A 56,957-nucleotide genomic window follows, 5' to 3' on the forward strand; every position below is an offset into this window, starting at 1 on the left:
GCCGCCGCCGCGCGGCCCGCCACCCGGCCTGCCGCCGCCACCGCCCCGCCGCCGCCGCATCGCGCCGGGGTTCAGCTCGGGCAGTTCCTTCTTGGTGATGCGGCCGTCATGATCGGTGTCGAGCATGTCGAAGCGGCGCTTGGCGGCGCTCAGGAATTCGTTGGGCGTCACCCCGCCGTTCAGCGTCATGTCGGCGGCGGTCACCGGTTCCGGGCTGCCCAGATAGTTGAACCGCGCCAGCCCACTCAGGATCCGGGTGGAGCCGACCGCGGCCGTCTTCTCCTTGCCGTCGCTGCTCAACGCCGGGCCACCGCCTTCGAATCCGCCGCCGCGCGCTTCGGGGGCGAGCACGGTTTCGTACACTTCGATATCGCCGGGATCGACTTCGCCGTCCGCCTTGCGGTCGAGGATCTTGAACCAGCGCACCGCATCGGCGCGGAACTCGTCCAGCGTCAGTGCGCCGTCGTGATTCGCATCCGCCCCGTCGAACCAGGCGTCCTTGGGCGCAGGGCCGTCCGGCTTGCCGCGAAACGGCTCGCCCATGGGGCTGATGAACAGCGCCCCTCGCGGTCCCCCGCCGGGTCCGCCGGGACCGCCGGGTCCACCGGCACCGCCCGGCGGCGGCGGGCCATCCTGTGCCTGCGCCCCGCTCGCCAGCACCAGCAACAACCCGGCGATCACCTGAATCCGCATCTTCTGCCTCCACCCGATACCAAGCGCTCGCGGCTAGCCGGCGATTGTCGCAGGAGTATGCCGAAAAATTTCAGCTTGGGCGCCGCGCTGCGATTGTGGCAGCAGGCGGGGCATGACCGGCGCTTCCCCCATCGTCCCCGATACCGAGCATCGCGGCCTGCTCGGTCTGCTTCCGCGCCGCTGGCGGCCCTATGCGCTGCTCGCCCGCTTCGACCGGCCGATCGGCTGGTGGCTGCTGTTCCTGCCCTGCGCCTGGGGGGCGTTGCTCTCCGGGTTGCCCGATGGCGGCGGCTGGCGGATCGGGGCGATGCTGCTCGGCGCAATCGCGATGCGCGGATCGGGCTGCGTCTATAACGACATCGTCGATCGCGATCTCGACGCGCAGGTCGAGCGTACCCGCAGCCGCCCGCTGCCCAGCGGCGCGGTCTCGATGCGCGCGGCGTGGATCTGGCTCGGCGTCCTGCTGGCGATCGGCTTCGGCGTGTGGCTGGCGATGCCCTGGCCCGCCAAGCTCTGGTCGCTGGCGACATTGCCGGTGGTCGCCGCCTATCCGTTCATGAAGCGCATCACCTGGTGGCCGCAGGCGTTCCTCGGCATCGTCTTCGGCTCCGGCGCGCTGGTCGGCTTCGTCGCGGGCGATCCCGCGGGCGCGTTCGCCAGCCGCCAGGGGGCCGGATGGTGGCTCTATGCCGGCACCATCCTGTGGGTGATCGGCTACGACACCATTTATGCGCTGCAGGACGTGGAGGACGATGCGATCGTCGGCGTCCGTTCCTCGGCGCGGCGGATGGGCACGCAGGTCCGCGGCGGCGTGGCGCTGCTCTATGCCCTCGCGCTGGCGCTCTGGGCCATGGCGTTCTGGACCGTCCGTCCCGATCCGCTGGCGCTGCTCGCGCTGCTGCCCGCCGCGCTGCATCTCTTCTGGCAGATCGTCACGCTCACGCCCGCCGACGGCGCCAACGCGCTGCGCCGCTTCCGTGCCAATCGCGATACCGGCTTCCTGATGCTCGCCGCCTGCGCGGTGGTGGGGATGTCCGGACTTTGATTTTGTGCCGCGGCAACCCTAAGTCCCGCCGATGCTGAACAACGAACACGCCCTGGAGCGCGCCGCCGATGCCGTTGCGCGCGCGCGCCGTGCCGGGGCGGACGCCGCCGACGCCGTCTTCTCCGCTGATCGCTCGCTGTCGGTCTCCGTCCGCATGGGCGCGCTGGAGGATGTCGAGCGCTCCGAATCCGCCGAGCTCGATCTGCGCGTGTTCGTCGGCCGCCGCTCGGCCAGCGTGTCGACCAGCGATCTGAGCGACGACGCCCTCGCCACGCTGGTCGAGCGCGCCGTCGCCATGGCGCGCGAAGCCCCGGAAGACCGCTGGGCCGGCCTCGCGCCCGAAGATCGCCTGCTCCACGGCGCCCCGCCGCATCTCGATCTCGACGACGGGGCCGAGGTGGAACCCGCCGCGCTCAAGGCCCGCGCTCTCGCCGCCGAGGAAGCCGCCCGCGCCGTCCCCGGCGTCACCAACAGCGAAGGCGCGGGGGCCGGCGCCAGCCGCGTCCAGCTCGCCCTCGCCACCAGCCACGGCTTCGCCGGCGCCTTCGCCCAGACCAGCCACGGCATCTCCGCCAGCGTGCTGGCGGGCAGCGGCGGCGCGATGGAGCGCGATCATGCCCATCACTCCGCCCGCCACGCCGCGCTGCTCGAATCGCCGGAAGCGATCGGCCGTCTCGCCGGCGAGCGCGTCGTCGCCCGGCTCAACCCGCGCAAGATCCCCAGCGGCGCGATGCCGGTGGTGTTCGATCGCCGCGTCTCCTCGGGCATGCTCGGCCATCTGATCGGCGCGATTTCCGGCGCGGCGATCACCCGCCGCACCAGCTTCCTGCTCGATGCGCTGGGCACGCGGATCTTCGCTCCCGGCGTGACGATCTGGGACGATCCCCATCGCCCGCGCGGCCTCCGCTCGCGGCCCTTTGACGGCGAAGGATTGCCGGTCAACCGCATGCAGATCGTCCGCGACGGGATGCTGGAAAGCTGGCTGCTCGAAAGCGCCGCCGCCCGCCAGCTCGGGCTCGAGCCGACCGGCCATGCCACCCGCGGCGGCGGCGGCGCGCCCGGCGTCTCGCCCAGCAACCTCTATATGGAAGCGGGCACGATTCCGCCCGAAACGCTGATCGGCGAGATCGACTATGGCCTGCTGGTGGTCGAGCTGATCGGCCAGGGCGTGAACGGGGTCACCGGCGATTACAGCCGGGGCGCCGCCGGCTTCCTGATCGAAAAGGGCGAAATCACCGTGCCCGTTTCCGAAGTCACCATCGCCAGCAACCTCAAGGACATGTTCCGTGCGCTCACGCCGGCGAACGATCTGGAGTTCCGCTACGGCATCAACGCGCCGACGCTGCGCATCGACGGGATGACGATCGCCGGTGCGTGAACTCGCTGCTCAGATCGCCAGGGTCGCCGGCCAGGCGGCGCAGCACGCGATGCTGCGCTGGCGCAGCGACTTCGCGCGCTGGGAAAAGGCGCCGGGCAACCCGGTCTGCGCCGTCGATCTGGAAGTGGATGCGTTGTTGCGCGAACGGCTGCAGCGGCTGGTGCCCGATGCCGGCTGGCTTTCCGAAGAGACGGTGGACAATGCCGATCGGCTTTCGGCCGATCGCATCTGGGTGGTCGATCCGATCGACGGCACCCGCGATTATCTGCGCGGGCGGCCCGGCTGGGCCGTCTCGATCGCGCTGGTGGAGCGCGGCCAACCGATCATCGGTGTGCTCGACGCACCGGCGCGGGGCGAAGTGTGGACCGCGCTGGCCGGCGTCGGCGCCTGGCGCAACGGCAAGCCGCTGCGCGCCGCCGAGCGGGCTGACCTGCCCGGCGCCCGCGTGCCGGCGGACCAACTCCCCAAGGTCGATCGCGATCTGGTGATGGTCCCCAAGCCCAATTCGATTGCGCTGCGCATCGCCATGGTCGCGGCGGGCGAAGCCGATCTGGTCGCCACGCTGCGCTGGGGCCATGAATGGGACATCGCCGCGGCGGTGCTGCTGGCCCGCGAGGCCGGGGCGGCGGTTACCGATGCACTGGGCCAGACGCTGGCGTTCAACACCCCCTCGGGCGAGGCCTATGGCGTGCTCGCGACGACGCAGGGCATTCACGCGGCTGCCGTGGCGCGGCTCGCGGATCGGGTGGAGCTGGGGCGGGGATAGCAGGGGCGTTTTCCGCAAATCCCGGCCAGATAGGTGGTCATCCCCGCGCAGGCGGGGATCCACTGGCGCTGAATCTGCGGTTCTTGCCTCCGGCACAGCGGCAAATCCATGCTCGCCCGCGCGGGAATGGTGGCGGTTCGCGGGCAGCCACCGCTTCTTCTTCTGTGCGATCCACGTCCATGCAAGGACGGGGCGCGCAGCCGCCAAACCTGATAGCTCTGCATGCCATCCCAGGCTAGTCTCTAGGCTCAGGGGGGGTGTAGGGATGCGGATCAAACGGGCTCTTGCGCTGTGTGCGGCCGCCATCCTGCTGCCGGCGGCATCCGATCCACCGCCTGCTTTGGCGCCGTACTTCCACCAAGGCAGATTTGACCCCGGCGATTTCGGCTGGATGCGCGGCCGCTTCCCGGATGCCGGTCCGGCGGAGGTGCAGGCCTATGCGGCAATCGAAGCATGGATGAGCCGATGTTACGAGGAGGGCGTGGCGCGCACGCGCGAAGAGCTTGCGTCGATGGGAATCATGCAAGCGGACCTTTCGGAAACCGGGCCGCGCGATCTGCAGTGCGGTGCCGTGATGATGGCGAACTCCGTGCAGACGCGCTCCGCCGCGACATGGGCTGACTTTCAGCGCGACCTGCAGGAGGCGCGGCCGGTTGCTTCGAGCTTCCTGCTTGCGTTGCGGCTCACGGAGCGCGGCACCTCGCTCCGGCATGGCGCGACACTGGAAGAGCAATTGCTCGTGCGGGTGGTCGGGGAACAGGTGCTGCGAAAGGCTGCCAATTGGGGGCAAGGGGAATTGGCGGATGCGCCACGTCTTTCCAGCGGTGCCCGGTCGGTGCTCGACGCCTATTTCATGGTCGCTGGTTTCGAACACGATCGCGCCAACACGGGATGGCTGAAGGCGCAGGTCGATCGAGGCGGCTGGCCGACCATTGCCCAAGCCGGCACCGCCGGATCCAATGCGGCGTGGCTGCTCGTCCAGCATGCCGATGCAGACCCGGCGTTCCAGCTGCGCGCACTGCGCCTGATGACGCCGCTGGTCGCTTCGGGCGAGGTGAACAAGCGCAACTACGCATACCTCTATGACCGCATCATGCTCAAGATATCCGGCAAGCAGCGCTACGCGACGCAAGTGACGTGCAAGGATGGCAGGCGCGTCGCCCAGCCGCTCGAAGATGAAGCCAGGGTGCCGGCCCTGCGGGCGGAGATGGGGCTTGAGCCATTCGCCGACTATCTGAAGCTGTTCGCCAACTGGGACGGCTGCTGACTTCTTGCCTGTGCGGACCTAGTCGTTTGGCCATTGTTCCATATATGTTCTAACGGTCTCCACGACCGCGCTCTTTGACGTCGTCCACCCATCGTCTTCGCCGCATCCCGGCGCGCGAGCCTGAACGTCTTGGACTTTGCGGGATACAGTCCCTTGATCCTTCCGCCGCTCCGCGGCTCCCTCCCTTATGGGAGCGGGAAGGGTGAGGGGGATGGGGCAAACCGTGCCGCTCGCATGTGCGACGATCCCGCCGCGAAACGACGCGAGACCCTAAACTTCCTAAACTTTCGGCCCCACTTCGTCGAAGCCATAGGCCTTCACACCCCCCAAAACTGCGCACGAGCCTAAACTTCCTAAACTTCGCAATCCGTGCAGCGATCCTGCGGCGGCGTACCGCATCCAGCCCCTGTGCCTTTGCGGGGCGAGCGTGCTAAGGCCCCGCCATGTCGAAATCCCTGAGCACCAGCGGTGCCATCGATCTGGATGGCGTGACCTATGATTGGCGTCTGCAGCGCGAGCCCCATCTGTCGGACGACGAAGGCTGGAAGGGGATGACCATCGCGGTTCTCCAGCGCGATGCCAAGCGCGAAGCCTGGCTGGAATTTCCGGCGCCCAAGCGCCTGCTGAAGGGGCTGCCGCGTGGCCGTCTCCAGCTGGACGACGCGACGATCGCGCGCTGCGTCCGGTCCGCTCTGTCCGCCGGCTGGGATCCCTTGTCGCGGGGCAAGCCCGAGGTTTTCGTCGTCGACTCCCAGGGCAATTGAACTGCCAAGGCGGAGCGCTTGCCCAGCCGCACAGCGAACGGCCCATCGGGCCAGGCCTTGCATCGGGCGTATCGTTCTTTATATGTTCTCTTGGCCCGTAACGGCCGCCGCTCTTTGACGTCGTCCGCTCATCATCCCTCGCCGCACAGATGCGCGCGAGCCCGAACTTCCTGAACTTCACGTCGTGGCGGGTAGCGCGCCTTTCGCTCGACCACCCTCGCCCTTCCGCCGCTCCGTGGCTCCCTCGCTCCCTTTCCCCTCGGTAGAGGGAGGGTGAGGGTGGCAGCAGGGTCGCAGTCCATCCGCAAAACCGCGTGAGACCCTAAACTTCCTAAACTTCAGGTCTCATCCCAGCCGATGACACAGCGCCGTCACCGCCGCCAAGATCGCGCACGAGCCTAAACTTCCTAAACTTCGCAATTTATGCAGCTATCCCGCGGTGGCGCGGATCAGCCCCGCTTCACCCGCGTCACATGCCCCATCTTGCGCCCGGGCCGGGCCTGGCCCTTGCCGTAGAGGTGGAGATGGGTGCCCGGCTCGGCGAGCAGTTCGGGCCAGCGATCCGCCTCGTCGCCGATCAGGTTTTCCATCTCGACATGGCTGCCGGTCAGCGCCGTCGAGCCGAGCGGCAGGCCGCAGATCGCGCGGACATGGTTCTCGAATTGCGAGGTCTCGGCGCCCTCGATCGTCCAGTGGCCGCTATTGTGGACGCGCGGCGCCATTTCGTTGAACACCGGGCCCTGCTCGGTCGCGAAGAACTCGCAGGTCAGCACGCCGATATGGCCCAGCGCCTCGGCGACGCGGCCGGAGAGTGCCGCCGCCTCGGTCCAGTGGCGGGCGATCTCGGCGGGGGCGGGCAGGGTGGAGCGGGCGAGGATGCCGTCCTTGTGCTCGTTCCAGGGCGGCGGATAGCTGGCCAGCGTGCCGTCGAGCCCGCGCACCGTAATGATCGAAAATTCGTGGCTGAAGCTGACGAAGCCTTCCAGGATCGCCGGCCGCTCGCCGATCGCCGCCCAGGCGGCCTCGGCCTCGGACGCGTCGTGCAGCCGCACCTGGCCCTTGCCGTCATAGCCGAGCCGCAGCGTCTTCAGGATCGAGGGGGCGCCGATCTTGGCAATAGCGTCGTGGAGCTCGTCGCGGGTGGTGACCAGCGCCCAAGGCGCGGTGCGGCCGCCAAGCTCCGCCACGAACGACTTCTCGTTGGCGCGGTCCTGCGCGATTTCCAGGCTTTTGGCGCCTGGTCGGACCGGTACCTTCGCCGCGAGATGCGCGACCGGCGCCAGCGCGACATTCTCGAACTCGTACGTCACCACGTCGGCGTGGCTCGCCAGTTCGTCGAGCACGATATGGCTGTGATAATCGGCGCGGGTGAAGCTCGAGGCGGTCTGCGCGGCGACGCTTTCCTCGTCCGGGGCCAGCACATGCGTGCGATAGCCGAGCTGGGCCGCTGCGACCGCGATCATCCGGCCGAGCTGGCCGCCGCCGAGGATCCCGATGGTGGAGCCGGGGGGAAGCACGTCGCTCATGCCGGTTCCTCCGCGACGCTTTCGGTCTGGGCGGTGCGCCAGGCCTTGAGCCGCTCGGCAAGTGCTTCGTCGGCGGTGGCGAGGATCGCGGCGGCGAGCAGCCCCGCATTTTTCGCGCCCGCCTTGCCGATCGCCAGCGTGCCGACGGGAATGCCGCCGGGCATCTGGACGATCGAATAGAGGCTGTCGATGCCCTTCATCGTCTTGGATTCGACCGGCACGCCCAGCACCGGCAGGTGAGTCATCGCCGCCGCCATGCCGGGCAGGTGCGCCGCGCCGCCGGCCCCGGCGACGATCACCTTCAGCCCGCGGTCTGCGGCGCCATGGGCATAGTCGTACAGCCGTTGCGGGGTGCGGTGGGCGGAAACCACCCGGGTTTCGTGCGGTACGCCCAGTTCGATCAGGATGTCGGCTGCGTGGCGCATCGTCTCCCAGTCGGAGGTGCTGCCCATGATGATGCCGATGAGTGGTGCGTCCGCCATTGCCTGCCGCTCTTGGGAAGGGAAGGCGGCTTGTTAGTGGCGCCGTGCCGCTAGGGCAATGGCCAAGGCGCCCGGCGCCGCGATGGCGCCGGGCAGGCCAGGTCAACGTTCGTTCAGATAGTAGCGGTCGGTGGCGTTCAGCGCGTCGTCCAGCTGGTAGACGATCGGCTGGCCGGTGGGGATTTCCAGGCTGACGATCTCATCGTCCGGGATGCCCGACAGGTGCTTGACCAGTGCGCGCAGCGAGTTGCCATGGGCGGCGATCAGCACGCGCTTGCCGGCCTTCAGCTCGGGGGCGATGCGCTGCTCCCAATAGGGCAGCACGCGGGCGATCGTGTCCTTCAGGCTTTCGGTCTGCGGGATCGGGATGCCGGCATAGCGGGGATCCTTGGCCAGGTCCCAGGGCGAATCCGCTTCCGGCAGCGGCGGCGGCACGTCGAAGCTGCGGCGCCAGATCTTCACCTGGGCGTCGCCATGCTTGGCGGCGGTCTCCGCCTTGTCGAGGCCGGTCAGCCCGCCATAATGGCGCTCGTTCAGCCGCCAGTCCTTCTCCTCCGGCAGCCAAAGCCGGTCCATCGCCTCCAGCGCGAGGTGCAGCGTCTTGATAGCGCGGCTCTGGAAGCTGGTGAAGCACAGGTCGAAGTCCAGGCCCTTGTCCTTCATCAGCGTGCCGGCGGCGGTGGCTTCGCGCACGCCCTGTTCGGTCAGATCGACGTCCCACCAGCCGGTGAAGCGGTTCTCCAGGTTCCAGGCCGACTGGCCGTGGCGGATCAGAACGAGGGTGGGCATGGGCGATCTCCTTGCATCGATATGCCGCCGTCCTTAGCGACATGGGCGACAGGGACAAGCGCAGGAGACGACGCGATGGTTCGGCAGACGCTGGTCTATGATGGCCCGGGCGGCCCCTTCGAGGGAAGCTTGGTGTGGAACGACGCGGTGGGCGGCACCCGCCCGGCCGTGCTGGTGCTGCCCAATGTGTTCGGCGCGAAGGATGCTGATGTCGAGAAGGCCGAGGCATTGGCCGGGTTCGGCTATGTCGCGCTGGTCGCCGACGTCTATGGCCAGGGCAAGCGCACTGTCGGCGGCGATCCCGGCTATGCCCGCTATATGGAGGAACTGAACGCGGATCGCGGCCTGTTACGGGACCGTCTGGCAGCGTCGCTGGCCGCCCTGGCCGGCCTGGCATTGGTGGACCATGCCCGGATCGCAGCGATCGGCTTCTGCTTCGGCGGCAAATGTGTGCTCGACATGGCACGTGCGGGGCTGCCGATCCTGGGCGGCGTCTCGTTCCACGGCGTGTACGACCGGCCAGACCTGCCCGCCGAGGCACCGATCGCTACGAAGCTGCTGGTCTGCCATGGCTGGGACGATCCGCTCGCGCCGCCCGATGCTACGGTCGCCCTTGCCCAGGAACTCACCGATCGCGGTGCCGACTGGCAGCTCCACGCCTATGGCCATGCCGGCCACGCCTTTACGGATCTAAGCCGCAAGGACAGTCCCAACCCGGCGATTGCCTACGAACCCCGCGCCGACAGACGCAGCTGGCAAGCGATGATCCAGTTTCTTGGCGAACTCTTCGCTTGAGCGGGCAGGGGCCGCCGGACCATGTGCCAGCGGCCCCCGTCTTCAATGCACGAAGCGCGCGACAACGTCGCGGTACGACCGTGACACCTTCACCTGCGCGCCCGAATCGAGCACCAGGAAGCACTCGCCATTGGTGTGCGGCTTCACCTGGCGAACCAGATCGAGGTTGACGATGGTCGAGCGGTGCACCCGCTGGAACCGGCGCGGATCGAGTCGCTTTTCCAGATCCTTCATCGTCTCGCGCAGGATCAGGGTGTTGTCGCCGGTGTAGATGCACATGTAGTCGCCGGCCGCGTCGATCCGCTCGATCGTGTCGACATCGACGCGGAAGATCTGGCCACGATCCTTGATGTTGATGAGCTTTTCGAAGCGGTTAGAGGCAGGCTCGGTACCGTCGCCGCTGGCGATATCGTCCACGGCGTCGGGCGCGACTTCCGCCAGCACTTCCTTCAGCTTCTCCACTTCCTCCACGCCCCGCTTCTCGGTGAGGCGCTGGCGGACGCGATCGAGCGTGTCGGCAAGCCGGGCCGGTTCAACCGGCTTCATCAGATAATCCACTGCCTGCGCCTCGAACGCTCGGATCGCGTGATCCGAATAGGCGGTGACGAACACGAACAGCGGCGGTTCCACCTCCATCAGTCCCTGGATGACGGAAAATCCGTCGAACCCGGGCATTTGGATGTCGAGAAAGACGAGGTCCGGCTTATGCGTTTTGATCGATCGAATAGCCTCGCGGCCATTGGAGCATTTGTCGATAATTTCGACATCCTCATGCTCCTGGAGCCGGAGCTCGAGTCCCTGGATCGCCAGAGATTCGTCGTCAACGAGGATGGTACGGATGGTCATGCGGCCTCTCGGTTCGGTTCCTCAAGCTGGAACGGTATTTCGATCTCAACGCTGAAACCTTCCCCGGGTTTCGTTCGAGTGTCGAAACGATGGTCAGGCCCGAAAGCCTGTGCCAACCGTTCCCGAATATTGGCGAGCCCCACGCCAGTGGAAAGCGTCGGCCTCGGGCGCGCTTCGATCAATCCCGGACCCGTATCGGACACGGCGATCTGCACCCTATCGCCGGTGAGCCGAGCCGAGACGGTGATATCCGCGCCCTCTTCCTGCGGACTGACGGCATATTTGATGGCATTTTCGACCAAGGGCTGCAGCAGCAGCGACGGCAACCGCGCCTTGGCGGCGCGTGGGTCGAGCTCGAAATGAGTGCGCAACCGCTCGTCGAAGCGCATCTTCTCGATCTCGAGATAAAGCTTCAGCGTCTCGATCTCCTGCGCCAGCGTGACGTGGGCGGTCGGCTCATTCGCCAGCGTGTAGCGCAAGAAGGAGGAGAGGCGGGACAGCATCACATTGGCCCGCTCGGTCTGCTTGAGCAGGACCAGGGTGGAGATCGAGTTTAGCGTGTTGAACAGAAAGTGCGGGTTCAACTGGTACCGCAGCATCGCCAGCTGCGCGCTCGACGCCTGGCTTTCTAGAATCTGCATCTGATCGATCTGCTGTTCGACGATCAGATAGAAATTGATGCCGAAATAAAGCGCCGACCAGCCCGCCAGCACTGTGAAGGTGAGGAAGCTGTAGCCGATTACACGGGCGACGGTAATGCCCGGCTCCGCTGCGGTGAACGAATAGGTGAAGGCCTCCAGCACCGCGTAGAGAATCGTACCCGCACCCAGTGTGGCCAAGGTGAGCAGGATCGCAGGGATTCGCGGCAGGCTGCGGTAGAAGCCGTACAGCGCGGAGAGCAGCAGCGTGAGGCAATAGCCGACGATCGCCTCGATAATCGCCTTGATGATTCCTTCGACCGAAAAGCCGTTAGAGATCGACGAGACCGAGCGCAGCAGCAGATAGCCGCTCCAGCCGGTTGCCTGGAGGATCCAGAAGGCCCGCCCCTTGTCTTCGAAGAAGGGGCGAGAAAACAGGTCGGGCTTGGAAAGGCCCAAGGTCCGGGCGCTGGTCTGCGGAAGCGAAGTCTTTGCCACGGCGCGCATCTATCACCGCCGCGCGCGGTGAGCAAAAAAAATGCCGGGCGCGTTTGGCGCCCGGCATTCCGAAGGTGGTCGAACGGTGCCGCTCAGAAGGTGAAGCGGGCGCCGATGCGGATCGAGTACAACGACTGGTTCGCATAGACCTGATCCGTGGGCGCGGTGAAGGTCGTCGAGCCGCCAGCCGGCGAGTAGCGATACTGAGCGCAGGGCTGTGCTGCACTGGTCGCCACCGTGCCCGCGCCATCGGGGTTGCCGCTGGTGGTGAGGCACTGCACGCGAACCACGGCCGCGTTGTACGGGAACACGTACTCGCGGGTCTGGCCCCAGTTCTTGTTGAGGAAGTTGGTGAAGTTTTCGATATCGCCGAAGATGGTCACGCGCGACTTGCCCAGGCCGGTCGGCAGTTCCTGTGCAACGTGGAGATCGATGCGGGTGAACCATTTCGAGTTGAAGGCGTTACGCGGTGCGATCTGGCCGCGGTACTTGCCAAGGCCGGACGCGTCGATGAACGCGTTCACCGCATTGCGCACTTCGGAGCTGCTGTACGACACGAGCGGATCGTTCACTGTCGGAACGTACATCAGATAGCGGTTTCCGCCAGCGCCGGTGCCTGAGCTCACGCCGGTCGTGCCGAACACCGAGGATCGGCCGCTGCCGAAATCCTGGAAGGTATAGCTGAACGGATGGCCGATGCGCGTTTCGCCGAACAGGGAGAAGGTGGTCTTGTAGTCCCCAACGAAAGCGCGTTCGAAGGTTGCGCCATATTTGAAGAAGTACTTCACCTGATCGTTGGAGATGCCATAGGCCACGTTGTTCGGATCAACGAACGCGCCGTTGCTATAGTTCGAACCTGCGGTTGATGACGTCGCCGGCGACTGGTCCTTTACGTCCTGATAGGTGAAGCTGCCGTTGATGTTGACGCCGAAGTCCCAGCTTTTGTCAAAGCGGGCGATGGCGATCAGCGCGCGACCCTTGTTGGTGTTGGTCAGGAAGATGTCGGTGTTGGTGTTGGTGCTGCCCGCGCCATCGATGATGTTCTGGTAGCGTTGGCGGCCGTCCGGCGTCAGCGAACCGGCGATCGGCTGCGAACGGATGTCGGTGAAGTACACTTGGTTGCGAACCTTCGAGTACAGGAAGTCCGCGCCGAACGTCCATCCGTCGACCGAGTATTCACCGGTCAGCGTAGCGCGCCACTGTGACGGCAGCTTGAACTGCGGATCCAGCGCGTTGACGGTGGCGTTCGTCGCGACCGTCGCGTTGGTGAGCAGCGTGTTGACCGCCCCCGGGATCGAGGTCCCGCTCACGTTCGACAGCGCCGCGTTGCCGATCGCGGCGTTGGTAGTGGCGCCCGAGAAGCCGGTCGCAGTGCGGTTGATCTGCACCGAGTTCGTCAGAACGCCGGTGTTCGAGAAGCTGTTCGACACATAAACGTCGGGCGTGCCGCCGCCGAAGATGCCGCCGCCGCCACGGATGCTCACCCGCGGAACCGGCTGCCAGTCGAAGCCGATACGCGGCTGGAAGAGGCCCAGACCGGAGAAGTTGGCGTTGTTCGACCCGATTGTGCGATACTGACCATTAACGATCGCGCCCGAACCGAAGCGCGCCGTGTACGCAGCGCTACGCGCCGGCGTGCTGTGCATCCCGTACAGATCGTAGCGCATGCCATAGCTGACGTTCAGCGTGGGGGTGACGCGCCACGAATCCATGATGCCGAACGTGTAGCTCTGGTACGAGAAGTTCGCTGCCGCATCGTTCGGAACCAGGGACGGGATCGCATTGCCATAGGACATCTGGTTGGCAGTGCGATTCTGCAGGTCCGCGATCGAGTCGAAGTAATAGTTGCCGGCGCTGTTCTGCAGGAACGAGTTGAAGACGCTGACGAACTGCATTTCGGTGAAAAGCCGCAGGTCGTGGTCGTTCTTGGTCACGCGAACCTGGAACAAGCCGCCCCAGGTATCAGTCTTCAACTGATTGGTCTGGCGCGAGCTGTCGGGACCGAACGACACGATTGCCGCGTTGTTTTCACACGCCGTCAGCGACGATCCGCTGACAGTCAGCGGAGTCGACGTTTCGTTGGAGCAGACGCGGAACTGCGCGAAACCGCGACCGAACAGCGGATCCTGGATGCGCGTGTAGTTCTTGTAGAACACGCGAGCTTCGGTCGAGAAGTCGTCCGACCAGTCCGAGTTCAGCTGCACGACGCCGGTGTGCAGACGGTTGCCCTGAATATAGGCGTTCGAAGCGAGACCAAGGCCGTACGGCTGGTTGGTGAAGGTGTTGTTGAGCAGGTTGATGGCGTCGTTGGCGTAGGTGTACGTCACCGACATGCGCTGCTTGTCGCTAATGTTGGCGTCGATACGTGCAACGACACGGTCGTCCTTGTCGCCCGAATCCCGCAGCACGCCGCCGGTGTTGTAGTTATAAACGCTGTTCGCGATCGCGCTGATGCGATCGATCTGCGCCTGGGTCACGCCCGGGATGACCGTGCCACCGTTGTTCCCGACGGGACCTTCGACGATGGGGCGGCCGCCGCGCAGACGCTCGCCGGCGACCATGAAGAACACCTTGTCCTTGATGATCGGACCGCTGAGCTCGGCGCCGAAGTTGTCGACCTTGAAGTTCGGGACATTGACCGTCACGCCCTTGGTCTTGTTGCCGACGAATTCGTCACCCGAGCGTGCGTAGAAACCGCTGCCGTGGAACTCATTGGTGCCGGACTTCAGTACGATGTTGATCGCGCCGCCCTGGAAATTGCCTTCGCGCACGTCATACGGCGCAACCTTGGCTTGGAACTGGCCGATCGCGTCGAGCGGAATCGGCGAGCGGCGGCTGGGCAAACCATCGGTGTTAAGGCCGAAATTGTCCGTGATCGGCACGCCGTCGACCGTGAAGCGGTTGTAGCGCGCATTCTGGCCCGCGAACGAGATCGCGCGGCCGCCCGTGGGGGTATCGTCCAGCCGCGCGAACGGATCGCGCCGCGACAGGTCGCGAATGTCACGGTTAAGGCTGGCGACGTTGGCGATCTGCTCGGCGGAGAGCACAGTTGCCGGCCCCTGCGAGATCGAGCGCGCACCGCGGACGGTGCTGGCGGTGACGACGATTTCCTGGCCTTGGGCAACCAGTTCGATCGGAAGATCGAACGACTGGGCGGCGATGGTATAGATGTCCGTCACCGACGAATTCGAATAGTTCGCCGCGGTTACTTCGACCGTGTACGGGCCGCCCGCGCGCAGACCGGTAAGCGTGAACGTACCGGTGGAATCGGTGCGGGCCGTGGAGCGGGTTCCCGATGCTGCATTGGTCGCGACAACCGTCGCATCCGGTACCGGAGCGCCATCAGCCGTCACGGTACCGCGGATGGTGGAGGTGGTTTCCTGCGCGTGCGCGGCAACCGGAATGAGCAGCGCGGCAGCTGCCACGCCTGCAAGATAGTGCGTTCGCATCGAGAGTTCCCTTTTTGAGCCTGTGGCTGCCAGTCGCGGCGTTTAACGCCATCTGTCTGGCTGCCCCCTGCTCGGCTTTGATTGCGGAATTGTGACAGTCAATACGCGCGGAACGTTCCCCAATGGTGCGTTGCAAAAACGCATCACTCCGAAGCGGTTACGATCGCCAACCAATCCGCTTCGCTGATCACCCGAACGCCCAGATCAGCAGCCTTTTTCAGCTTAGAACCGGCCCCCGGGCCGGCGATGACAAGGTCCGTCTTGGCAGATACCGAACCGGCGACGCGTGCGCCGAGGCGTTCAGCCTGCGCCTTGGCTTCGTCGCGGCTGAGCGTTTCCAGCGTGCCGGTGAACACCAGCGTCTTGCCGGTCACTTCCGAGTCGCGGGACTCCACCAGGAAAGGCGGCGGCGCCACTTCCCCCAGCAGATCGGTCCAGGCGGCGCGATTGTGTGGCTCATGAAAGAAGTCGGCGAGTGCATGGCCGACGGCGGCGCCGACATTCTCTACACCGATCCGCTCGGCGATCGCTTTGTCTAGCCGGGTGCGGTGCCGAGCCTCGGTTTCTCCGATCGCCGGCGGAGTCGCGTCGCGCAGCGCGATCAGTTCGTCTGCCAGCGTCTCCAGCGCGGCAAGCATCACATAGCGCTTAAGCAGGTCGCGTGCGGTGATCGCACCGATGTGGCGGATGCCGAGGCCGAACAGCAGTCGTGCGGCATCGGGTGCCCGCTTCGCTTCGATTGCAGCGAGCAGGCCGTCGACCGACTTTTCCTGCCAGCCTTCGCGACCCAGCAGCGCTCCCCGGTGACGGGCTAGGCGAAAAATGTCGGCGGGCTCGGCAATCCAGCCGAGGGCGATCAGTTCGATCAGCGTTTTTTCGCCCAGCCCGTCGATATCCAGGGCGCCGCGGCTGACGAAATGCTTGAGCCGCTCCAGCCGCTGTGCCGGGCAGATCAGCCCGCCGGTACAGCGGACATCGACCTCGCCTTCCTCGGCCACCGCTTCGGAGGCGCAGATCGGGCAATGGGTCGGGAAATGCCAATCGGAGCGTGGCTCGTCGCGCGTAAGGTTCTCGATGATCTGAGGGATCACGTCGCCTGCGCGCTGGAGGATCACGCGGTCGCCGGGCCGCACGCCGAGGCGGGCGATCTCGTCGGCATTGTGCAGCGTCGCGTTGCTGACGACGACGCCGCCCACCGTCACCGGCTCCAGCCGCGCGACCGGCGTGAGCTTGCCGGTGCGGCCGACCTGGATGTCGATCGCCTGCAGCGTGGTCTGCGCCCGTTCGGCCGGAAATTTATGGGCAAGGCCCCAACGCGGCGCACGGCCGACATAGCCGAGCCGCTCCTGCCAATCGAGGCGATCAACCTTGTAGACCACGCCATCGATATCGAACGGCAGGTCGGCGCGGCGCGTCTCGATAGCGCGGTACTGGACCAGCGCATCCGTCAGCGTGGGGGCGCGGACGAACAAGTCGGAGACCGGGAAGCCCCAGACCCGGATACGGTCGATCGCTTCGTACTGCTTTTCCGCGAGCGGTTCGCTCAGTTCGCCCCAACCCCAGGCGAGGAAGCGCAGCGGCCGCAGCCCAGTAACCGCGGAATCCTTCTGGCGAAGCGACCCGGCGGCGGCGTTGCGCGGATTGGCGAACTGGCGCGCCTCCTTGCCCGTCTCCAGCGCTTCGGCAAGCAGTCGAGCGTTGAGCGCCGCGAAATCGGCCTTGGCCATATAGACTTCGCCGCGCACCTCGCACACCGGCGGCGCCCCTTCGATGTGCTGGGGAATGTCTCGTATCGTGCGGACGTTGGGGGTCACATCCTCCCCGATCCGGCCGTCTCCGCGAGTCAGTGCCTGGACCAGTTCGCCATTCTCGTAGCGCAGCGAGCAGGAGAGGCCGTCGATCTTCGGCTCGGCGGTGAGCTCGACGGGCGCGTCTTCCTGCAGCTTGAGGAAGCGGCGGACGCGGCCGAGGAAATCGGCAACATCCTCCTCCGAGAAGCCGTTATCGAGGCTGAACATCTGTCGGGCATGGGCAATCTTGGCGAGCGGCCCGGTGGACGGGGCACCCACCTGCCGCGAGGGCGAGTCGGCACGGATCAACTCCGGGAAGGCGGCTTCGATCTCGGCATTCTGCCGGACGAGCGCGTCGAAGTCCGCGTCGCTGATCTCGGGCGCATCCTCGTCGTGATAGCGACGGTTATGGTGCGCGATCTCGGCAGCGAGGCGAGCGAGTTTGGCGGCGGCATCCTCTGGCGTGCGGGGCAGCGTCATGGCTCTGCGCTAGGGGATGGGGGCGGTTGATCGCAAGGGGCTTTGCGGCCATCACGTAAACCCATGCGTATTGCGATGATGGTGAAGGTAATTTTTGGGGCGCTGCTCTGGTTCGTGGTGACGCTGTGCTTGTTCCTTACGCTGGTGCCCCCCTTTCTGGACCGCATCTACTATCGCGGCGCTGAGACCGGGCATTTCGATGGGGAGCGTTTTGCCAACCCGGACGGCGGGACGGCACCCGCACCGGCGCTCGCTTTCGTGTTCCTCGCCCATCGCATTTCGAGCGCGGGACGCCAGCCGCCCTGGCCCACACATGTGCCGGTGATCCCCAGCCGGCCCCCGGCGCGGGTGGCCGGACAGGCGATGAGGGTGACTTGGATCGGTCATGCCACCGTGCTCATCCAGACGCAGGGCCTCAACATCCTCACCGATCCGGTATGGAGCGAGGCTGCCGGGCCGTTCGGATACGGCCCCCGCCGCGTTGCGGCCCCCGGCGTCAAGCTATCCGATTTGCCCGCGATCGATCTGATTGTCGTCAGCCACAATCACTATGACCATCTCGATCTGACTACGCTGAAGGCGCTGTGGCAGCGTGATCGGCCAATGATCGTTACCGGCCTGGGCAATGACAGCGTGATCGGGCAAGCGGGCCTGCCGGCGCGCGGGCTGGACTGGGGACAGCGGCTGACGCTGCGCCCCGGCATCAACGTGGTGGTGACGCGTAATCACCATTGGAGCAGTCGCTGGTTCGCCGATCGCAACCGCGCGCTCTGGTCCGGTTTCGTGGTAACGCTGCCGGGTGGCAACCTGTTCTTCGCCGGCGATACTGGGTGGGGCGACGGCAGATGGCCCAAGGAGGCGGCGGCATTGGGCCCGGTGCGGTTCGCTGCCATTCCCATCGGCGCGTTCCGCTTCAAGCCGGGACAAATGGCTTCAGACGCGCATATCGGCCCGCGCGATGCGATTCGGGTCTGGGAAGAGCTCGGCCGACCCTGGGCTCTGCCGGTCCATTGGGGCACCTTTCGGCTCTCCTGGGAAGCCTATCGCACCCCGCCGAACATGCTGGCAGCGATGCTCCGTTGTGGCGGGGCCAACTCTAGGCACTTCGTCGATCGCACGATCGGGCAGAGTTTCGAGGTACCAGCGATCGGCGTCCGCGGCGCCCCCGCGAGCGATCAAGGTATCGCGAAATGCCGTGCTGAGGGCGCGTTCGACCGGTTCCGCTGATCTTGAGCGCTCTGCTTGGCGGTCCTAAAATGCCCTCAAGGGTGCGGGGCATATGGGCGGCGACTATCAGACAACTATCGATCGCGCGGGCAGGGCGATAGCGGCGGGCAGTGTGCTGGGCGGATTGCTGATCCTGGCGCTGCTGCTGGCCAGCGGCCAGCGTTCGCCAGCCGGGCTGCTTGCCGGCGGGATGGTCGGCGCTCTGTGTGTCGCGGTTGCGCTGACGGCGGTCGCCGGACCGATCTGGTTGGCGTTGCACGCGTGCGGATTTCGCCGCGGCCGTCATGCCGCCTGGCTCATTGGTCTGCTTGGCCTGGGCCTTTTTGCTGGCGTGCAGGGGCACGGCACCGGCCTGTTCACTATCGCCCCTATCGATACGCGAAGCTGGTTGCTGGGACTTGCCGCCAAGACCGCACTTGGAATCGCCGTCGCAGCGGCGGCGGCGGGTATCGGGATAGTGATGTGGCGGATCGCCTATAGCTCGATCAGATCCTGAAATAGGACTCCGCTGCAGATATTTAGGATTCGATCTGCAGATGTTTCTCATGGTAAACTAGCCATGCTCGACAGAGAAGATGAGGGGATATCATGCGACAATTGCTTGCGCCGATCGCGGCGGCTTGTCTGGCGCTGCCCATCGCCGCGAACGCGGCGGAGGTCATCACCTTTACGCCACTTACCAACGCCGCCAACCACAGTGTTAGCGGGCCTTATAGTGAGAAGGGGCTGAAGTTCGCGATGTCGAACACGTTCGGTTTCTTCACCTGGGGGGCTGGCGCGGCGGCCAATGCCAATCCCGGTGGCGCGACGCTCGCTCCCTCTTTTACCGGCGATCTTACGATCAGCGCAGTCGGCGGCACCGCCTTCGATCTGCTGCGCTTCGACATCGCCGATGTGATGAACGCCGGCAATGGCGGGCCGATGACGTTCAGCTACGAGACATTGAGCGGCTCGGGTTCCGGGCTGTTCAATCTCGATCTCACGCCTGGGCTGCAGACCGTCTCGCTCAACCTCACCGATCTGACGCGCTTCACCGTCCAGGTGACGGCGCCTGGTATCCAAATGGACAACGTCACCTTCGCGCTTGGTACGACGGCGGTGCCCGAGCCGGCGAACTGGGCGATGCTGATTGGCGGCTTTGGGCTGGTCGGTGGTGTGCTTCGCCGCCGCCACGCGGGTGCGGCCGTCACTGCCTGAACAAAAAGGGGACGGGGCGCGGCTTTTCAGCTCTGCCGCGTCTCCCCATATTGGCTGCCATGGCCATTCAGATTCGGACCAATCTCGCGGAGCCCGAAACCGGGCAGAGCTTCATCCCTCACCGCCCGCAGCGCCCGGAAAAGGCCGAGGGCGGCAAGACATTCAAGCTCGTCTCCGACTATCAGCCCTCCGGCGACCAGCGCTTTGCTATTCCGGAACTGGTCGAGCAGGCGCGCGCCGGCGAGCGTGATCAAGTGCTGCTCGGCGTCACCGGCTCGGGCAAGACCTATACCATGGCCAAGGTGATCGAGGAATTGCAGCGCCCCGCGCTGATCCTCGCGCCCAACAAGATCCTCGCCGCGCAGCTCTACGGCGAGTTCAAGAGCTTCTTCCCAGAAAACGCGGTCGAGTATTTCGTCAGCTATTATGACTATTACCAGCCCGAAGCCTATGTGCCGCGGTCGGATACCTATATCGAGAAGGAAAGTTCGATCAACGAGGCGATCGATCGGATGCGCCACTCGGCCACCCGCTCGCTGCTTGAACGCGATGACGTTATTATCGTGGCCTCGGTTTCATGCCTCTATGGCATCGGCTCGGTCGAGACTTACTCCGCGATGATCTTCGACCTGAAGAAGGGCCAGGTGGTCGACCAGCGCGAGATCATCCGCAAGCTGGTGGCGCTCCAGTATAAGCGCAACGATGCCGCCTTCGGGCGCGGCGCGTTCCGCGTGCGCGGCGACAATCTTGAGCTGTTCCCGTCCCACTATGAGGATACCGCCTGGCGGATCAGCTTCTTCGGCGACGAGATCGAAGAAATCGTCGAGTTCGATCCGCTCACCGGCAAGAAGGTGGCGAGCCTTAATTCGGTGCGCGTCTATGCCAACAGCCATTATGTGACGCCGGGGCCGACGCTCAAGCAGGCAATGGAGGGCATTCGCCACGAACTTGCCGAACGGCTGAAGGAACTGGAGGCTGAGGGCAAGCTGCTGGAACTGCAGAGGCTGGAGCAGCGCACCAATTTCGACCTGGAGATGATCGCAGCGACGGGTTCCTGCGCGGGCATCGAGAATTACAGCCGCTTCCTCACCGGCCGCCTGCCCGGCGAGCCGCCGCCCACGCTGTTCGAGTATCTGCCCGAAAACGCGCTGCTCTTTGTCGACGAGAGCCACCAGACGATCGGCCAGATCAACGGCATGTCGCGCGGCGACCACAAGCGCAAATTGACGCTCGCCGAGTACGGCTTCCGGCTGCCGAGCGCGATCGACAACCGGCCCTTACGCTTCAACGAATGGGACGCGATGCGGCCGCAGACCACCTATGTCTCGGCCACCCCCGGCGACTGGGAAATGGAGCGCACCGGCGGCGTGTTCGTCGAGCAGGTGATCCGCCCCACCGGGCTGATCGATCCGCCGGTGGAGATCCGGCCGGTCGAGGAGCAGGTGCAGGACTTGATCCAGGAGTGCAAGGCGACCGCGGCCAAGGGCTATCGCACGCTCGTCACCACGCTTACCAAGCGGATGGCCGAGGACCTGACCGAATATATGCACGAGGCGGGCGTGAAGGTCCGCTACATGCACTCGGACACCGAGACGCTGGAGCGCATCGAGCTGATCCGCGACCTGCGGATGGGCGTGTACGACGTGCTGATCGGCATCAACCTGCTGCGCGAGGGCCTCGACATCCCCGAATGCGGGCTGGTCGCTATCCTCGATGCCGACAAGGAAGGCTTTCTGCGTTCCGAGACATCTCTGATTCAGACGATCGGTCGCGCCGCGCGTAACGTTGAGGGCCGCGTGATCCTCTATGCCGATCGCATGACCGGCAGCATGGAACGCGCGCTTGCCGAGACCGGCCGCCGACGCGAGAAGCAGATGGCGTATAACCTCGAGCATGGGATCACGCCGGAGACGGTGAAGAAGAATATCGGCGACATCATTGCCCATGTCGCTTCGAAGGACGGCGTCACCGTGGAGATAGATGCGGACCGTCCGCACATGGTCGGCCACAATCTGCGCGCGTACATCGAGGAGCTCGAGAAGAAGATGCGCGATGCGGCTGCCAACCTGGAGTTCGAGGAGGCCGGCCGCCTGCGCGATGAGATTCGATCGCTGGAGGCGGAGGAACTCGGCCTGCCCGAGGGCGAGCGCAAGGCGCCGATCATGGGACGCTCGAACGAGGGTAAGCCGGGCACGCGCAAGACGCGGTTCGGCAAGCAGACCACGACGAAGTTCGGAGGTCCACGACGGGGGTAGTGCTGCGGCAAGCCGTTGATTTTCGCCGTCGCTTCAGCGACACTGCGACTTAGCAGCCGAAGCAACCGGCCGATCAGGGGAGATGCCGGATGAAACAGCGTGCAATGATCGCGTGCGTTGCGCTTGCGGTGCTGGCGGCATGTGGCGGCGGCGGAACTGCTGGCGGCACCATTACGCCGCCGGCCCCGAGCCCGACACCCACGCCGTTGCCGACACCGAGTCCTTCGTTGACGCCCGCGGCCCCGATGGCGAGCTACACCCCCGCCGCCGCGTTCCGCCCCACCGCCGGCGTGGCGATCCCTATCGGCAAGTGTGTCAACTTGGGGAATCATCTCGAGGCGCCGGTCGAAGGCGCCTGGGGACGCGCGATTGTCGACGGTGATTTCGCGATCATCAAGGCAGCCGGCTTCGACACGATCCGCCTGCCGGTGCGCTGGTCGAACCATGCAATGGCTGCAGCGCCCTATACGATTGATGCGGCGTTTCTCGCGCGCGTGCGGCACGTGGTCGACACCGCGCGAGCTGCCAAGCTCAACGTGCTACTCAATCTTCACCATTATGACGAAATGGCCACTGCGCCCGCTGCCCATGCAGAAAGGTTTGCGATGTTGTGGAAGCAGATCGCAGCGAGCTTCGCTGACGAGCCCGAAGCCAGCGTTTGGTTCGAGCTGATGAACGAGCCCAATGGCGCGCTCAACGACAGCAACCTGCTCGGCATCCTAACCCCGGCGCTGGCGCAAGTGCGCGCGACCAATCCGACGCGCGCGGTCGTCGTCGGCGGGCAGAACTGGAGTGGGGTGTCGTCGCTGGCGACGCTGCAACTACCGGACGACCCGCGGCTGGTGGTGACGATCCACACCTATGATCCGTTCGATTTTACTCACCAGAATGCGACCTGGCTTGCCCCGGGCCGGGTGCCGCCGCTCGGACGGAGCTTCGGCAGTGCGGCCGATCTGCGCGAGCTCGACGCCAATCTGGCGGCAGTTCGCGCCTACATGCAGCGTACCGGTCGGCAGGTGTTCGTCGGCGAGTATGGCGCCAATGACGATCCTGGCGTTCCGCTGGCGCAGCGCATTCTCTATTACGGCACCGTTTCCGCCGCCTATGCGTCGATCGGAGTGCAGAGCTGCGCCTGGGCCTATGCCAACACCTTCCGACTGCGTGACGGCGCGTCCTGGCTGCCCGGCATGATGGAGGCGATCCGCACTACGACAACGCTGCAATAGCTGCGCGTCTGCGGCGGGCTGCGGCGCGCGTGCGGGGGGTAGCGGTTGAGGTGCTGCTCACACTCGCCCATAAGCCGCGCATGCGTTTGCTTTCCCTGCTCGCCGGTGCCGGCATCCTTGCGATTGCCGGTTGCGTGCCGGCGCCTTCGACACCGCCGCCCGCACCCGCGCCGCGACCCGTTATCGTGCCCACTCCGACGCCGTCTCCCACCCCGGCGCCGGCCGCAGATTGGCGCGACTGGCCGCTCACCCCCGGCGACTGGCGCTACCGGGCCGCTTTCTCGGGCGGCAGCGCAACCTATGGTATCGCGGGGATAACTCCCGTTGCCATCCTGCGCTGCGACCGACCGGCACGCCGCGTGACGCTCTCCCGAACCGGCACCGCGCCCGCGACCCTCACGCTGCGCACCACCAGCGCCGTCCGTGTCATTCCTGCCGCCCCGGACCCGAATATGGCCGGCATGTTAGCCCTCCACTTCCCGGCGAACGACAGTGTCCTCGATGCGATCGGCTTCAGCCGCGGACGGTTCGTGATCGAAGGCGGGGGGCTGCCGGTGTTGGTGATACCGGCCTGGCCGGAAATCCTGCGCGTGGTGGAGGATTGCCGCCAATAGGACGATGTGGCTCGCCAGTTTGGCCCAGACCCCCAGAATCGCACCGATAAAAATCTTTTACAAGACTTGTTCTGCGACTCAGGGTCATCCTACATGTCAAGTGTGTCGAGAGGCACAGGCTCTTCAACAAGCGAAAGGAGGTGATCCGATGTCTCATGGTTCAGCAGTGAGGTCGGTTCAGTTCGTTCGGGAGACGCGCCGCTGAGCTTGTCGCGCGGACGGAAGTCCTCCGTCCGTGGTGTCGTGCGGGAGGTATCCTCCTCCAACCAACGCCGGCAGCTGCAAGCAAAGCGGTCCGCATGGTCTCCCGGGCTGGAGCTCTCCGGCCGCTGACCATGTCGGGGGTCGCCGGGTACCCAGGAGTGGGGCCCGGCGGCCTCTTTCATTTTTAGCCACATCCTTTCCGCCATTTTGGTTGGTTAGGAAATCCTTACGCTTCCGATATGGACTTGCCCCAACTTGGCTGAGGCCGAGTCGGGAAGGCAGAGATGCACGCTCCAGGGAACGTCGGAGCGGAGCACCGCATGGGGCATACAGGTCAGGGAGACGCGAGCGTGGTGCGCGACACCTGTCTCCGCACCATGCTGGAAGCACTGCCTTCGCCGGTCCTGCTCATCGACCGCGCGGACCGCGTGGTCGAAGTCAACGCGGCGTTTTGCGCGCTGTGCGGCAATGACCGCAACTATTGGATCTCCACGCCGCTTGACGCCTATCTCCCGCCTCATCAGGTGCAACGCTTCCTCGCCGAGCACGCGCAGGTCTTCGCGACCGGTGAGGATCTCGAAACCGAGGAAATTGTGCGGGGACAGGACGGACGGTATCGGTACGTCGTTACGCGTCGCCGTTTGATCGATCTTCACGGCGAGTTGCTGGTGCTGACGATCCTCACCGACGTCACCACCTTGCGCGAGGCCGAAGCACGCGTCCGCCATCTCGCCTATCACGATCCGCTTACCGGGCTGCCCAACCGCACTGCGCTGAACGAGCAGGTGGACGCGATGCTGGCTACGCAGCCTTCAGCGCATCCCGCGTTGCTACTGATCGACCTTCATCAATTCAAGGACATCAACGACGCTTTCGGCGATAGCGTCGGCGATGCTCTTCTGCAGGCTTTCGCCAACCGACTCGCGGGCGTGGCCCGCGAGTCGGACCGAGTTGCCCGCACCGGCGGGGACACATTCGCACTGCTGATCGACGACTGCCAGGGCGTCGCGGCGGCCGAAGCGGCGTGCCACCGGCTGCTGACGCTGTCCGAGACGCCATTTGCAAGCCCGGCGGGCGCAGTGACGCTTGGCCTATCGGTCGGATGCGCTTGGGCCGAGCCGGGCGTGGGGGCGGCGGAACTGCACCGCCGTGCCGAGTTCGCATTGTACGAAGCCAAGCAGCAGCCTGCCAACGAATTTCGGTTGTTCGATTGTGCATTGGCTGCCGAGGTACAGGCCCGCCGCACCATGGAAGCGGATCTTCGCGCGGCGCTAGCGGCGGGGAACCAGCTTGACGTCCACTATCAGCCGGTGATCGATGCGAGCGGCCAAAGGGTCGTCTGCGTGGAAGCGCTCGTGCGCTGGAATCATCCACAGCGGGGAACGATCCCCCCTGCCAGTTTCATTCCGATCGCTGAAACGAGCGGTTTGATCGTCCCGCTGGGCGAATGGGTGCTCGATCGCGCGGCGGCGATGATGGCCAAATTCCCGAACATCGCGCTCGCGGTGAACCTTTCGCCGATTCAGCTGCGGAGCCCGGAGATCGACACCCGTGTTTTGACGATCTTGGCGCGACACGGCATGAACCCGGCGCAATTGCAGCTGGAAGTCACCGAAAGTGCGATGCTGGCGATGGACGCATTGGTGCAAGCGCGTCTTTCACGCCTGCGCAGTGCGGGCGTGCAGCTGGTGCTCGACGATTTCGGCACCGGCTATTCCAGCCTGTCGCATCTGCACAAGCTGGCCATAGACCGGGTGAAGATCGACCAGAGTTTCGTGCGCGATCTAGGCAGCTCGCAGGATGCACGGGCGATCATCCAGGCAGTGCTCGGCATCGGACAGTCGCTGGGCATTGGGGTAACCGCGGAAGGGGTGGAAGACGAGATGCAGCAGCTGTTCCTGCGCGCGTCCGGCTGCAACGAATTCCAAGGCTACCTCTTCTCCCGCCCACTCAACGCGCCAGATGCGGTGGCCTTTCTCGAAGCCCATCGAGCGCGCGAAGCGGCCTGAGCCGCGGCTATCCCTCGCGGGCGAGCGCCTTTAGCCGATACAGCGCCTCCAACGCGTCGCGTGGGCTGAGCGAGTCGACGTCGAGCCCGTCCAGTTCGGCGCGCACGGCATCCACCGTCTCGGCCTTAGCCTGAGCCGCCGCTGCGAAGAGCGGCAGATCGTCAAGGCCGGCTGCTAGCCCCCCGGTCTTGGCTCGGCCTGCTTCCAGCTTGTCCAGCACCGCCTTGGCCCGCTTTACCGTCGCCGGAGACATGCCGGCGAGCCGAGCGACGGCGATACCATAGCTGCGATCGGCCGGCCCCTCCGCCACTTCGTGCAGCAGGACGAGATCGCCCTTCCATTCGCGGGCACGCACATGGTGCAGGGTCAAGGCATCGCAGCGCTCCGCCAGCCGAGTGAGTTCGTGGTAATGCGTCGCGAAGAGGCAGCGGCAGCGGTTTTCCTCGTGGATCGCTTCCACTACTGCCCAGGCGATTGCCAAACCGTCATATGTGGAGGTCCCGCGGCCGACTTCGTCCAGGATCACGAAGCTGCGTGGCGTCGCCTGGGCCAGGATCGCCGCGGTTTCGACCATCTCCACCATGAAGGTGGAGCGACCGCGCGCGAGATTGTCCGACGCGCCGACGCGGCTGAACAGTCGGTCGACCAAGCCGAGTGTCGCTTTAGCTGCCGGGACATAGCTACCGGCCTGGGCTAACACGGCGATCAGCGCATTCTGACGGAGGAAGGTGGACTTACCGCCCATATTTGGGCCGGTCACAAGCCACAGTCGCGAGCTTTCCGACAATTGGCAGTCGTTCGCCACGAACCGGCCGCCCGCGCGGGCCACGGCCGCTTCGACGACGGGATGGCGCCCGCCCTCCACATCGAAGCAGCTATGATCCACCAGCGCCGGACGGGTCCAGCCGCCTTCGGCAGCGCGTTCGGCCAGCCCTGCCGTAACGTCGATACGCGCCAACGCATCGGCTGTCGCGGCAATCGCTTCGCGGCGGGCGAGCGCCTGGCCCGTCAGGTCTTCGAGATGCGCTGCTTCGGCGGCGAGGGCATGAGCGCCGGCCTGCGTTACCTTGACGGCGACGTCGTGCAACTCGGGCGCATTGAAACGGACGACGCCGGCAAGAGTCTGCCGATGGGTAAAGCCGCTGTCCGGCTTCATCAGCGCATCGGCAGACCGCGCAGGCACCTCGATATGGTAGCCGAGCACGCCGTTGTGCCGGATCTTGAGCGCCGAGATGCCGGTCCTAGCCCGAAAGGTGCCTTCCAGCGCAGCGATCGCCCGTCGACCGCCCGCGCCGGCGTCGCGAAGATCGTCCAGCGCGGCATCATAGCCCTCGGCGACATAGCCGCCGTGCGAAGCGTCGACCGGGGGCTCGGGCACCAGCGCACGGTTGAGCAGATCAATCAGCGCCCCATGTCCGCGGAGCTGGGGCACCAACTCCCGAAGCAGCAGCGGGGCATCGGCGATCGCACCGAGCCGTTCGCCGAGTCGCCAAGCGCCGTCGAGGCCGTCGCGGAGCTGGCCTAGATCTCTCGGCGAACCGCGCCCCGCAGCAAGCCGACCAAGCGCGCGACCGAGATCGGGCAGGGCGCGCAAGGTCGCGCGAACGCTTTCCCGTAGGCCGGAATCGTCGTGGAGATACTGGACAAGGTCGAGCCGAGCGTCGATCGTCGCCCTGTCCATCAAGGGCGCGGCAATATCGGTGCCGAGCAGCCGGGCGCCGGCGCCGGTGACGGTGCGGTCCACGGCGTCGAGCAGGCTGCCCTTGCGCGTCCCAGAGGTGCTGACGGTCAGCTCCAGGCTCTCGCGTGTCGCCGCGTCGATCGCCATGGTTGCCTCGGCGCGGCTGACGCGGGGCGGTCGGAGGAAGGGTAGCGATCCCTTGGCCGTGTGCTCGAGATAAGCGACCAGCCCGCCCGCCGCCGCGAGCCCTGCGCGCGAGAACTGGCCGAAGCCGTCGAGCGTGGCGACGCCGAACAGCCGCTTCAGCCGAGCCTCGCCGCCGGCGCTGTCGAAATCGATCCTCGGCCGAAGTGCGGTCGCGAGTTCGGGGAATTCGGTAGCATCGCCGGCGATCGTCTCGGCGGGGTTCAGCCGGGCGAGCTCGGCGTCAAGCCGCGCTGCCTCGGTCTCGATCAGTTCGAAGCGGCCCGTCGAGATATCGGCGCACGCAATCGCAACGCCACCCCCAGCCTCCCCTACCGCCGCGCACCAATTGGCGGAGCGGCTGTCGAGCAGGGCTTCCTCAGTCAAGGTCCCCGCGGTAACGACGCGGATGATCGCGCGGGCCACCAGCGCCTTGGAGCCAGCACGCTTCCTCGCTTCTTCGGGCGTTTCGGTCTGATTGGCGATGGCGACCCGGTGACCCGCCTTGATCAGCCGCGCGAGATAAGCTTCCATCGCGTGCACCGGCACGCCGCACATCGGGATCTTCTCGCCGTCATGTTCACCGCGCGCGGTGAGTGCAATATCGAGCACCGAACTGGCGACCTTCGCATCCTCGAAGAACAATTCGAAAAAGTCGCCCATGCGGTAGAACAGCAGGCAATCCCCCGCCTCTTCCTTGAGCGCGAGATACTGGGCCATCATCGGAGTAGGGGCGGCGGAAGACATCGCGTCTCGCTACCGGAAGCACGGGGGGCGGCACAACCGCCGCCATGGGGTGACGCTGGTGGAAACTGGGGATAAGGCGCGCGCCATGCAGAGCTTTCCATCCTCGCAGATGCCCCGCGTCCTGCGGTGGCGCTGGATCGTGGCGATTGCGCTCGTATCTGCGCTGCCCTTCCTGTTCGTCCGCATACCGCCGTTGGTCGACGTGCCGGGCCATATTGGCCGCTATGCCGTGGAACTCGCGCCGCCGGCCAGTCCACTGCTGCGGTACTTCACCTTCCGTTGGGTAGTTGCGCCAAACCTTGCCGCTGATCTGCTGGTAGTGCCGCTTGCTCCGCTGATGGGGCTTGTGCCGGCGGTCTGGCTTCTCTGCGCGGCAGTTCCCGTCGTGATAACCGGCGGCGTACTCGCCTTGGTGAGGCAGCGCAACGCGAACGGAGCAAGTGCGCTCCCATGGGCGCTGCTGTTCGTGTACAATTTGTGGTTCCTATACGGCTTCCTGAATTTCTTTCTGGTCGCCGCGGTCGCGCTTTGGGCTCTTGTCGCCTGGTCGGCGCTTGAGACCAGACCCCGCCTGCGCGCGGTGCTATTTATCTTCCTCACGCCTGCGATGGTTGTCGGCCATGCCGTCGCGGCTGCTTTGATGGCAGCGTGGATCACCGGTGTGGCAATTGTCACGCACTGCGAGGGAAGGCGGCCGTGGCGATCCGTTCTGCCGCTGTGGCCGCTGGCGGCCGGCTTGGTGCCGCTGGCCTTTGCTCCCCGCGCCGGTGGGTCTACCCGGTGGGATTTCCTCGATAAGCTCGACGCCATCGCAACCGCATTGCAGGACCAGAGTCAGTTGCTTGACATCGGCACGGTGGGAGCCGCGCTGCTCGTGTTTCTGACGGGGCGCTTTTGGGGCGCACGGTTGCGTGCCGGCAATCGGGCGCTGGTGCTGGGCACATTACTGCTCTTTTTTGCGGCCCCCAGCATCCTGAGCGGTGCGACACGCATTGATGGACGATTGGTCCCGTTCGTTCCACTGCTCGCCCTCGGTCTTCAGGACTGGCGTTCAGTAACTCCAACGCGCCGTCGATGGGTATCGATACTTGGATGGACGCTGCTGGTGCTGCGCTTCTCCGTTACTACGGTAAGCTTTGCGGACTACGCGCGGGAGTATCATCGCGAGCTTGCGGCGCTGGAGCATGTCCGGCCAGGTTCGCGGGTACTCAATCTCAGCCTGATGCCCTGCAAAGGTGATCGATGGCGCCGGGGCCGCACCGAGCATCTCGCCAACCTCGCTACGTTGTTCCGCCAGGCCTGGGTTAATGCACATTGGACCAATGGCGCCGTCCATCTGTTGCAGGTTCGCTATCGCCCTCGAGGCTATTGGCAGGACCCGTCCCAGATGGTGACCGTGCCGCCCTGCGTGGATCCTGCCATCCCGTTTGAAGCGCGCAGCCGCCACGGGATAGCAGAAACCTTGCCGCGCCTGCCGCTCGATCAGGTCGACTATCTCTGGCTGATCGACGTGCCGCTGCCGCCCGGTCCGCGTGACCCGCGACTGGTGCCGGTCTGGCAGTCAAACGACAGCGCTCTCTACGCAATTCATCATATTAAAGCGACGTAGGGGAATGCGCGGAAAACGCCTTCTGCGGTTTGCAATCGCTGCTTCGGGCTGCTTTAGGGGCGGAAACAGTCCGAGAAATTAGGAGCCGAACGGATGGCCGAAGAGAGCAACGTCCAGTTTTCCGATCGCGAAGCACTTCGCTACCACGCCGAAGGCCGGCCCGGTAAGATCGAGATCGTCGCATCCAAGCCGATGGCAACCCAGCGAGATCTGGCGCTTGCCTATTCACCGGGCGTCGCGGTGCCGGTGCTGGCCATCTCCGAAAATCCGGCAACCGCCTATGACTATACCGCCAAGGGCAACCTCGTCGCGGTCATCTCCAACGGCACCGCGATCCTGGGCCTCGGCAATCTCGGCGCGCTGGCGTCCAAGCCGGTGATGGAAGGCAAGGCGGTGCTGTTCAAGCGCTTCGCCGACGTCGACTCGATCGATCTCGAGCTGAAGACGGAGGATGTCGATCGCTTCATCGACGCGGTGGAACTGATGGAGCCGAGCTTCGGCGGAATCAACCTGGAGGACATCAAGTCCCCTGAATGCTTCGTGATCGAGCAGACGCTGCGCGAGCGAATGAACATCCCCGTGTTCCATGACGACCAGCACGGCACCGCGATTATCGCCGCCGCTGGCATCATCAATGCGCTGTATCTCACCGGCCGTGACCTCAAGACGACCAAAATCGTCGTCAACGGTGCCGGCGCCGCCGCGATCGCCTGCACCGAACTGATCAAGGCGATGGGTCTGCCGCAGGACAACCTGCTGATGTGCGACCGCACCGGCGTGATCTATCAGGGCCGTGAAGGCGTCAACCAGTGGCAGTCGGCTCATGCCGCCAAAACCGACCGACGCACGCTGGCAGAAGCTTTGGAGGGCGCGGACGTGTTCCTTGGCCTTTCCGCCGCGAACGCGCTGCCGGCCGAGCTGCTCGCAAAGATGGCACCGAAGCCAATCATCTTTGCAATGGCCAACCCGGATCCCGAGATCACCCCGCCCGAGGCCAAGCGCGTCCGCCCGGACGTGATCATCGCCACCGGCCGTTCGGATTATCCGAACCAGGTCAACAACGTACTCTGCTTCCCGTTCATCTTCCGCGGCGCCCTCGACGTGCGTGCGACGGGGATCAACGATGCTATGAAGGTCGCCGCCGCGCGCGCGCTGGCCGAACTCGCCCGTCAGCAGGTGCCCGAGGAAGTGGCGACCGCCTATGGCACGTCGCACAGCTTCGGCCCCGACTATATTATTCCGACGCCGTTCGATCCGCGCCTCATCGAGATCATTCCCGCCGCCGTCGCCCAGGCGGCGATGGATTCGGGCGTGGCGACCCGCCCGATCATCGACATGACGGCATATCGCCAGCAACTGCGCGCGCGGATGAACCCGACCACGTCGGTGCTCAGCATGGCCTATGAGGGCGCCCGCGCTCGGCCAAAGCGCGTTATCTTCGCCGAGGGCGAGGAAGAAGTGGTGCTGCGCGCGGCTATCGCCTTCCAGGAGGGCGGCTATGGCACGCCGGTGCTGGTGGGCCGCGAGTCGGTGCACGATCGCCTGCGCGAGCTCGGCGCCAACCCGGATCATTTCGAACTGCACAACAGCGTCAACTCGCCGCTGGTCGAGGAAATGGTGGAGACGCTGTACACGCGGCTCCAGCGCCGTGGCTATCTGCGCCGCGATTGCGAGCGCATGGTCAACCGCGACCGCAACATCTTCGGCACCTTGCTGCTTCGCCTGGGCCATGCCGATGCGATGATTACCGGCGTCACTCGCACCTATGCCGAGACGATGCGCCAGGTGCGTCGCGTGATCGATCCGGTCGACGGTCGCACGCCCTTCGGCATCCATGTTCTGGTTGGCCAGTCGCACACGGTGTTCATTGCCGATACCACGGTGAACGAACGCCCGAGCGGCGAGGAACTGGCAGATATCGCCGAGCGCACTGTGCAGGTCGCCCGCCGAATGGGCCACGAACCGCGCGTGGCGCTGCTCAGCTACTCCACCTTCGGCAATCCCGAAGGCAAGTGGGTCGACAATATCCGTGACGCGGTGAAGGTACTCGACGCGCGCGGCGTGACCTTCGAATATGAGGGCGACATGGCGCCGGATGTGGCGCTGAACCCGAAGCTGCTTGCTAATTATCCGTTCGCGCGCCTGTCCGGTCCGGCGAACATCCTGATCATGCCGGGTCTGCAATCGGCCAACATTTCGGCCAAGCTGCTGCGCGAACTGGGCGGCGATTCCACCATTGGGCCGATGCTGATCGGCATGGAGCAATCGGTGCAGATCGCACCGATGACTTCCACCGCCAGCGAACTGGTGACGCTGGCGGTGCTCGCCGCGGGCGACATCGCGCGCTGACGACAAGGCGAGCATCGGCGGATCAGCCGTCGATGCTCGCCCCCAGCGCGGCATTGACCAGACCACCATCGACCGTGACGGTTTCGCCCACCAGATAGTCGCCCGCCCGACTGGCGAGGTAGATCGCCGCGCCGGCCATGTCCTCGGCCACGCCGATCCTCTTGGCGGGGATCGCCTGGGCGACGGTGCCGCCATGGTCGCGTGCGGCCTTGTTCATGTCGCTGGGGAAGGCGCCGGGGGCGATCGAGGTGACGTGGATCTGATCGCGCACCAGTCGCGCCGCCATGCGCCGGGTAAGGTGGATCAGCGCCGCCTTGGAGGCCTGATAGCTATAGGTTTCCCAGGCATTGAGCCGCTGTCCGTCGATCGAGGTGATGTTTATCACCTTGGCCGGGCGCTCGCGCGTGCCGCTGGCCTTGAGCAGGCCATGCAGCGCCTGGGTTAGGAAGAAGGGTGACTTGACGTTTAGGTCCATGACCTTGTCCCAGCCCTTCTCGGGGAAGCTCTCGAACGGTTCGCCCCAGGCGGCACCGGCATTGTTGACGAGGATGTCGAGCTGCTGCTCCCGGGCGGCCAGATCGGCGGCAAGCGCGCGGCAGCCGTCGACGGTCGAAACATCATGCGGCAGGGGCACGCAGTTCGGCCCGAGCGCTGCTGCGGTTGCTTCGCAGGCATCCGCCCGGCGCGACGACACGTAGACCTTTGCGCCCGAGGCGACGAAGCCCTCGGCGATCATTCGGCCGATGCCCCGCGAGCCGCCGGTTACCAGCGCTACGCGGCCGTCTAGGCGAAACAGCGAAGATACGTTCATGCCAAACTCCCTCTCCGAACCCTCTTCCTCGTGGAGGAGGGGCGTTGTTACCCACCCCGCTTCAGCATCTCGCGGGCGATGATCAGCTGCTGGATCTGGCTGGTGCCTTCGTAGATGCGGAACAGCCGGACATCGCGGTACAGTCGCTCGATCCCATAATCGGCGATGTAGCCTGCGCCGCCAAAGATCTGGACGGCGCGGTCGGCGACGCGGCCCACCATTTCGCTGGCGAAATACTTTGCTGCCGCCGCCTCCATCGTAGTGCTTGCCCCATGTGCGGGGCGGTATGCCTCCCGGGCAGTCCGCTGATCCAGCGCATCCTTGGCGGCGGCAGTTTCCAGTACCAGCGCACGCGCGGCCAGCGATTCCGTTTTCGAATCCGCCAGCATCGCCTGGATCAGCTGGTGCTCGGCGATTGCCTTGCCGAACTGCCGGCGCTGGCTGGCATAGGCCACGCAGTCGGCGATCAGTCGCTCGGCCACGCCGACGCAGACGGCAGCGATATGGAGCCGCCCCCGGTCGAGCACCTGCATTGCGATATGGAAGCCTTCGCCCTCCGCCCCAAGCCGGTTCTCCGCAGGCACAAGCACATCGTCGAAGATCACGTCGGCAACGCGCGCTCCCTTCTGGCCCATCTTCTTCTCGGGCTCGCCGATTGACACGCCGGGCAGGTCGCGCGGCACGAGAAAGGCCGAGACTCCGCGTCCGCCCGCTTCGCTGCCGGTGCGTGCCATCACCGTGAACAGCTGGGCTTTATCGGCATTGGTGATGTAGCGCTTGGTGCCGCGCAGCCGATAGGCATCGCCGTTGCGATCTGCCCGGGTCTTCACCGAAGCGGAGTCCGATCCCACGTCTGGCTCGGTAAGGGCGAAGCTGGTGATGATTTCGCCGCGAGCGATGCGCGGCAACCAGGCAGCCTTTTGTTCTGGCGTGCCAGCGATCACCAGCCCCTGGCTACCAATGCCTACATTCGTGCCGAAGGCCGAGCGGAAGGCGGGTGTGGTGCGCCCCATCTCCATTGCTACGCGACACTCTTCCGCCATGGTGAGGCCCAGGCCGCCATATTCCTCGCTGATAGAGAGGCCGAACAGGCCGAGCGCTTTCATTTCCTCGACTATCGATTCGGGCACGGCATCGGCCGCCTCGACCTCCGCCTCCAGCGGGCGAAGCCGCTCCGATACGAACCGGCGAACGGTGTGGAGCAGTGCGTCGAAGAGCTCCGGTTCGAGCGCCATGGCATCCTCTCTATTCAAACCACCAGCCCTCATACCGTAAGTTCCTGCGTCTGCAACCATACTGGATCTTCCAAATGGTTTCGTTTGCCCGGTGGGGAGCCAGTCTGTATCGGACGGGCAGGGGGCGCAGAGGAGAAGAATGCCATGGCCGGTCGCACCGCCGCCGCACCTGCACCCGTTCCGCCGAGGCGACGGGTGGCGACGCCGACGATGCTCGCCTATGGCTTTGGGGCGGTCGCCTATGGCGTGAAGGACTTCTGCTTCGTCACCTTCCTGCTGCTGTTCTACAACCAGGTGATCGGGCTGCCCGCCGCGCAGGTGGGTTTCGTCATCATGTGTGCGCTGCTGCTCGACGCGTTCATCGACCCGCTGATCGGTTTCCTTTCGGATCGGACGCGCGGCCGCTGGGGGCGGCGGCATCCCTGGATGTATGCCTCGGCACTGCCGATCGGCATCGGCTGGCTGCTGCTGTGGAACCCGCCGACCTGGTCGCATACGGCGCTGCTCGGCTGGCTGTTCGTCACCGCGGTGCTGGTACGCACTGCGATTTCCGCTTTCGAGGTGCCGTCGCAGGCGCTGAGCCCCGAACTCTCCGCCGATTATGAGGAGCGGACCCGGATCATGGCCTATCGCTTCCTGTTCGGCTGGGGCGGAGGGATGGCAATGCTCGTGCTCTCCTATGCCTGGTTCCTGGCCGAAGGCCCGGGCCAGCCGAACGGCCAGTTCGATCGGGCAGGCTATCCCGGCTTCGCGCTGGGCGGCGGGCTGCTGATGGTGGTGGCGATCCTCGCCTCGGCCCGGGGCACTCACCATGAGATCCGCAACCTGCCCAAGGTGGAGATCGAACGGCAGCCGCTGCGCGAGAGCCTGGGCGAATTGTTCGCGGCGCTCGGCAATCCGGCCTTCCTGGTGCTGATGGCGGCCGGGCTTTGCTATTTCACCGCGCAGGGCATCAGCTTTTCGATGTCGAACTATCTTTACGCCCATGTCTGGCGGTTCGACAATGTCGCCTTCCAGCTGCTTGGCGGCACGCTGTTCCTGGGCGTCGTGCTCGCCTTCCTGATCGCTCCCCGGATGGCCCGGCGCTTCGGCAAGCCGGCGGCGGCGACCACGTTCCTGGCGGCTGCGGTGATGCTGTTGACGCTTCCGTATCTGCTGCGGCTCGCCGGCGCATTTCCGGCGCCCGGCAGCCCGTGGCTGATCCCCCTGCTGTTCGCCATCTTCACCACCAACGCGACCTGCGGCGTTTCCTCGACGATGCTCGGCGCCTCGATGCTGGCCGATGTCGTCGAACATTCCGAGGTCGACACCGGCCAGCGATCCGAAGGCGTGTTCTTCGCCGGATTCTTCTTCGTCCAGAAATGCTCGAGCGGGCTCGGCATCTTCCTCACCGGGCTGATCCTCAGTCTCTCCGGCTTCCCCGACGGCGCCAAGCCGGGAACGGTGCCCGAGGGCGTGATCGACCGGTTCACCCTCATTTTCTGCGCCGTGTACCTGCTGCTCGGCGGCATCGCGGCGTTCTTCTACCGGCGCTTCCCCTTCGGCAAGGACGAGCATGCCGCCCGGCTGGCGCAGCTCGGCGCGCGGACCGACTGAGCGCGGAAATGCCCGCCAGGTCCTCGACCCGGCGGGCATCCTTTCCTCCCCAGGAAAGACGTCAGGCCACGCGGCCCAAGCGGTGGTAGAGGTTGGAGAACTTCACCGATTCCGGCTTGTCCTTCACCGCCTGCAGATGGGCCCCGACGGCCTCCCGGAGCAGGCGGAAATCCTCGGTGGAGAAGACGGCGCGGCTGCGCTGCGGTTCGTTCGACATCACATACTCTCCTTACGCTGCTTCGCTGGTGAACTGGGCGGCCTCGGTGCTCTCGGCGAGCGCGGTGGTGGAGCTGGCGCCCCCCGCCACCGTCTGAGCAATGGCGTCGAAATAGCCGGTGCCGACCTCGCGCTGGTGGCGCGTCGCGGTATAGCCGTCGGCCTCCGCCGCGAACTCGGCCTGCTGCAGCTCCGAATAGGCCGCCATGCCGCGATCCCGATAGCCGCGCGCCAGTTCGTACATGCCGTAGTTGAGGCTGTGGAAGCCGGCGAGGGTGACGAACTGGAACTTGTACCCCATCGCGCCGATCTCGCGCTGGAAGCGGGCGATGTCGTCCTTGTCGAGGTTCTTCTCCCAGTTGAAGCTGGGCGAGCAGTTATACGCCAGCATCTTGTTGGGATGCGCCTTCTTGATCGCCTCGGCGAAGCGGCGGGCATCGTCGAGATTGGGCTTCGACGTTTCCCACCACAGCAGGTCGGCATGCGGGGCGAACGCCAGCCCGCGCTGGATGCAATGGTCGACGCCCGTCCCCTCCTTGAGGCGGAAGAACCCTTCGGGGGTCCGCTCGCTGGTGAGGAACGCATGGTCCCGCTCGTCGACGTCCGAAGTGATCAGCTTGGCCGATTCCGCATCGGTGCGGGCGCAGATCACCGTCGGCACGCCGCACACATCCGCCGCCAGCCGCGCCGCATCGAGGTTGCGGATGTGCGCCTGAGTGGGGATCAGCACCTTGCCGCCGAGATGCCCGCACTTCTTCTCGCTGGCGAGCTGGTCCTCGTAATGCACGCCCGCGGCACCCGCGGCGATGTACGCCTTCATAATCTCGAAGCAGTTGAGCGGCCCGCCGAAGCCGGCCTCGGCATCGGCGACGATCGGGGCGAACCAGTCGCGGGTCGCGCCGCCTTCCATATGCTCGATCTGGTCGGCGCGCTGGAGCGTCGCGTTGATCCGCCGCGCCAGCTCCGGCCCGGCATTGGCCGGGTAGAGCGACTGATCGGGGTACATCTGCCCGGCGGTATTGGCATCCGCCGCGACCTGCCAGCCCGACAGATAGATCGCCTTCAGCCCGGCCCGGACCATCTGCATCGCCTGGTTGCCGGAGAGCGCGCCGAGGGCATGGACATAATCCTCGGTGCGCAGCAGCTCCCACAGCTTGAGCGCACCGCGGCGGGCGAGGGTGTGCTCCACCGGCAGCGAACCGCGCAGCCGGGCGACATCCTCCGGCGTGTACGGCCGGGCGATGCCGTCGAATCGGCCGGCGGGCGCGGGGACGAGATCCTCGAAACGCTGCTGCTGAGGCATTGTGAATTCCTTGACTAAACCATCCGACTTGTGTGGCCTAAGTTTAGGAAGTTTAGGATCGCGATAGATAGCGCCATCAGCAAGCTTGCGAGGTGTAGCTGTGCGAAGTCCGCCGCACTGTCATTGTGTAGATGTAAATCCTTTACTCTCCCCATTCACCCGAACAGTGAGTACATATACAGAACAAGGCGTGTGTAGGAAAGACCGCCCGCGCGGCTGGCTCTCGTCGCGCTGCCGAAGGCGGCGAATGGTGCGCTACGCGAGCATCGCCGCGAGGTTGCGCACCGTCCGCAAATTGCGGGTGGTCCAGACGCCGCTGGAGGGGCCGACCCCCATTTTCGATCGGCCGGATCCGTCGCCGAAATAGAGCCAGAGCGCGTCGCCCTGCAGCACGACACGTTCGTTGTCGCCGGCCCGAGCCTGCAGGGTGGCGGCGTCTTCGGATGTCGCAGGCTGTTTTCCGATGCAGAGCATGACGAGGTTGGGTGTCTGCTCGCCTTCGGCAGTGAACGGGTTGCTGTCGAGATAGTCCGCCCATTGCGCGGCGGACCGCGCCACCACGTCGACCGCGAAGCCGAAGCGGGCTTCGAGGGCGCGCTCGAACGCCGCCTCGACGCGGTGCGCCGGTTCGTCGCTTGTACATAGGAGATTGCCGCTGGCCACATAGGTCTGCGCATCGCGGCAGCCGAGTTCGGCAGCGAGCGCCCGAAGCGCCTGCATCGGTACCCGGCGATGCCCGCCGACATTGATGCCCCGCAACAGGACGACATAGTGGGACATGGCAGCTTCCTCTGCGGTGGTAGCGGACATGCTTATCAGCCTTGCCCGGCGCTGCCAGGGCCATCCGGCGGGCAGCGGCATGGGGCAAGGCGGGCGCAGACCGGCCGATACAATGCGCGGCGCGATGCTTGGCTGCCGCTTGCGGGCAGGCACCTACCTCAGGCCCGCCGATAAAGCTGGTCGCGGACCTTCAGGAGGTAAGCGCCGACATAGGTGATCGATGCCGCCTTGGTGCTGTCCGCGTAGAACCAGCTATCGAACGCGTCCGCTTCGTGCGTCGGCGGCGGCACAAAATCGAACAGCCGTTCGCCGCCGCTGCGCAGCTTCCCGGAGAACACCGCGCGCTGATATTCCAGCTCCAGCCGCCATTCCGGATAGAGCTGCTCGACGAATGCCAGACTGGCCTTGCTCGTCGGCTTCCACCACGGCTTGCCCCGGCGGGCGAGGTGGCGGATCAGCCGCTTGCGACTGGCGCGCCATTTCTCGGGATCGTCGGTCAACGCGACCGGGCCGACCCATTTCGGCGCGCGCGTGTCGCCCGCCTGTTCCTCCATGGCGCGGGCGAAGCGTTCGCGCAGCTCGGGCCACTCCAGCGCATCGACGGCGGCGACCCCCAGCGCGAGATCGTCGGCGTAATTCTCGACATATTGGGTGAAGCCGCCGTTGCTGACCTGCCCCACGATATCGGCCCACATCATCAAGATGCGCTGCGCGGGCGTAAGCAAGAGATTGCCCGGGCTGCCATAATATTTCCAGCCTTCGACGTTCATCACCGCCGGGACATGGATGAGGTTCTCGCCCGTCATCCACCAGCGTTCGTCGACATAGCGGGCCGCTTCTTCGAATGCAGTATCGGTAAGGATGGGGCGGGTGTCGGTCACGCTTGCTCCGGGCAGGGCCGCCGGTCCTCGCGGACGGAGGACGGGCAGCGTTCGGCTTCCGCCGGGATGACGGGGTGACGCAGCATGCGTTTCTGCCAGCGCACCCCGGCCTTACCCGCGCGTCGTTACCGCATAGAGCGCCACGGCGGCGGCGTTGGAGACGTTGAGGCTTTCCACCTTGGCCGAGATCGGGAGGCGGGCGAGTTCGTCGCAATGCGCTTCGGTGTTCTGGCGCATGCCTTCGCCTTCGGAGCCGAGCACCAGCGCGATGCGGCCCTGGTTCGCCACGTCCTTCAGCGTGCCCTTGGCATGGCCGGTGAGGCCGACGCGCCAGAAGCCGGCTTCGGCGATCTCGTCGAGCGCGCGCGACAGGTTCACCACGCGGACCCACGGCACTACTTCCAGCGTGCCCGCCGCCGAGCGGGCGAGGGTGCCGGTTTCGGGGGGCGCGTGGCGGTCCTGCGTGACGATGCCGAGCGCATCGAAGGCGGCGGCCGAGCGCAGGATCGCGCCGACATTGTGCGGATCGGTCACCTGATCGAGCACGAGCAGCGGGCGCTGATCCTCCGCGCCCTGATCGAGCAGATCGCCCAGCCAGATTTCCTCGAGCGGCTCGACTTCGGCGACGAGACCCTGGTGGGGCGCGTCGGCAGGGACGAGGCGGCCGAGATCGGCGACATCGGCATAGGTGATCGGAATGACCGGCGGCAGATCGAGCGCGGACAGCGCCTCGCGCGTGCCCCAGATCTTGCGCACGGTGCGTTCGGGATTGGCGAGCGCGGCCAGCACCGCGTGGCGGCCGTAGAAGCGGGGCCGCGATGCCGGTGCCTGGCTGGGACGATGTCCGCGACGTTTCATCAGTGAGCGGCCTCCGAGGGGAAAGGATAGAATCGATCGGCCGGCGTCGGCGCGGTCGCAAGCGGCGCGCGCGGCAGCGGCTGATCGCTGTTGGCGGCGTTGACCAGGAACGCGGCGAGAATGATCGCGCCCTGGCGCAGATCGTCGGCCTTCAGATGATCGAACGTGTCGACGTCCGTATGGTGCACCATCGAGCCATAGTCGAGCGGATCCTGGATGAACTGGAACGCCGGAATGCCCACTGCATCGAAAAACACATGGTCGGTGCTGTCGGTGCGCCGCGCCGAGACGCTGGTGGCGCCCATCGCGCGGAAGGGAGCGAACCATTGCTCGAAGATCGGCATCGCGGCCGTGTTGCCCTGCGCATAGATGCCGCGAATCTTGCCCGAACCATTGTCGAGATTGAAATAGGCGGCGAGCTTTGCGTGATCGGGGCCCGGGGTGATCGGGAAGGCGTCGCTCCACGTCAGGTACCGGACGATGCCGGTGGCGCTGGGATCGACCGGACGACGGGCGATATGGTTCTCTACATAGGCCATCGAGCCGAGCAGGCCCTGTTCCTCGCCGGCCCAGAGCGCGAAGCGGATGGTGCGCTTGGGGCGGATCCCCGAAGCCTTGATGATGCGGGCAGCTTCCATCACCATCGCCGAGCCGGCGGCATTGTCGGCCGCGCCGTCGCCCATGGCCCAGCTATCGAGATGCGCGCCGGCCATGACATAGCCGGCCTTGGCATCGGTGCCGGGGATGTCGGCGAGGATGTTATAGGCCTTGGTATCGCTGTCGTCGAAGCGGCTGGCGGCATCGATTTCCAGCTCGGGCTTGGCGCCCATCTTCGCCAGACGCGCGAGGCGGCGATAATCCTCGGCGGCGATCTCGATGCCCGGCAGCAGGCCCGACTGGCCGACCTGAAACTGGCTGTTCTGGCCGTGGACCAGCTTGCCGTTGCGGCTGGACATGGTGGCATAGCCGAGCGCGCCTTCCTCCTTCAGGAACGCGTCGCGCTTGGCGGCGAAGGCGAAGCGGGCGGCATAGTTGCCGGATGCGGGTTCGCTGTTGGGCAGATCATAATAGTTGCGCTCGGCAAGCTCGGCGTCGGTCCAGCGCTTGAACGGCGGCTGGAGCGCGTCCTTGATCTCCTTCGGCTCGGTGAGCAGCACGATCTTGCCGCGCAGCTTGCCCTTCAGCGCGGCGAAGGCGGACGGATCGGCCATCGGCGCCAGCACGACTTCGCCGCGCACGGGGCCGCTGGTGCCCGGCGTCCAGGCGAGCGGGGCTGCGACCAGCTGGAGCGGGCGGGGGGCGACCATGCGCACCGACAGCCGCTCGTTCGACCAGCCGCGGCCGAAATCGAAGCCTTCCTTGTGGACATTGGCGAGGCCCCATTCGCGGAACTTGGCCTGCGTCCAATCCTCGGCCTTGCGCATGCCAGGCGAGTTGGTGAGCCGCGACCCGATCACATCGGTGAGATACTGCGCGATTCGCATCACTTCGGAATGGTTGGTGCCCTGATCGACGATGCGATCGGTGGGCGCGGCGGCGGGCACCGTCTGGGCGGCGATCGGCGCGGCGGCGAGCAACGCGGCGGTGATGACGGTGATGGAACGGCGCATGAAACCCCCTTGAAACGCAGCGGCGGACGCTATGCATGCAAATCGTGCTGCGCAAGGCGTTGACAGGGGCGCGTGGCTGCGGCATTGGGCCGCCCTCGCTCGCAAGCGGCGGTCTCCATGGATAGGTGGCCGAGTGGTTAAAGGCAGCAGACTGTAAATCTGCCGGGCTTCGCCCTACGGTGGTTCGAATCCATCCCTATCCACCACCGCCGCTGCGAGCGATCCCTCCCGATCGCCGACCCCTGCACGCGGCCAGCGCCGCCGCATCCCCGTTCAGCCCCGGCCGTAGACCGCCAGGGTACGTTCGCGATATTCGATGAGCTGCAGGATGTGATCCAGTTCGCGGATGCGCTGCACCGGCGTCCCATCGCGGATCGCGGCCTCGATCTGCTCGAGCAGATAGGCGGCACTGCCTGCACCATGGGTCAGGTAAATCGCTTCAGCGCGCTCGATGAGCGTAGAGAGCGGTGTCACCGGCAGTTCCTAGCAAGGGGGAACCGGCCTCATATCCAAATTGAACTTATCGGCGCAATTACCAATCGCGTTCCAACCCCGGAACAACATTGCTTGCCTGTCCCGCACCGGGATTATTCCTGACTTGTCCGCGCCACCACAAATAATCCAATGTGGACATAAGGGTACGCGGATGATTGAACAATGAACAAACGGGGCGACGGGATCGAGACGGTGTGCAGGCACCTTGTGGACGCGATCGCGTTGCTCGACCGGGTGGGGGAAGACGCCGAGGCGGCGCACCTGTCGCTGACGCTGGAGCGGCTCAGCAGCAAATACGGAATCAGGGCTGCAGCCGGGCCCTCACGCGATCCAGGATAAGATCGAAATAGCGATCCAGCGCCGCGCGCGTCTGCGCCGAGAGCTCGAGATAGGTGAAACGCCGATCGCTGGGCAGGTTGCGCTTGTCGATCATCCGGCGTTCCGCCAGCGCGTTGATCCAGCGCAGCGCGGTGGTGGTGGGCACACCGGCCGCGGTGCAGGCGGCGGAAGTGGAGACGTCGGTCCCCTCGCCCCCGGCGACGTACAGGGTGATGAGGATGTTGAGCGCGGGATCAGCGAACAGATCCGCGGCGACTTCCTGTTCGAGCAGCGCGCGGCTGTGGAGCAGCAGCCGCGCGATTTCGAGCCGGCCGATCGGCGGCAGCGCCGCGCCGGAAGACGCGGGCTCCGCCTGGCCGGCAAGCTGCGTGAATAGCCGCTTGATATCGCTGAGCCGCGCGTCGACTTCGTCGAATAACGTGGTGCGATGCGCCCCCAATTTGTCCTCCATCGTTGCCCACGCTTAAGGCAACTGCCGTCACCGGATCAACACATGGTCGTGCTTACGCGGGCTTAAACCTTCGCAATCGCGAATATGTGCCAGGTTGGACGCAAATATCGTCAGAAAACCGCGGCGACCAACTGCCCGAATGCATCGGCGCGGTGGCTCATCGCATGTTTTTCGACTGGATCCATTTCGCCGAACGTCATGGCATGGCCTTGCGGCACGAACATCGGATCATAGCCGAAGCCCTGAGTCCCGCGCGGCGGCCACACCAGGGTGCCGTGCACCCGGCCCTCGAACCATTCGACATGCCCATCCGGCCAGGCGAGCGCGAGGGCGCAGACGAAGTGCGCGGCGCGGCTGGTTTCCGGCGGCAGCGCTTCCAGCTTTTCCTGCACACGGCGCATCGCGAGGCCGAAATCGCGACCTTCGAACGGCGCGACGGGTTCGATCCCGTCCATGCCCGGCGCGGCCATGCCCCAACGCGCCGAATAGATGCCGGGCGAAAGGCCCAGCGCCTCGACGCAGAGCCCCGAATCGTCGGCCAGCGCAGGCAGGCCGGACAGGTCGGCCGCCTGCAGCGCCTTCAGCTCGGCATTGGCGACGAAGCTGGTGCCGGTCTCCTCCGGCTCGGGAAGGTCGAGCTCGGCGGCCGAGACCGGCTCGATCCCATAGGGACCGAGCAGTTCGCGGATCTCGCGCACCTTGCCTTCATTATGGCTGGCGATCACCAGCCGGCCGGGCGCCAGCTTGCGGATCGCCTGGGGCGCGTCGCCCTCGCCGCTCATGCGATCGCCTTTCGCTGCGCGTCAAAGATGCGGCCGCAGCCGATGCGGGCGAGGCGGAGCAGGCGCAGCAGGCCTTCCTCGTCATAGGTCGCGCCCTCGGCGGTGGCCTGCGCCTCGGCGATGTTGCCATTGGCGAGCAGCACGAAGTTGGCATCGGCATCGGCCGCCGAATCTTCGGGATAGTCGAGGTCGAGCACCGGCGTGCCCTGGTAGATGCCGCAGCTGACCGCCGCCACCTGGGTGAGGATCGGATCGGTGGTGATCGCGCCCGCCGCCATCAGCTTGTCGACCGCGAGGCGCAGCGCCACCCAGGCGCCGGAGATCGCCGCGGTGCGAGTGCCGCCGTCGGCCTGGAGCACGTCGCAATCGAGCGTGATCTGGCGCTCGCCGAGCAGCTTGAGGTCGGTGACCGCCCGGAGGGAGCGACCGATCAGCCGCTGGATTTCCTGGGTGCGGCCGGACTGCTTGCCCTTGGCCGCTTCGCGCTGGCCGCGGGTATGGGTGGCCCGGGGGAGCATGCCATATTCGGCCGTCACCCAGCCTTCGCCCTTGCCGCGCAGGAACGGCGGCACACGCTCTTCGACACTGGCGGTGACGAGCACGCGGGTGTCGCCGAAGCCGATCAGCACCGAACCTTCGGCGTGGCGGGTGAAGTTCGGGGTGATGGTGATTTCCCGCATTTCGTCGGGGGCGCGGCCGGATGGGCGCATCTGCTTCATTCTCCTGAAAGGTCGAACCGGGCACCTAGACCGGGCAGGCGCGTTCCGCCAGTGTCGCACATGCTTGGGAGAAAGACACGAATGCGCGTGTTGGTTGCAGCTTTGGTGAGCACGATTGCGCTGAGCGGGTGCATTCCGCAGGGGAGGGCGCCCGTTACCGCCCCGCGGCCGGCACCCGCCACGCCCGCACGCCCCGCTCCGCCGCCGACCGCCGAGGCGCCCATGCCGATCGTGCGGGGCGAAATGCTCCGCTACACCACCAGCCCCTGTTTCGGCGCATGCCCGGTCTATACCGTGACGGTGCGGCCGGACGGGACGGGGACATTCGAGGGGCAGCGCCACACCGCCGTCACCGGGGTGCGCGACTTTCGGGTAACGCCGGCGCAATATGAGGCTTTCCTCGCCCGGCTCGCTCCCTATCGGCCGCGTAGTGGGACGGTGCGCATCGCCCCAGGCGAGCCCGGCTGCGGCCAGGCGGCGACCGATCTGCCGAGCGTGGAGGTGCAGTGGGACGGCAAGGCGGGGCACCGGGCGCTTTCCTATTATTTCGGTTGCGATCGCGAACGGAACCAGCGCATGGCCGATGCCCTTGGATCGGCGCCGGACCTGCTGCCGATCGCCAGCCTGATCGGTGCGCGGCCTTGAAGCGGGCACCCGGGCCTGCCTAGATTGTACCAGCCATGATCACCCCGCCGATCCACGAGCTGACCGACCGGGCCCGGGACGTGTTCCGGATCGTGGTGGAATCCTATCTGGACAGCGGCGCGCCGGTGGGATCGCGTACCATCTCGCGCATCTCCACGCTCAACCTGTCCCCCGCTTCGATCCGCAACGTGATGCAGGATCTGGAAGAGCTGGGCCTGCTCGCCGCACCACATACCAGCGCCGGACGGATGCCGACCGAGAGCGGGCTGCGCCTGTTCGTCGACGGCATGATGCAGGCGAGCGAACCCTCCGCCGAGGAGCGCGCGGCGATCGAATCTCGGGCTGGGCGGGGCGGGCCGGTGGAGGATGCGATCGCCGGCACCACGGCGGCGCTGTCCGGGCTTTCGGCCTGTGCCGGGCTGGTGCTGGTGCCCAAGGCCGAGACCGTGCTGCGCCAGTTCGGCTTCGTGCCCCTGAGCCAGGACCGCGCGCTGGCCGTGCTGGTGGGCGAGGACGGATTGGTGGAGAACCGGGTGGTGGAGCTGCCCGGCGGCGTCGACCCGATGTCGCTGCAGCGCGCCGCCAACTATATGAGCGCGACGCTCGCCGGGCTCACCCTGGCGGAGGCGCGGGGTCGCATCGAGCGCGAGTTGCGCAGCCAGCAGGCGGCACTGGACGCCGCCGCCGCCGATCTGGTGGAGCGTGGGCTGGCGGTGTGGAGCGAGGACAGCGGGCGGCGCCCGGTGCTGATCGTGCGCGGCCAGGCCCGGCTGATCGATGCCGCCGCCGCCGAGGATCTCGATCGCGTCCGCCAGCTGCTCGACGAGCTGGAGGGCAAGGAGGAGATCGCCCGCCTGCTCGACAGCGCCCGGGAAGGCGAAGCGGCACGGATCTTCATCGGATCGGAAAACAAATTGTTCGCGCTTTCCGGCTCCTCCGTCATCGCCAAGCCGGTGCGATCGATGGACGGCCGCGTCGTCGGCGTTGTCGGCGTGATCGGGCCGACGCGGTTGAACTATGCCCGCGTCGTGCCCATGGTGGATTTCACGGCGGCCACATTGGCCCGTTTGCTGGCCTGAAGAAAACAGGGAACCATGTCCGAACATACTGAAAATACCGAACCGACCCAGGGCGAAACGCTGCGCGACGAGACCGCGCAGGCAGCACCGGAAGTGGCGGAGCACGACCGTGTCGCCGAACTGGAGGCGCAGCTGGCCGAGGCCAAGCAGGCGCATCTCTATGTCCAGGCCGACATGCAGAACCTCCGCCGCCGGACCGAGAAGGAAGTGGCGGACGCCCGCGCCTATGCCGCGACCAATTTCGCTCGCGACATCCTGTCCGTGGCCGACAATCTCGGACGGGCGCTGCAGGCCATTCCGGCCGAGCTGCGCGAGGACGAGAAGCTGAAGGGTCTCGTCACCGGCCTGGAAGCCACTGGCCGCGAGCTGGAGGCGGTGTTCGGCCGCAACGGCATTTCCAAGATCGTCGCGCTGGGCGAGATGCTCGATCCCAACAAGCACCAGGCGATGATGGAAATGCCGGTGGCCGACAAGGAGCCCGGCACCGTGGTGCAGGAGATCCAGGCGGGTTACCTGATCAAGGACCGGCTGCTGCGCCCGGCGCTGGTTGCCGTCGCCAAGAAGCCCGACTGACCGGCGACGCCGTTCGTCGCATCGCGGCACATCCATGCCGCCGCCTTCGGTTGACACCGGGCGGGGCCGGGGCCATCTGGCGTCCGGCCCCGCCGAAGGTGCGGCCATTCGCCAACGGATCCGAGAAGGAACCATGCCAAGCAACGATCAAAGTAGACCGACCGCGCCGTCCAGGGCCGCCGCCGCGCTGATCTGATCGTTGCCGATCACCTTGCGCACCGGCCCCAGGGCGGCCGGTCGGCAGTGAGGTGTTCCCATGAATGCAGCCATTCGTTTCCTGAACGACCTGCGCCGGATCGGCGGCGCGTCGCGGGACCTCAACACGGTGTTCGACGAACGCCTGACCTTCGGCGAGCGCCTTGCCGACCGGGTTGCGGCGGTCGGCGGATCCTGGGGGTTCATCATCGGCTTCGGGGTGTTCCTCGGCGCCTGGGCGGTGCTCAACACCGTCATCCTGGCGGCGCACGCCTTCGACCCGTTCCCGTTCATCTTCCTCAACCTGATGCTGTCGATGCTCGCGGCATTGCAGGCGCCGATCATCATGATGAGCCAGAACCGACAGGCGGCCAAGGACCGGCTGGAGGCGCGGCTCGATTATGAGACCAACCTGCGCGCCGAGGCGCAGATCGAGGAACTGCACGCCAAGATCGACGCGCTGCATGCCGATATCGCGCGGCTGGCGGCAGCCGCCGCGCCGCGCTGAACGGCATCAACAGGCGACGGCGCGCGCCTCTTTTTCGGCTTCGTTGAGCGCGCGCTGGGTGGCGACGCGCTCGGCGCGGACGGCCATGGCTTCCCAGGCGGCCTGGGCGCGGAGATGGCGGTCGCGGACATTGTCGAGATCGCTCTGGGCGGCGGCGGACCCGGCTTCATCGGCGCGGGCGCGGAACAGTTCGATTTCGGTCATCGGCGGGCTCTCTCTCGGCGCTGGAGGAAAGAAGGACATGTGAAAACGGCGGCCCCGGATGGGACCGCCGTTCGCATTTCAGGTCAGTCGGCCGACTGGAGGTTCACCGCGGCCATCTTGCCGCGACGATCCTGTTCCAGCTCATAGGTCACGCGCTGGTTCTGCTGCAGCGTGATCATGCCGGCGCGTTCCACCGCCGTGATGTGGACGAAGGCGTCGTTGCCGCCGGTATCCGGCGCGATGAAGCCATAGCCCTTGTCGGCGTTGAAGAATTTGACGGTTCCGGTGATGCTCATAGCGTTTCCTTACATTGTCGGCGCGCCCCGTGCGGGCGGACCTCGCGCTTCAGGGGCAGGGATGGAAGGAAAGCGGAGCCGCAAAGCACCAATAACCGTCGATTTGCGACTGTAGCAGCCCCTATGTGGGCGCATGCCCCCCCGAATGCAATGGCGCCGACCGCCCCTGCGGCAGGGCGGGCGCTTTGCGGGACCTGCCGCGCGCGCCGCCGACGCCCGGTTTTCCGCGGCTTTTTCCGGGACCGGACGCGCCGCCGGACTTTCTTTTGCGCGCGGGAGCATCGGCGGATGCCGCCGGCAAGGGCAGGGCCGTGGCGGGGGCGCCGATTTCCCCCTCCTCCTTCCTGCTCCCACAGGGGAAGAGCGGGTCCGAATGCTCCGGCTCCTTCGCCTCTTCCGCCTCTTCCGCGCCATACGCCTCCGTTGCCGCTTCCGCCGCTTCCGCCTCCGCCGCCGCTTCCTCTTCCGCGAAAAAGGCGTCGCGCAGTTCGGCCTCGCGGGCGCGGCGCGCCGCCAGTTCGGCGCGGATCGGGGCTTCGATCACGTCCTCTTCCTCGAGCGTCAGCGTGCGCGCATAGCCTTCCTCGCCATAATGGCCCTCCTCTTCGCCGTAGAAATCGTCGGGCGGCGGGAAGCTGGTGCGCCATTCCTGCGCCGCGCTGTTCCACCACACCGGATCGCCACTGGGATTGTCGCACGCGTAAAGTTTAGGAAGTTTAGGCTCGTGCACGGTTTCCGCCGGGGGCGGCGGCGCGAGGGTGAGCAGGCCCGCCGCCTCGGCCCGCGCCCATTGCTCCGCCGTCCAGCCCGCCCGCTGCGCCGGATCGAGATCGGCGATCGCCACCGCGTCGCCCGCCGCCGGATCGGCGCGGGTGCGCAGCCAGGCATCGGCGCGGGCGAGCAGGCGGACGGGGGCGAGATCGTCGGCCGCGCCGTCCACGCCCTCGGCCCCCAGCCGGCGGGCGAGGAACAGCCCGGCGCGCGCCGCGCCGCCTTCCTGCTCGACCAGATCGAGAAACGGTTCGAACTCGCCCGCGACGAGCCGGGCGGCGGCATGATCGGCCGGGCCGCTCTCGCGCTCCGACAGCCGATCGAGCCGCGTGAGCATGTGCATCGCCAGCCGGTTGTCGTGGCGCTGGCGAGTGATGCACGAGCCATCGGGCCGCGTGATCGTCTCGACGCTGCCATGCACCGCGCGTTCGAGCAGCTTGTCGGCCAGATGTTCGCGCGCGAGCAGCAGCGCCGCCTGCCAGCCGAGCGCGAACGCCGCCCCGCGCGCCGAGCGGCGCAGCGCATAGGCGGCGGTGACCGACATGCCGAGCGCGTGGCAGATATTGGTGATGGTGTGCCCCTCCGCCAGCATTTCGAGGAACTTGCGCTGTTTGACCGGCGTCCAGCCATCATGCCGCGGCGCGCGGGTGGGCAGCGGCCCCTTGTCCGCCAGCATATCGAGCGAATGCAGGTCGTCGCCATCGGGATGCAGGGTGAGAAGGTCGGCAGAGTCGGTCATCGTGCGTCTCCTGGAAAGCCCAAGCCGACTCGCCAGATATGCCGGAAGCGGGGCTGTAGGAAAGCGTTTTGTTTTCTGTTTGTTCTTTTTTCGGGGGTGGTGTCCCTCGGCATCGCTGTCCCCCTCACCCTTCCGCGCCTTCGGCGCTCCCTCCCTCTCCCACAGGGGGAGCGGGAGCCGGGCAGGCAAACCCCTCTTGCCTGGTGGGAGAGGGGGGGGGAGCCGCGCGGCGGGAGGGTGCGGGGGATGCGGGGGGAGACGCCGCCGGCACCGCTCAGCGCGGGCGGTGCGTGGTGCCCATGCCGGGGGTGATGAAGATCGCGGTGCAGCTTTCGCCCGGCGCGACATCGGCGATGTGCCAGGTGCCCGCCACCCCGCAACGTACTACGTTGCGGGGACCCCGGAAGACGCGTTGATGGCGTAATCGCCGGGAGCGAGCGCTACGCTTTCGGTGCTGCCGTCGGCATGTTCCTGGTGGAGCGTGCAGGCACCCTGGGTGCAGATCACGCGTTCCGCGCCGTGCGGGTGCATCTCCCACGAATCCCAGCGTTCCGAAAAGGCGAACTGCGAGACCAGCCGGCCCTCCTGCCCATCCGCTTCATGGCGGGCGGCATAGGCCTCGAACCAGTCGGGGCCGGTGAAGTCGGGCTCGACGGTGGCGCTGGCGGCGCGGCCGAGATGGGCGGGGTTGGTGGGGAGGTGGGGCATGCGGGCGTCAGTCGTGCGGCTTTTTGTGCCGGTCGAGGATCGCTTGCACCTGCGCCATCACGACTTCGTGCGGGATGCTGGGTCTGGGGTCGGCGAGCGCCTTCTCGATCTTGGCGCGAAACCATGCGTCATAGGCTTCCGGCGAGGGGATCGGCCCCGGCGGCGCGTAATCGGAGTCCGGGATGTCGGAGTCGTCCTCGGGCATGGCCGGAGGATATCGCGAACAGGGAGAAGGAAGAAGGGTTTTGCGCGCGGAGGCGCGGAGGCGCGAAGAAGGGAAGGCGCGAAGAAGCGTTGGCTTCGGCCGCCCCACACCGTGCTCCTGCGAAAGCAGGAGCCTAGGGTTGCGTAGGACCGCCCTTGTGACTCTGGGCTCCTGCTTTCGCAGGAGCACGGGGAGGGATCTCGACGAAGGGATCAGCGCACTTCGATCACCCGCTCGCCTTCGTCGAGGCGCGCTTCGATGACCGGCCACAGCGGATCGAGCCAGAGCCGAAGGCCGCGATTGCTGATGTTGCCGCAGCGCAGCCAGAGCAGCCGCGAGCGCACCGGCGGATAGCGCAGCAGGAAGTCGTCGTCCTTGGTGACGAGGATCAGCGCATGGGCTTCGACATGGTCGTGGATCGTGCGGTCCGGCGTCTGGCCGCCGAGCAGGTCGCGCACATGCGCCGCTGCGAGGCCACGGTCTTCGAACCATCCGCAGAGCGCGGGCGGAAGCTGGGCATCGACCAGCAGCCGCATCAAGCGGCGCGCACCACCGTGTGATCGACGGCACGCGCGGCATAGGCGAGGCAGGCATGGACGTCTTCGCGGACGATATAGGGAAAGTCCGTGAGCAGTTCCTCGACGCTGACGCCATCGGCCAGCGCATCCAGCACATCGCTGACGCGCATCCGGGTACCGGCAACGATCGGCCGGCCGCCGCAGACTTGCGGGTCGATGGTGATGCGCGAGGTCATGGGAGGAAGATGCGGAGTAAGAGGCGAAGCGTCAAGGGAAGCGGCATCGGCGTAGCCTGAGTTGGATATAGTATCCCCGGAATTCCCATCGCCGTAGCATCAAGCGGCGCGGACCACCGTATGATCGACGGCACGCGCGGCATAGGCGAAGCAGGCACGGGCGTCTTCGTGAAAATTTCCAAAAGATCAGCAAAGTCTTTGAGTTTTCAAATTTCTAAATTTGGCATTACCGGAATGATGTATTCTAGGTTTGTAAAACCCATTCATTTTCATCGATAATTTCTAATAAAGCCGAAGATAGGGAGTGGATAAGTTTCGAAACGTAATCGATATTTGATATTTTAAGTTCTTGTAAGTAACTTAAGAGGTTTCCAAGCTCTCTATCATTATGCGCGCCAATTTTATTGCCAATTGAGTCTATGAGGTTCTGATTTGAATAGTCATGTCCTGCGACGATGCAAGAGTTAATGCCAAGCCAGGCCTCTAAATTTACCTTAACGGGGAATCGCTCGCTTGAGCCCTTCGCCAATGAAACGGAGAATTTGTTACCGGGGCGCTTAGGGGGGGTTACGATTGGGGAAGTTGATACTTCGATAGTCCTATTTTTTAGGGCGCAAATATCTAGCAATATTCTGTCCTTGGAGCCTAATAATTTTCTTATTATGTTCGCGCAGCCCTCAAGATGGTGGAGTTTTCCTTCTTCAACTAAGGTGCGTAGTTCTAGCAACTGATCATATTGAGATTTCGCTGCACAAGTTCTAGAAGAAATAAATTTCGCAATATCGGATTTGTACAGTTTTATGAAGTTTCGCCGTCTGTCGGCTCTACTCATGTCTCCCAACTTGTTTATATTATCAGTATAATTATAGCTAGAGATGGCTCTGTCCGGACGTCCTGAATTGACCACCAATTTGATTAGATTTTTTCCGCTTAAAATTATACCAATTATACACACAAAAGGTGGTTGCTGGTCAATTTCAAATTGATGATTCTTTACGGCAGAATCGTCATTGAAAATTGTTAAATTGCAGTATCTACCTTCGAATCTAATCTTTATTAGTGCCCCCTCATGAGGAATATTTATTTCACGAAGGTCTATTGTGCTTTGAATATCTATGATGGAGAAAATCGTGCTGCCCTCGGAGGAGGCGTTTTCATTGAGGTGCATATGTCTCTCATCCAAAGCCGGAAGATGTCGCTCAACTGTTTGTTACCTTCCCCCGCGGCTTAAGCAACGGCGCCAGATACCGCCCGGTATAGCTGCCCGCCACCTTCGCCACCTGCTCCGGCGTGCCTTCGGCGACGATCTCGCCGCCTTTCACGCCGCCCTCCGGCCCCAGGTCGAGGATCCAGTCGGCGGTCTTGATGACGTCGAGATTATGCTCGATCACCACCACCGTGTTGCCCTGTTCCACCAGCGCGTGGAGCACTTCCAGGAGCTTCCGCACATCCTCGAAGTGCAGGCCGGTGGTGGGTTCGTCGAGGATGTACAGCGTCTGCCCGGTGGCGCGGCGCGCCAGTTCCTTGGCGAGCTTCACCCGCTGCGCCTCGCCGCCCGACAGCGTCGTCGCCTGCTGGCCGACCTTGACATAGCCGAGGCCGACTTCGGCGAGCATCGCCATGCGGTCGCGGATCGGGGGCACGGCCTTGAAGAACTCGACCGCGTCTTCCACCGTCATGTCGAGCACGTCGGCGATCGACTTGCCCTTGAACTTCACCTCCAGCGTCTCGCGATTGTAGCGCGCGCCGTGGCACACGTCGCAGGTGACATAGACGTCGGGGAGGAAGTGCATCTCGATCTTGAGCACGCCGTCGCCCTGGCACGCCTCGCACCGGCCGCCCTTGACGTTGAAGCTGAACCGGCCGGGCTTGTAGCCGCGCGCCTGCGCCTCGGGGAGGCCGGCGAACCAGTCGCGGATGTTGGTGAAGGCGCCGGTATAGGTCGCCGGGTTCGAGCGCGGGGTTCGGCCGATCGGCGACTGGTCGATGTCGATCACCTTGTCGCAATGTTCGAGCCCGGTGATCTTGTCGTGCTTGCCGGCGAGCAGGCGCGCGCCGTTGAGCTGGCGCGCGGCCGAGGCATAGAGCGTGTCGAGCGTGAAGCTGGACTTGCCCGAGCCGGAGACGCCGGTGATGCAGGTGAAGGTGCCGAGCGGGATGCTCGCCGTCACGCCCTTGAGGTTGTTGGCGGTGGCGTTGTGCACCGTGATCTTCTTGCCGTTGCCCTTGCGGCGCTTGGGCGGCACGGCGACCTCGCGCGTGCCGTTGAGATAGTCGGCGGTGACGCTGCCTTCGGTGGCGAGCACCTCGGCCAGCGTGCCCTTGGCGACGATCTCGCCGCCATGGACGCCGGCGCCCGGCCCCATGTCGATCACATAGTCGGCGGTGCGGATCGCATCCTCGTCATGCTCGACGACGAGCACGGTGTTGCCGAGGTCGCGCAGCCGCTTGAGGGTGGCGAGCAGCATGTCGTTGTCGCGCTGGTGCAGGCCGATGCTCGGCTCGTCGAGCACGTAGAGCACGCCCGACAGCCCGCTGCCGATCTGGCTGGCGAGGCGGATGCGCTGGCTCTCGCCGCCGGACAAGGTGCCCGAGGTGCGATCGAGGTTGAGATAGTCGAGCCCGACATTGTTGAGGAAGCCGAGCCGCTCGTCGATTTCCTTGAGGATCGCGCGGGCGATCTCGCGCTGCTGGGGCGTGAAGGTCTCGGGCAGCGTCTGGAAGAAGGCGAGCGCGTCGACCACCGAGAGGCGCGTGGCATGGGCGATGTCCTGCCCCGCCACCTTCACCGCCAGCGCCTCGGGCTTGAGGCGGGCGCCGCCGCAGACCTCGCACGGGTGGCTGGCCTGGTACTTGCCCAGCTCCTCGCGCATCCAGGCGCTTTCGGTCTGCAGCATGCGGCGGTTGAGGTTGCCGATCACACCCTCGAACGGCTTCTTGACGTCGTAGCTCTTGCGGCCGTCGATGAAGGTGAGGGTGACCGGCTTGCCGCCGGTGCCGTGGAGGATGATGAGCTTCACTTCGCCGGGCAGGTCCTTCCACGGCGTATCGAGGCTGAAGCCGAACTCGCGGGCGAGGCTGCCCAGCACCTGCATGTAATAGGGCGAGGGCGGGTTGGACTTGGCCCAGGGCACCACCGCGCCCTTCTTGATGCTGAGATCGTGGTTGGGGACGACAAGGTCCTCGTCGAACTCGAGCTTCTCGCCGAGGCCGTCGCACGCCGGGCAGGCGCCCTGGGGGGCGTTGAACGAGAACAGCCGCGGCTCGATTTCGGGGATGGTGAAGCCGGAGACCGGGCAGGCGAACTTCTCGGAGAAGACGATGCGGTTGTCGGGGATGCCGGTGTTCTTCATCCCCTTCTTGGCCTTGGGGGCCTCGCTTTCAGCGGCGGGAGCGTCGCCTTCCACCCGGAACGCCTGGGGCGCCTCGCGCACCGCATTGCCCTGCAGCGCCTCCACCGTGGTGTCCACCAGGTCGACATAGGCCAGCCCCTCGGCCAGCTTGAGCGCGGTTTCGAAGCTCTCGGCCAGGCGCGTGCCGATATCGTCGCGCACCACCAGGCGATCGACCACCACTTCGATGTCGTGCTTGAACTTCTTGTCGAGCGCCGGGGCTTCCTCGATCAGATACATCTCGCCGTCGATGCGGACGCGGCTGAAGCCGGCCTTCTGCCACTCGGCGAGTTCCTTGCGATACTCGCCCTTGCGCCCGCGCACCACGGGGGCGAGCAGCAGCAGTCTTGTGCCTTCGGGCAGCGCGAGCACGCGGTCGACCATCTGGCTCACCGTCTGCGCGCTGATCGGCAGCCCCGTGGCGGGGGAATAGGGCACGCCCACCCGCGCCCAGAGCAGGCGCATGTAATCATAGATCTCGGTGACCGTCGCCACCGTCGAGCGCGGGTTGCGGCTGGTCGTCTTCTGCTCGATCGAGATGGCGGGGCTGAGGCCCTCGATATGCTCGACATTGGGCTTCTGCATCAGTTCGAGGAACTGGCGCGCATAGGCCGAGAGCGACTCGACATAGCGGCGCTGCCCCTCGGCATAGATGGTGTCGAAGGCGAGGCTCGACTTGCCCGAGCCCGACAGCCCGGTGATCACCGTCAGCGTGTCGCGGGGAATGTCGATGTCGACGCCCTTGAGGTTGTGCTCGCGCGCGCCGCGGACGCTTATGTGAGTCAGCATGCGGAACACCTTTGCTGCGGGATCGTGGTGAGTGCCATAGGGGAGGGTTCTAGCTTTGTTCTGAATGGTTTTCCAGAGGGGGAGATAGGAAGCGCAGGCGCCCTCCGCCACCTGTCCGCAGAGCCTTTGCCACCGCCGGCGAAGACGCCGAAGAAACGACTTGCCCAGCGGAAGAAAAACAGCCTATCCAGATAGTAACGGCAGCCCGTGGCTTTGCGCTGCACCGACCTTTATTTAGGGGTGGAAGCAATGAAGCGCGCAACGGCACTGCTGGCGGCAGGAGCGATCCTGCTGACGCCGGCTTGTTCCATGATCGTGAAGGAAACCCGACACAGCGGCGGCTATCCCGGCTATCTGCTCGACCAGCGGACCTTCGACGCATCCTATTCGAAGAAGCTGCAACTGCTGCGCGCCACGATCATCCTGGCGATGGCGGCCGATATCGGGCGGACGACGGTGAACGGCCAGGATGCCGACGGCTTCGCCCAGCTGCTGGCCGGTGCCGCGAAGGAGATCAACCACGCCGCGGCCGATCTGTACGATGCGAGCACGACCCAGAAGGTCTGCTGGACCCGCGACGAATCCCAGACGCCGCCCATTCCCAACCCCGTGCCGACGCCCACCAGCGCCGACGACCGGAATTGCAGCGGCTTCTTCGAGAATTTCGAAAGCAACGTACCGCTGATCGAATCGCGGATCGTGAAGGTGATGCTGGCGGCGCTGCCCACCGACAAGGCGCGCAAGTTCCTGGAAGACGTGACCAAGGGCGACGTGCTGGGCGCCGCATGGAAGGCGGTGGGCGCGGCGGGCGACATCGTCGGCGGCCTGCATGTCGGCTTTGCGCGCTATCGCAGCGGGCTGGAGACGGTGGCCAGCACCAGCACCGAGTGCAAGGCGACCAATCTGCAAGGCACGAAAGAGCGTTTCCGCGCCGACACGATGACGATCCTGCAGGCGGCTTCGTGCCTGGGCCTTTCGGAGAAGGATCTGTTCCACAATCCGAACGAGTTGAAGGGCATGGATCTGGCCCAAGGCACGGTGAACCCGCGCGCCTTCCTGATGCTGATGCGCGGCGTCGCGGCGGATTGCGTGGCGCTGAACTTCAGCGGCAAGGGCGCGGACCTGACCACCAGCCAGGAGATCCGCGAAAAGGCATGCAACAGCATCGGCTTTGCCCCGACCGCGCGGCCCTATCGCTTCAAATCCGGTTCGTCGCCGCGGGCCGAATCCGCGCCGACGGACCAGGGATCGGGACCGGACCCCGCGCCCACACACGCCGGGGCTGTCGCCCCGGCCGCAGCTGCGGCTCCCGCCGCAGTGCCGCCAGCGGCAGCGCCGCCCGCAGTGCCGCCCGCAGTGCCGCCGGCAGTGCCGCCGGCCGGCCCCGCCGCACCGGCCGTTCCACCGGCAGCGCCGGCCCCGCCCGCAGGGACTTGATGCGGGGGCCGCTTCCCGACCAAAGAGGGGCGGGGGAGTGACCTTATCCGTCTGCGTTGCCGGGAAATCAGGACGCGCC

51 protein-coding genes and 1 tRNA gene are annotated in these 56,957 nt (G+C 65.7%); 22 read left to right on the plus strand and 30 right to left on the minus strand.

Going from position 1 to position 56,957, the window contains the following annotated elements; all coding sequences use genetic code 11:
• The coding region (locus B215_RS19315; protein WP_019367663.1) for an EF-hand domain-containing protein at positions 1 to 693 on the minus strand (693 nt) is incomplete at its 3' end.
• 112 nt (positions 694 to 805) lie between these two features.
• On the opposite strand from B215_RS19315, the gene ubiA reads away from it, so the two are divergent.
• From ubiA to B215_RS0100520, 5 genes are all read left to right on the plus strand, one after another.
• On the plus strand, positions 806 to 1,738 hold the full coding sequence (gene ubiA / locus B215_RS0100500) for a 4-hydroxybenzoate octaprenyltransferase (RefSeq protein WP_019367664.1): 933 nt from the start codon (positions 806 to 808) through the stop codon (positions 1,736 to 1,738).
• Between the two features lie 31 nt (positions 1,739 to 1,769).
• Positions 1,770 to 3,116, plus strand: coding sequence for a TldD/PmbA family protein (locus B215_RS0100505; protein ID WP_019367665.1), 1,347 nt, complete (start codon positions 1,770 to 1,772; stop codon positions 3,114 to 3,116).
• A 49-nt stretch (positions 3,117 to 3,165) separates the two neighbouring features.
• Complete coding sequence (locus B215_RS0100510; protein ID WP_236704557.1) at positions 3,166 to 3,882, plus strand: 3'(2'),5'-bisphosphate nucleotidase CysQ; 717 nt, start codon at positions 3,166 to 3,168, stop codon at positions 3,880 to 3,882.
• A gap of 391 nt (positions 3,883 to 4,273) precedes the next feature.
• Positions 4,274 to 5,149: a DUF6624 domain-containing protein gene (locus B215_RS0100515; RefSeq protein WP_236704556.1), complete on the plus strand. Its 876-nt coding sequence runs from the start codon at positions 4,274 to 4,276 to the stop codon at positions 5,147 to 5,149.
• Positions 5,150 to 5,592: 443 nt separating this feature from the next.
• Positions 5,593 to 5,913 (plus strand): hypothetical protein, encoded by a 321-nt coding sequence (locus tag B215_RS0100520; protein ID WP_019367668.1) that lies wholly within the window; start codon positions 5,593 to 5,595, stop codon positions 5,911 to 5,913.
• Between the two features lie 449 nt (positions 5,914 to 6,362).
• Here the strand turns inward: B215_RS0100520 and B215_RS0100525 are convergent, their stop codons facing one another.
• The 3 genes from B215_RS0100525 to gpmA all read right to left on the minus strand — a co-directional run bounded on the left by B215_RS0100525 (position 6,363) and on the right by gpmA (position 8,710).
• Positions 6,363 to 7,439 carry a 5-(carboxyamino)imidazole ribonucleotide synthase gene (locus B215_RS0100525; protein WP_019367669.1) on the minus strand — a complete coding sequence of 359 codons (1,077 nt, stop codon included), beginning with the start codon at positions 7,437 to 7,439 and terminating at the stop codon, positions 6,363 to 6,365.
• The gene (gene purE, locus B215_RS0100530) at positions 7,436 to 7,921 is read right to left on the minus strand and encodes a 5-(carboxyamino)imidazole ribonucleotide mutase (protein ID WP_019367670.1); all 486 of its coding nucleotides are present in this window, start codon (positions 7,919 to 7,921) and stop codon (positions 7,436 to 7,438) included. The genes B215_RS0100525 and purE overlap by 4 nt, the downstream gene beginning before the upstream one ends.
• A gap of 102 nt (positions 7,922 to 8,023) precedes the next feature.
• Entirely contained in the window at positions 8,024 to 8,710 is a 687-nt protein-coding gene (gene gpmA, locus B215_RS0100535; protein ID WP_019367671.1) for a 2,3-diphosphoglycerate-dependent phosphoglycerate mutase, read from the minus strand.
• A 75-nt stretch (positions 8,711 to 8,785) separates the two neighbouring features.
• Between gpmA and B215_RS0100540 the strand changes: the two genes are divergently transcribed.
• Entirely contained in the window at positions 8,786 to 9,505 is a 720-nt protein-coding gene (locus B215_RS0100540) for a dienelactone hydrolase family protein (RefSeq protein WP_019367672.1), read from the plus strand.
• A 42-nt stretch (positions 9,506 to 9,547) separates the two neighbouring features.
• Here B215_RS0100540 and B215_RS0100545 read toward each other — a convergent pair whose 3' ends face one another.
• The 4 genes from B215_RS0100545 to ligA form a co-directional block, all read right to left on the minus strand.
• The gene (locus B215_RS0100545) at positions 9,548 to 10,351 is read right to left on the minus strand and encodes a LytR/AlgR family response regulator transcription factor (protein WP_019367673.1); all 804 of its coding nucleotides are present in this window, start codon (positions 10,349 to 10,351) and stop codon (positions 9,548 to 9,550) included.
• Positions 10,348 to 11,496 (minus strand): sensor histidine kinase, encoded by a 1,149-nt coding sequence (locus B215_RS0100550; protein ID WP_019367674.1) that lies wholly within the window; start codon positions 11,494 to 11,496, stop codon positions 10,348 to 10,350. Before B215_RS0100550 ends, B215_RS0100545 begins: the two co-directional genes overlap by 4 nt.
• An 83-nt stretch (positions 11,497 to 11,579) precedes the next feature.
• Entirely contained in the window at positions 11,580 to 14,936 is a 3,357-nt protein-coding gene (locus B215_RS0100555; RefSeq protein WP_019367675.1) for a TonB-dependent receptor, read from the minus strand.
• A 143-nt stretch (positions 14,937 to 15,079) separates the two neighbouring features.
• The gene (gene ligA, locus B215_RS0100560; protein WP_019367676.1) at positions 15,080 to 17,206 is read right to left on the minus strand and encodes an NAD-dependent DNA ligase LigA; all 2,127 of its coding nucleotides are present in this window, start codon (positions 17,204 to 17,206) and stop codon (positions 15,080 to 15,082) included.
• 63 nt (positions 17,207 to 17,269) lie between these two features.
• Between ligA and B215_RS0100565 the strand changes: the two genes are divergently transcribed.
• From B215_RS0100565 to B215_RS0100595, 7 genes are all read left to right on the plus strand, one after another.
• A complete protein-coding gene (locus tag B215_RS0100565) occupies positions 17,270 to 18,433 on the plus strand; it encodes an MBL fold metallo-hydrolase (protein ID WP_019367677.1) in 1,164 nt (387 codons plus the stop codon).
• 52 nt (positions 18,434 to 18,485) lie between these two features.
• Positions 18,486 to 18,929, plus strand: a complete 444-nt coding sequence (locus B215_RS0100570) for a hypothetical protein (RefSeq protein WP_019367678.1) — start codon at positions 18,486 to 18,488, stop codon at positions 18,927 to 18,929.
• Positions 18,930 to 19,021: 92 nt separating this feature from the next.
• Positions 19,022 to 19,630 carry a PEPxxWA-CTERM sorting domain-containing protein gene (locus B215_RS19320; protein WP_058805493.1) on the plus strand — a complete coding sequence of 203 codons (609 nt, stop codon included), beginning with the start codon at positions 19,022 to 19,024 and terminating at the stop codon, positions 19,628 to 19,630.
• Positions 19,631 to 19,689: 59 nt separating this feature from the next.
• Positions 19,690 to 21,885 carry an excinuclease ABC subunit UvrB gene (uvrB, locus tag B215_RS0100580; RefSeq protein WP_019367680.1) on the plus strand — a complete coding sequence of 732 codons (2,196 nt, stop codon included), beginning with the start codon at positions 19,690 to 19,692 and terminating at the stop codon, positions 21,883 to 21,885.
• A gap of 89 nt (positions 21,886 to 21,974) precedes the next feature.
• Positions 21,975 to 23,111 (plus strand): glycoside hydrolase family 5 protein, encoded by a 1,137-nt coding sequence (locus B215_RS0100585; protein WP_236704555.1) that lies wholly within the window; start codon positions 21,975 to 21,977, stop codon positions 23,109 to 23,111.
• A gap of 80 nt (positions 23,112 to 23,191) precedes the next feature.
• The gene (locus B215_RS0100590) at positions 23,192 to 23,725 is read left to right on the plus strand and encodes a hypothetical protein (RefSeq protein ID WP_019367682.1); all 534 of its coding nucleotides are present in this window, start codon (positions 23,192 to 23,194) and stop codon (positions 23,723 to 23,725) included.
• A 524-nt stretch (positions 23,726 to 24,249) separates the two neighbouring features.
• Positions 24,250 to 25,938, plus strand: coding sequence for a putative bifunctional diguanylate cyclase/phosphodiesterase (locus B215_RS0100595; protein ID WP_152997955.1), 1,689 nt, complete (start codon positions 24,250 to 24,252; stop codon positions 25,936 to 25,938).
• 7 nt (positions 25,939 to 25,945) lie between these two features.
• Here B215_RS0100595 and mutS read toward each other — a convergent pair whose 3' ends face one another.
• Positions 25,946 to 28,525, minus strand: coding sequence for a DNA mismatch repair protein MutS (gene mutS / locus B215_RS0100600; RefSeq protein WP_019367684.1), 2,580 nt, complete (start codon positions 28,523 to 28,525; stop codon positions 25,946 to 25,948).
• A gap of 109 nt (positions 28,526 to 28,634) precedes the next feature.
• On the opposite strand from mutS, the gene B215_RS0100605 reads away from it, so the two are divergent.
• Together B215_RS0100605 and B215_RS0100610 are read left to right on the plus strand one after the other, a co-directional pair.
• On the plus strand, positions 28,635 to 30,158 hold the full coding sequence (locus B215_RS0100605) for a hypothetical protein (RefSeq protein WP_152997954.1): 1,524 nt from the start codon (positions 28,635 to 28,637) through the stop codon (positions 30,156 to 30,158).
• 93 nt (positions 30,159 to 30,251) lie between these two features.
• Entirely contained in the window at positions 30,252 to 32,507 is a 2,256-nt protein-coding gene (locus tag B215_RS0100610) for an NADP-dependent malic enzyme (protein WP_019367686.1), read from the plus strand.
• Positions 32,508 to 32,529: 22 nt separating this feature from the next.
• Here B215_RS0100610 and B215_RS0100615 read toward each other — a convergent pair whose 3' ends face one another.
• Positions 32,530 to 33,318 carry an SDR family oxidoreductase gene (locus tag B215_RS0100615; RefSeq protein WP_019367687.1) on the minus strand — a complete coding sequence of 263 codons (789 nt, stop codon included), beginning with the start codon at positions 33,316 to 33,318 and terminating at the stop codon, positions 32,530 to 32,532.
• Positions 33,319 to 33,365: 47 nt separating this feature from the next.
• Positions 33,366 to 34,553, minus strand: a complete 1,188-nt coding sequence (locus tag B215_RS0100620; RefSeq protein ID WP_019367688.1) for an acyl-CoA dehydrogenase family protein — start codon at positions 34,551 to 34,553, stop codon at positions 33,366 to 33,368.
• A gap of 144 nt (positions 34,554 to 34,697) precedes the next feature.
• On the opposite strand from B215_RS0100620, the gene B215_RS0100625 reads away from it, so the two are divergent.
• The gene (locus B215_RS0100625) at positions 34,698 to 36,149 is read left to right on the plus strand and encodes an MFS transporter (protein WP_026008801.1); all 1,452 of its coding nucleotides are present in this window, start codon (positions 34,698 to 34,700) and stop codon (positions 36,147 to 36,149) included.
• A 61-nt stretch (positions 36,150 to 36,210) separates the two neighbouring features.
• On the opposite strand, the gene B215_RS21485 is transcribed toward B215_RS0100625, so the two are convergent.
• The 6 genes from B215_RS21485 to B215_RS0100655 form a co-directional block, all read right to left on the minus strand.
• Positions 36,211 to 36,366, minus strand: coding sequence for a hypothetical protein (locus tag B215_RS21485; protein WP_019367690.1), 156 nt, complete (start codon positions 36,364 to 36,366; stop codon positions 36,211 to 36,213).
• Positions 36,367 to 36,378: 12 nt separating this feature from the next.
• A complete protein-coding gene (gene aceA / locus B215_RS0100635) occupies positions 36,379 to 37,668 on the minus strand; it encodes an isocitrate lyase (RefSeq protein WP_019367691.1) in 1,290 nt (429 codons plus the stop codon).
• A gap of 255 nt (positions 37,669 to 37,923) precedes the next feature.
• Entirely contained in the window at positions 37,924 to 38,478 is a 555-nt protein-coding gene (locus B215_RS19325) for a DUF1697 domain-containing protein (RefSeq protein WP_037512682.1), read from the minus strand.
• A 128-nt stretch (positions 38,479 to 38,606) separates the two neighbouring features.
• Positions 38,607 to 39,329 (minus strand): DMP19 family protein, encoded by a 723-nt coding sequence (locus B215_RS0100645; RefSeq protein ID WP_019367693.1) that lies wholly within the window; start codon positions 39,327 to 39,329, stop codon positions 38,607 to 38,609.
• A 111-nt stretch (positions 39,330 to 39,440) separates the two neighbouring features.
• Positions 39,441 to 40,187, minus strand: a complete 747-nt coding sequence (gene rlmB, locus B215_RS0100650) for a 23S rRNA (guanosine(2251)-2'-O)-methyltransferase RlmB (RefSeq protein WP_019367694.1) — start codon at positions 40,185 to 40,187, stop codon at positions 39,441 to 39,443.
• On the minus strand, positions 40,187 to 41,797 hold the full coding sequence (locus B215_RS0100655) for a M20/M25/M40 family metallo-hydrolase (protein ID WP_019367695.1): 1,611 nt from the start codon (positions 41,795 to 41,797) through the stop codon (positions 40,187 to 40,189). Before B215_RS0100655 ends, rlmB begins: the two co-directional genes overlap by 1 nt.
• A gap of 119 nt (positions 41,798 to 41,916) precedes the next feature.
• Here B215_RS0100655 and B215_RS0100660 point away from each other — a divergent pair.
• Positions 41,917 to 42,003: transfer RNA gene (locus tag B215_RS0100660), tRNA-Tyr, on the plus strand.
• 67 nt (positions 42,004 to 42,070) lie between these two features.
• Here B215_RS0100660 and B215_RS0100665 read toward each other — a convergent pair.
• The 4 genes from B215_RS0100665 to rph all read right to left on the minus strand — a co-directional run bounded on the left by B215_RS0100665 (position 42,071) and on the right by rph (position 44,574).
• Positions 42,071 to 42,271 carry a hypothetical protein gene (locus B215_RS0100665; protein ID WP_019367696.1) on the minus strand — a complete coding sequence of 67 codons (201 nt, stop codon included), beginning with the start codon at positions 42,269 to 42,271 and terminating at the stop codon, positions 42,071 to 42,073.
• Between the two features lie 322 nt (positions 42,272 to 42,593).
• Positions 42,594 to 43,082, minus strand: coding sequence for a hypothetical protein (locus B215_RS0100670; RefSeq protein WP_019367697.1), 489 nt, complete (start codon positions 43,080 to 43,082; stop codon positions 42,594 to 42,596).
• Between the two features lie 110 nt (positions 43,083 to 43,192).
• A complete protein-coding gene (gene rdgB / locus B215_RS0100675; RefSeq protein ID WP_019367698.1) occupies positions 43,193 to 43,864 on the minus strand; it encodes an RdgB/HAM1 family non-canonical purine NTP pyrophosphatase in 672 nt (223 codons plus the stop codon).
• A complete protein-coding gene (rph, locus tag B215_RS0100680) occupies positions 43,861 to 44,574 on the minus strand; it encodes a ribonuclease PH (RefSeq protein ID WP_026008802.1) in 714 nt (237 codons plus the stop codon). Before rph ends, rdgB begins: the two co-directional genes overlap by 4 nt.
• A 114-nt stretch (positions 44,575 to 44,688) precedes the next feature.
• Between rph and B215_RS0100685 the strand changes: the two genes are divergently transcribed.
• The 4 genes from B215_RS0100685 (at position 44,689) to B215_RS0100705 (ending at position 47,583) form a co-directional block, all read left to right on the plus strand.
• Positions 44,689 to 45,228 carry a DUF6438 domain-containing protein gene (locus B215_RS0100685; RefSeq protein WP_236704554.1) on the plus strand — a complete coding sequence of 180 codons (540 nt, stop codon included), beginning with the start codon at positions 44,689 to 44,691 and terminating at the stop codon, positions 45,226 to 45,228.
• Positions 45,229 to 45,263: 35 nt separating this feature from the next.
• Positions 45,264 to 46,307, plus strand: a complete 1,044-nt coding sequence (hrcA, locus tag B215_RS0100690) for a heat-inducible transcriptional repressor HrcA (protein ID WP_019367701.1) — start codon at positions 45,264 to 45,266, stop codon at positions 46,305 to 46,307.
• Positions 46,308 to 46,322: 15 nt separating this feature from the next.
• Entirely contained in the window at positions 46,323 to 46,880 is a 558-nt protein-coding gene (gene grpE / locus B215_RS0100695) for a nucleotide exchange factor GrpE (protein ID WP_019367702.1), read from the plus strand.
• Positions 46,881 to 47,136: 256 nt separating this feature from the next.
• Positions 47,137 to 47,583, plus strand: coding sequence for a DUF1003 domain-containing protein (locus B215_RS0100705; RefSeq protein ID WP_019367704.1), 447 nt, complete (start codon positions 47,137 to 47,139; stop codon positions 47,581 to 47,583).
• Between the two features lie 6 nt (positions 47,584 to 47,589).
• Here B215_RS0100705 and B215_RS0100710 read toward each other — a convergent pair whose 3' ends face one another.
• From B215_RS0100710 to uvrA, 9 genes are all read right to left on the minus strand, one after another.
• Entirely contained in the window at positions 47,590 to 47,787 is a 198-nt protein-coding gene (locus B215_RS0100710) for a hypothetical protein (protein WP_019367705.1), read from the minus strand.
• 83 nt (positions 47,788 to 47,870) lie between these two features.
• A complete protein-coding gene (locus B215_RS0100715; RefSeq protein WP_019367706.1) occupies positions 47,871 to 48,083 on the minus strand; it encodes a cold-shock protein in 213 nt (70 codons plus the stop codon).
• A 121-nt stretch (positions 48,084 to 48,204) separates the two neighbouring features.
• A complete protein-coding gene (locus tag B215_RS20505; protein ID WP_019367707.1) occupies positions 48,205 to 49,593 on the minus strand; it encodes a hypothetical protein in 1,389 nt (462 codons plus the stop codon).
• Between the two features lie 384 nt (positions 49,594 to 49,977).
• Positions 49,978 to 50,301: a cupin gene (locus B215_RS19335; RefSeq protein ID WP_419724213.1), complete on the minus strand. Its 324-nt coding sequence runs from the start codon at positions 50,299 to 50,301 to the stop codon at positions 49,978 to 49,980.
• A gap of 7 nt (positions 50,302 to 50,308) precedes the next feature.
• Positions 50,309 to 50,506, minus strand: a complete 198-nt coding sequence (gene relB / locus B215_RS0100730; protein ID WP_019367708.1) for a type II toxin-antitoxin system RelB family antitoxin — start codon at positions 50,504 to 50,506, stop codon at positions 50,309 to 50,311.
• Positions 50,507 to 50,718: 212 nt separating this feature from the next.
• Positions 50,719 to 51,042 (minus strand): DUF5615 family PIN-like protein, encoded by a 324-nt coding sequence (locus B215_RS0100735; RefSeq protein ID WP_019367709.1) that lies wholly within the window; start codon positions 51,040 to 51,042, stop codon positions 50,719 to 50,721.
• Positions 51,042 to 51,260 carry a DUF433 domain-containing protein gene (locus B215_RS0100740; protein WP_019367710.1) on the minus strand — a complete coding sequence of 73 codons (219 nt, stop codon included), beginning with the start codon at positions 51,258 to 51,260 and terminating at the stop codon, positions 51,042 to 51,044. Before B215_RS0100740 ends, B215_RS0100735 begins: the two co-directional genes overlap by 1 nt.
• A gap of 244 nt (positions 51,261 to 51,504) precedes the next feature.
• Positions 51,505 to 52,428 (minus strand): hypothetical protein, encoded by a 924-nt coding sequence (locus B215_RS21120; RefSeq protein WP_152997763.1) that lies wholly within the window; start codon positions 52,426 to 52,428, stop codon positions 51,505 to 51,507.
• A gap of 31 nt (positions 52,429 to 52,459) precedes the next feature.
• Positions 52,460 to 55,441 (minus strand): excinuclease ABC subunit UvrA, encoded by a 2,982-nt coding sequence (gene uvrA / locus B215_RS0100745; protein ID WP_019367711.1) that lies wholly within the window; start codon positions 55,439 to 55,441, stop codon positions 52,460 to 52,462.
• Positions 55,442 to 55,690: 249 nt separating this feature from the next.
• Here uvrA and B215_RS0100750 point away from each other — a divergent pair, with 249 nt between their 5' ends.
• On the plus strand, positions 55,691 to 56,878 hold the full coding sequence (locus B215_RS0100750) for a hypothetical protein (RefSeq protein ID WP_026008803.1): 1,188 nt from the start codon (positions 55,691 to 55,693) through the stop codon (positions 56,876 to 56,878).
• Positions 56,879 to 56,957: the final 79 nt, after the last annotated feature.

The organism is Sphingomonas sp. ATCC 31555, from assembly GCF_000282895.1.
GTDB lineage: Bacteria > Pseudomonadota > Alphaproteobacteria > Sphingomonadales > Sphingomonadaceae > Sphingomonas.

Coding starts and splice junctions, on each gene's coding strand:
- B215_RS0100655 (WP_019367695.1), bottom strand. CDS start 41,797: ATGCGCCGTTCCATCACCGTCATCACCGCCGCGTTGCTCGCCGCCGCG.
- B215_RS0100505 (WP_019367665.1), top strand. CDS start 1,770: ATGCTGAACAACGAACACGCCCTGGAGCGCGCCGCCGATGCCGTTGCG.
- B215_RS0100750 (WP_026008803.1), top strand. CDS start 55,691: ATGAAGCGCGCAACGGCACTGCTGGCGGCAGGAGCGATCCTGCTGACG.
- ligA (WP_019367676.1), bottom strand. CDS start 17,206: ATGACGCTGCCCCGCACGCCAGAGGATGCCGCCGCCAAACTCGCTCGC.
- B215_RS19320 (WP_058805493.1), top strand. CDS start 19,022: ATGCGACAATTGCTTGCGCCGATCGCGGCGGCTTGTCTGGCGCTGCCC.
- B215_RS0100520 (WP_019367668.1), top strand. CDS start 5,593: ATGTCGAAATCCCTGAGCACCAGCGGTGCCATCGATCTGGATGGCGTG.
- B215_RS0100740 (WP_019367710.1), bottom strand. CDS start 51,260: ATGACCTCGCGCATCACCATCGACCCGCAAGTCTGCGGCGGCCGGCCG.
- B215_RS0100545 (WP_019367673.1), bottom strand. CDS start 10,351: ATGACCATCCGTACCATCCTCGTTGACGACGAATCTCTGGCGATCCAG.
- B215_RS0100705 (WP_019367704.1), top strand. CDS start 47,137: ATGAATGCAGCCATTCGTTTCCTGAACGACCTGCGCCGGATCGGCGGC.
- B215_RS0100550 (WP_019367674.1), bottom strand. CDS start 11,496: ATGCGCGCCGTGGCAAAGACTTCGCTTCCGCAGACCAGCGCCCGGACC.
- B215_RS0100710 (WP_019367705.1), bottom strand. CDS start 47,787: ATGACCGAAATCGAACTGTTCCGCGCCCGCGCCGATGAAGCCGGGTCC.
- B215_RS21485 (WP_019367690.1), bottom strand. CDS start 36,366: ATGTCGAACGAACCGCAGCGCAGCCGCGCCGTCTTCTCCACCGAGGAT.
- hrcA (WP_019367701.1), top strand. CDS start 45,264: ATGATCACCCCGCCGATCCACGAGCTGACCGACCGGGCCCGGGACGTG.
- relB (WP_019367708.1), bottom strand. CDS start 50,506: ATGCCCGAGGACGACTCCGACATCCCGGACTCCGATTACGCGCCGCCG.
- B215_RS0100605 (WP_152997954.1), top strand. CDS start 28,635: ATGCAGAGCTTTCCATCCTCGCAGATGCCCCGCGTCCTGCGGTGGCGC.
- rdgB (WP_019367698.1), bottom strand. CDS start 43,864: ATGAGCGGCGAGGGCGACGCGCCCCAGGCGATCCGCAAGCTGGCGCCC.
- B215_RS20505 (WP_019367707.1), bottom strand. CDS start 49,593: ATGACCGACTCTGCCGACCTTCTCACCCTGCATCCCGATGGCGACGAC.
- B215_RS0100670 (WP_019367697.1), bottom strand. CDS start 43,082: ATGGAGGACAAATTGGGGGCGCATCGCACCACGTTATTCGACGAAGTC.
- grpE (WP_019367702.1), top strand. CDS start 46,323: ATGTCCGAACATACTGAAAATACCGAACCGACCCAGGGCGAAACGCTG.
- B215_RS0100610 (WP_019367686.1), top strand. CDS start 30,252: ATGGCCGAAGAGAGCAACGTCCAGTTTTCCGATCGCGAAGCACTTCGC.
- B215_RS0100615 (WP_019367687.1), bottom strand. CDS start 33,318: ATGAACGTATCTTCGCTGTTTCGCCTAGACGGCCGCGTAGCGCTGGTA.
- uvrB (WP_019367680.1), top strand. CDS start 19,690: ATGGCCATTCAGATTCGGACCAATCTCGCGGAGCCCGAAACCGGGCAG.
- B215_RS0100585 (WP_236704555.1), top strand. CDS start 21,975: ATGAAACAGCGTGCAATGATCGCGTGCGTTGCGCTTGCGGTGCTGGCG.
- B215_RS0100590 (WP_019367682.1), top strand. CDS start 23,192: ATGCGTTTGCTTTCCCTGCTCGCCGGTGCCGGCATCCTTGCGATTGCC.
- B215_RS0100565 (WP_019367677.1), top strand. CDS start 17,270: ATGCGTATTGCGATGATGGTGAAGGTAATTTTTGGGGCGCTGCTCTGG.
- B215_RS0100595 (WP_152997955.1), top strand. CDS start 24,250: ATGGGGCATACAGGTCAGGGAGACGCGAGCGTGGTGCGCGACACCTGT.
- B215_RS0100510 (WP_236704557.1), top strand. CDS start 3,166: ATGCTGCGCTGGCGCAGCGACTTCGCGCGCTGGGAAAAGGCGCCGGGC.
- ubiA (WP_019367664.1), top strand. CDS start 806: ATGACCGGCGCTTCCCCCATCGTCCCCGATACCGAGCATCGCGGCCTG.
- rlmB (WP_019367694.1), bottom strand. CDS start 40,187: ATGAAACGTCGCGGACATCGTCCCAGCCAGGCACCGGCATCGCGGCCC.
- B215_RS0100625 (WP_026008801.1), top strand. CDS start 34,698: ATGGCCGGTCGCACCGCCGCCGCACCTGCACCCGTTCCGCCGAGGCGA.
- B215_RS19325 (WP_037512682.1), bottom strand. CDS start 38,478: ATGTCCGCTACCACCGCAGAGGAAGCTGCCATGTCCCACTATGTCGTC.
- B215_RS0100715 (WP_019367706.1), bottom strand. CDS start 48,083: ATGAGCATCACCGGAACCGTCAAATTCTTCAACGCCGACAAGGGCTAT.
- gpmA (WP_019367671.1), bottom strand. CDS start 8,710: ATGCCCACCCTCGTTCTGATCCGCCACGGCCAGTCGGCCTGGAACCTG.
- B215_RS0100735 (WP_019367709.1), bottom strand. CDS start 51,042: ATGCGGCTGCTGGTCGATGCCCAGCTTCCGCCCGCGCTCTGCGGATGG.
- mutS (WP_019367684.1), bottom strand. CDS start 28,525: ATGATGGCCCAGTATCTCGCGCTCAAGGAAGAGGCGGGGGATTGCCTG.
- B215_RS19335 (WP_419724213.1), bottom strand. CDS start 50,301: ATGCCCCACCTCCCCACCAACCCCGCCCATCTCGGCCGCGCCGCCAGC.
- uvrA (WP_019367711.1), bottom strand. CDS start 55,441: ATGCTGACTCACATAAGCGTCCGCGGCGCGCGCGAGCACAACCTCAAG.
- B215_RS0100540 (WP_019367672.1), top strand. CDS start 8,786: ATGGTTCGGCAGACGCTGGTCTATGATGGCCCGGGCGGCCCCTTCGAG.
- B215_RS0100620 (WP_019367688.1), bottom strand. CDS start 34,553: ATGGCGCTCGAACCGGAGCTCTTCGACGCACTGCTCCACACCGTTCGC.
- aceA (WP_019367691.1), bottom strand. CDS start 37,668: ATGCCTCAGCAGCAGCGTTTCGAGGATCTCGTCCCCGCGCCCGCCGGC.
- B215_RS21120 (WP_152997763.1), bottom strand. CDS start 52,428: ATGCACCTCAATGAAAACGCCTCCTCCGAGGGCAGCACGATTTTCTCC.
- rph (WP_026008802.1), bottom strand. CDS start 44,574: ATGCGCCCATCCGGCCGCGCCCCCGACGAAATGCGGGAAATCACCATC.
- B215_RS0100525 (WP_019367669.1), bottom strand. CDS start 7,439: ATGAGCGACGTGCTTCCCCCCGGCTCCACCATCGGGATCCTCGGCGGC.
- B215_RS0100515 (WP_236704556.1), top strand. CDS start 4,274: ATGCGCGGCCGCTTCCCGGATGCCGGTCCGGCGGAGGTGCAGGCCTAT.
- purE (WP_019367670.1), bottom strand. CDS start 7,921: ATGGCGGACGCACCACTCATCGGCATCATCATGGGCAGCACCTCCGAC.
- B215_RS0100555 (WP_019367675.1), bottom strand. CDS start 14,936: ATGCGAACGCACTATCTTGCAGGCGTGGCAGCTGCCGCGCTGCTCATT.
- B215_RS0100570 (WP_019367678.1), top strand. CDS start 18,486: ATGGGCGGCGACTATCAGACAACTATCGATCGCGCGGGCAGGGCGATA.